At 74.2% G+C, this 57,671-nt stretch carries 49 protein-coding genes, 2 tRNA genes and 1 pseudogene (2 of these 52 cut by a window edge); 34 read left to right on the top strand and 18 right to left on the bottom strand.

The genetic code is table 11. The features are described 5' to 3' along the window. The 3 genes from ACI79I_RS08275 to ACI79I_RS08285 form a co-directional block, all read right to left on the bottom strand. Nucleotides 1-443, bottom strand: partial view of a glycosyltransferase family 87 protein gene (locus tag ACI79I_RS08275; RefSeq protein ID WP_456991833.1) — the 5' portion only. Its footprint begins 1,021 nt before the window's first position; 443 of the gene's 1,464 nt are visible here — the first part of the coding sequence; its start codon is at nucleotides 441-443; the stop codon falls past the left edge of the window. Nucleotides 444-581: 138 nt separating this feature from the next. Beyond that, nucleotides 582-3,050 (bottom strand): transglycosylase domain-containing protein, encoded by a 2,469-nt coding sequence (locus tag ACI79I_RS08280; protein ID WP_456991834.1) that lies wholly within the window; start codon nucleotides 3,048-3,050, stop codon nucleotides 582-584. A gap of 168 nt (nucleotides 3,051-3,218) precedes the next feature. Beyond that, nucleotides 3,219-3,632 carry a DUF5318 family protein gene (locus ACI79I_RS08285; RefSeq protein WP_456991835.1) on the bottom strand — a complete coding sequence of 138 codons (414 nt, stop codon included), beginning with the start codon at nucleotides 3,630-3,632 and terminating at the stop codon, nucleotides 3,219-3,221. A gap of 165 nt (nucleotides 3,633-3,797) precedes the next feature. Here ACI79I_RS08285 and ACI79I_RS08290 point away from each other — a divergent pair, with 165 nt between their 5' ends. The 3 genes from ACI79I_RS08290 (at nucleotide 3,798) to ACI79I_RS08300 (ending at nucleotide 6,487) form a co-directional block, all read left to right on the top strand. Then, nucleotides 3,798-4,427 carry a PadR family transcriptional regulator gene (locus tag ACI79I_RS08290; protein WP_456944820.1) on the top strand — a complete coding sequence of 210 codons (630 nt, stop codon included), beginning with the start codon at nucleotides 3,798-3,800 and terminating at the stop codon, nucleotides 4,425-4,427. 95 nt (nucleotides 4,428-4,522) lie between these two features. Beyond that, a complete protein-coding gene (locus ACI79I_RS08295) occupies nucleotides 4,523-5,602 on the top strand; it encodes an inositol-3-phosphate synthase (protein ID WP_456991836.1) in 1,080 nt (359 codons plus the stop codon). A 123-nt stretch (nucleotides 5,603-5,725) separates the two neighbouring features. Then, nucleotides 5,726-6,487 (top strand): hypothetical protein, encoded by a 762-nt coding sequence (locus ACI79I_RS08300; protein WP_456991837.1) that lies wholly within the window; start codon nucleotides 5,726-5,728, stop codon nucleotides 6,485-6,487. Between the two features lie 122 nt (nucleotides 6,488-6,609). Here the strand turns inward: ACI79I_RS08300 and ACI79I_RS08305 are convergent, their stop codons facing one another. Further along, nucleotides 6,610-7,197, bottom strand: a complete 588-nt coding sequence (locus tag ACI79I_RS08305) for a YqgE/AlgH family protein (RefSeq protein ID WP_456991838.1) — start codon at nucleotides 7,195-7,197, stop codon at nucleotides 6,610-6,612. Between the two features lie 191 nt (nucleotides 7,198-7,388). Here ACI79I_RS08305 and ACI79I_RS08310 point away from each other — a divergent pair, with 191 nt between their 5' ends. After that, the gene (locus tag ACI79I_RS08310) at nucleotides 7,389-8,648 is read left to right on the top strand and encodes an MFS transporter (RefSeq protein ID WP_456991839.1); all 1,260 of its coding nucleotides are present in this window, start codon (nucleotides 7,389-7,391) and stop codon (nucleotides 8,646-8,648) included. A 453-nt stretch (nucleotides 8,649-9,101) separates the two neighbouring features. Here the strand turns inward: ACI79I_RS08310 and ACI79I_RS08315 are convergent, their stop codons facing one another. Next, nucleotides 9,102-10,523 (bottom strand): CCA tRNA nucleotidyltransferase, encoded by a 1,422-nt coding sequence (locus tag ACI79I_RS08315; protein ID WP_456991840.1) that lies wholly within the window; start codon nucleotides 10,521-10,523, stop codon nucleotides 9,102-9,104. Nucleotides 10,524-10,727: 204 nt separating this feature from the next. On the opposite strand from ACI79I_RS08315, the gene ACI79I_RS08320 reads away from it, so the two are divergent. From ACI79I_RS08320 to ACI79I_RS08360, 9 genes are all read left to right on the top strand, one after another. After that, the gene (locus ACI79I_RS08320) at nucleotides 10,728-11,204 is read left to right on the top strand and encodes an NUDIX hydrolase (protein WP_456906508.1); all 477 of its coding nucleotides are present in this window, start codon (nucleotides 10,728-10,730) and stop codon (nucleotides 11,202-11,204) included. Between the two features lie 64 nt (nucleotides 11,205-11,268). Further along, nucleotides 11,269-13,635, top strand: coding sequence for a DUF6049 family protein (locus ACI79I_RS08325; RefSeq protein WP_456991841.1), 2,367 nt, complete (start codon nucleotides 11,269-11,271; stop codon nucleotides 13,633-13,635). Further along, on the top strand, nucleotides 13,632-15,785 hold the full coding sequence (gene murJ, locus ACI79I_RS08330; protein ID WP_456991842.1) for a murein biosynthesis integral membrane protein MurJ: 2,154 nt from the start codon (nucleotides 13,632-13,634) through the stop codon (nucleotides 15,783-15,785). Before ACI79I_RS08325 ends, murJ begins: the two co-directional genes overlap by 4 nt. A 71-nt stretch (nucleotides 15,786-15,856) precedes the next feature. Next, nucleotides 15,857-17,476, top strand: a complete 1,620-nt coding sequence (locus ACI79I_RS08335) for a hypothetical protein (RefSeq protein ID WP_456991843.1) — start codon at nucleotides 15,857-15,859, stop codon at nucleotides 17,474-17,476. Between the two features lie 110 nt (nucleotides 17,477-17,586). Beyond that, complete coding sequence (gene trxB / locus ACI79I_RS08340; protein WP_456991844.1) at nucleotides 17,587-18,561, top strand: thioredoxin-disulfide reductase; 975 nt, start codon at nucleotides 17,587-17,589, stop codon at nucleotides 18,559-18,561. A gap of 110 nt (nucleotides 18,562-18,671) precedes the next feature. After that, nucleotides 18,672-18,998 carry a thioredoxin gene (gene trxA / locus ACI79I_RS08345; protein ID WP_091220964.1) on the top strand — a complete coding sequence of 109 codons (327 nt, stop codon included), beginning with the start codon at nucleotides 18,672-18,674 and terminating at the stop codon, nucleotides 18,996-18,998. Nucleotides 18,999-19,156: 158 nt separating this feature from the next. Next, nucleotides 19,157-20,311: an N-acetylmuramoyl-L-alanine amidase gene (locus ACI79I_RS08350; protein ID WP_456991845.1), complete on the top strand. Its 1,155-nt coding sequence runs from the start codon at nucleotides 19,157-19,159 to the stop codon at nucleotides 20,309-20,311. 262 nt (nucleotides 20,312-20,573) lie between these two features. Continuing rightward, nucleotides 20,574-21,857 (top strand): aminotransferase-like domain-containing protein, encoded by a 1,284-nt coding sequence (locus ACI79I_RS08355; protein WP_456991846.1) that lies wholly within the window; start codon nucleotides 20,574-20,576, stop codon nucleotides 21,855-21,857. Then, entirely contained in the window at nucleotides 21,854-22,849 is a 996-nt protein-coding gene (locus tag ACI79I_RS08360) for a D-alanine--D-alanine ligase family protein (protein WP_456991847.1), read from the top strand. The genes ACI79I_RS08355 and ACI79I_RS08360 overlap by 4 nt, the downstream gene beginning before the upstream one ends. 60 nt (nucleotides 22,850-22,909) lie before the next feature. On the opposite strand, the gene ACI79I_RS08365 is transcribed toward ACI79I_RS08360, so the two are convergent. From ACI79I_RS08365 to rpmH, 8 genes are all read right to left on the bottom strand, one after another. Further along, complete coding sequence (locus ACI79I_RS08365) at nucleotides 22,910-23,950, bottom strand: ParB/RepB/Spo0J family partition protein (protein WP_456991848.1); 1,041 nt, start codon at nucleotides 23,948-23,950, stop codon at nucleotides 22,910-22,912. 2 nt (nucleotides 23,951-23,952) lie between these two features. Next, complete coding sequence (locus ACI79I_RS08370) at nucleotides 23,953-25,017, bottom strand: ParA family protein (RefSeq protein WP_456991849.1); 1,065 nt, start codon at nucleotides 25,015-25,017, stop codon at nucleotides 23,953-23,955. 85 nt (nucleotides 25,018-25,102) lie between these two features. After that, a complete protein-coding gene (gene rsmG, locus ACI79I_RS08375; RefSeq protein ID WP_456991850.1) occupies nucleotides 25,103-25,774 on the bottom strand; it encodes a 16S rRNA (guanine(527)-N(7))-methyltransferase RsmG in 672 nt (223 codons plus the stop codon). After that, nucleotides 25,771-26,421: a Jag family protein gene (locus tag ACI79I_RS08380; protein WP_456991851.1), complete on the bottom strand. Its 651-nt coding sequence runs from the start codon at nucleotides 26,419-26,421 to the stop codon at nucleotides 25,771-25,773. The genes rsmG and ACI79I_RS08380 overlap by 4 nt, the downstream gene beginning before the upstream one ends. Nucleotides 26,422-26,505: 84 nt before the next feature. After that, nucleotides 26,506-27,597, bottom strand: a complete 1,092-nt coding sequence (gene yidC, locus ACI79I_RS08385; RefSeq protein WP_456991852.1) for a membrane protein insertase YidC — start codon at nucleotides 27,595-27,597, stop codon at nucleotides 26,506-26,508. Further along, nucleotides 27,590-27,937 carry a membrane protein insertion efficiency factor YidD gene (yidD, locus tag ACI79I_RS08390; protein WP_456991853.1) on the bottom strand — a complete coding sequence of 116 codons (348 nt, stop codon included), beginning with the start codon at nucleotides 27,935-27,937 and terminating at the stop codon, nucleotides 27,590-27,592. The genes yidC and yidD overlap by 8 nt, the downstream gene beginning before the upstream one ends. Continuing rightward, on the bottom strand, nucleotides 27,934-28,317 hold the full coding sequence (gene rnpA, locus ACI79I_RS08395) for a ribonuclease P protein component (protein WP_456991855.1): 384 nt from the start codon (nucleotides 28,315-28,317) through the stop codon (nucleotides 27,934-27,936). The genes yidD and rnpA overlap by 4 nt, the downstream gene beginning before the upstream one ends. 1 nt (nucleotide 28,318) lies before the next feature. Further along, nucleotides 28,319-28,456, bottom strand: a complete 138-nt coding sequence (gene rpmH / locus ACI79I_RS08400) for a 50S ribosomal protein L34 (protein WP_089305879.1) — start codon at nucleotides 28,454-28,456, stop codon at nucleotides 28,319-28,321. Nucleotides 28,457-29,047: 591 nt separating this feature from the next. On the opposite strand from rpmH, the gene dnaA reads away from it, so the two are divergent. From dnaA to ACI79I_RS08435, 7 genes are all read left to right on the top strand, one after another. Beyond that, entirely contained in the window at nucleotides 29,048-30,826 is a 1,779-nt protein-coding gene (gene dnaA / locus ACI79I_RS08405; RefSeq protein ID WP_456991856.1) for a chromosomal replication initiator protein DnaA, read from the top strand. A gap of 866 nt (nucleotides 30,827-31,692) precedes the next feature. Then, nucleotides 31,693-32,859 (top strand): DNA polymerase III subunit beta, encoded by a 1,167-nt coding sequence (gene dnaN, locus ACI79I_RS08410; RefSeq protein ID WP_456991857.1) that lies wholly within the window; start codon nucleotides 31,693-31,695, stop codon nucleotides 32,857-32,859. A gap of 79 nt (nucleotides 32,860-32,938) precedes the next feature. Next, entirely contained in the window at nucleotides 32,939-33,871 is a 933-nt protein-coding gene (gene gnd, locus ACI79I_RS08415; protein WP_456991858.1) for a phosphogluconate dehydrogenase (NAD(+)-dependent, decarboxylating), read from the top strand. A gap of 91 nt (nucleotides 33,872-33,962) precedes the next feature. Then, nucleotides 33,963-35,165 carry a DNA replication/repair protein RecF gene (gene recF, locus ACI79I_RS08420; protein WP_456991996.1) on the top strand — a complete coding sequence of 401 codons (1,203 nt, stop codon included), beginning with the start codon at nucleotides 33,963-33,965 and terminating at the stop codon, nucleotides 35,163-35,165. Beyond that, nucleotides 35,162-35,668, top strand: a complete 507-nt coding sequence (locus tag ACI79I_RS08425) for a DUF721 domain-containing protein (RefSeq protein WP_456991859.1) — start codon at nucleotides 35,162-35,164, stop codon at nucleotides 35,666-35,668. Before recF ends, ACI79I_RS08425 begins: the two co-directional genes overlap by 4 nt. Nucleotides 35,669-35,709: 41 nt before the next feature. Continuing rightward, a complete protein-coding gene (locus ACI79I_RS08430) occupies nucleotides 35,710-36,666 on the top strand; it encodes a hypothetical protein (RefSeq protein WP_456991860.1) in 957 nt (318 codons plus the stop codon). Then, the gene (locus ACI79I_RS08435; RefSeq protein ID WP_456991862.1) at nucleotides 36,663-38,432 is read left to right on the top strand and encodes an ABC transporter ATP-binding protein; all 1,770 of its coding nucleotides are present in this window, start codon (nucleotides 36,663-36,665) and stop codon (nucleotides 38,430-38,432) included. Before ACI79I_RS08430 ends, ACI79I_RS08435 begins: the two co-directional genes overlap by 4 nt. Nucleotides 38,433-38,503: 71 nt before the next feature. Here the strand turns inward: ACI79I_RS08435 and ACI79I_RS08440 are convergent, their stop codons facing one another. Then, nucleotides 38,504-40,018 (bottom strand): SDR family oxidoreductase, encoded by a 1,515-nt coding sequence (locus ACI79I_RS08440; protein WP_456991863.1) that lies wholly within the window; start codon nucleotides 40,016-40,018, stop codon nucleotides 38,504-38,506. Between the two features lie 133 nt (nucleotides 40,019-40,151). Here ACI79I_RS08440 and ACI79I_RS08445 point away from each other — a divergent pair, with 133 nt between their 5' ends. The 11 genes and pseudogenes from ACI79I_RS08445 (at nucleotide 40,152) to ACI79I_RS08495 (ending at nucleotide 50,172) form a co-directional block, all read left to right on the top strand. After that, a complete protein-coding gene (locus ACI79I_RS08445; protein ID WP_456991864.1) occupies nucleotides 40,152-41,576 on the top strand; it encodes an APC family permease in 1,425 nt (474 codons plus the stop codon). A 316-nt stretch (nucleotides 41,577-41,892) separates the two neighbouring features. Continuing rightward, a complete protein-coding gene (gene gyrB / locus ACI79I_RS08450) occupies nucleotides 41,893-43,929 on the top strand; it encodes a DNA topoisomerase (ATP-hydrolyzing) subunit B (RefSeq protein WP_456991865.1) in 2,037 nt (678 codons plus the stop codon). 97 nt (nucleotides 43,930-44,026) lie between these two features. Next, the gene (gene gyrA, locus ACI79I_RS08455; protein WP_456991866.1) at nucleotides 44,027-46,495 is read left to right on the top strand and encodes a DNA gyrase subunit A; all 2,469 of its coding nucleotides are present in this window, start codon (nucleotides 44,027-44,029) and stop codon (nucleotides 46,493-46,495) included. Between the two features lie 171 nt (nucleotides 46,496-46,666). After that, on the top strand, nucleotides 46,667-47,419 hold the full coding sequence (locus tag ACI79I_RS08460) for a DUF3566 domain-containing protein (RefSeq protein WP_456991867.1): 753 nt from the start codon (nucleotides 46,667-46,669) through the stop codon (nucleotides 47,417-47,419). A 60-nt stretch (nucleotides 47,420-47,479) separates the two neighbouring features. Next, nucleotides 47,480-47,553: transfer RNA gene (locus ACI79I_RS08465), tRNA-Ile, on the top strand. A 100-nt stretch (nucleotides 47,554-47,653) separates the two neighbouring features. After that, complete coding sequence (locus ACI79I_RS08470) at nucleotides 47,654-47,794, top strand: DLW-39 family protein (protein ID WP_456944854.1); 141 nt, start codon at nucleotides 47,654-47,656, stop codon at nucleotides 47,792-47,794. A 44-nt stretch (nucleotides 47,795-47,838) separates the two neighbouring features. Next, nucleotides 47,839-47,911 (top strand) — tRNA-Ala (locus ACI79I_RS08475). Between the two features lie 230 nt (nucleotides 47,912-48,141). Continuing rightward, complete coding sequence (locus tag ACI79I_RS08480; RefSeq protein ID WP_456991869.1) at nucleotides 48,142-48,636, top strand: DUF1059 domain-containing protein; 495 nt, start codon at nucleotides 48,142-48,144, stop codon at nucleotides 48,634-48,636. Nucleotides 48,637-48,745: 109 nt separating this feature from the next. Next, nucleotides 48,746-49,279, top strand: coding sequence for a peptidylprolyl isomerase (locus ACI79I_RS08485; protein ID WP_456991870.1), 534 nt, complete (start codon nucleotides 48,746-48,748; stop codon nucleotides 49,277-49,279). Further along, nucleotides 49,276-49,410, top strand: a pseudogene (locus ACI79I_RS08490) (hypothetical protein); the annotation flags it as partial. The gene ACI79I_RS08485 and the pseudogene ACI79I_RS08490, both read left to right, overlap by 4 nt. Before the next feature lie 6 nt (nucleotides 49,411-49,416). Then, complete coding sequence (locus tag ACI79I_RS08495; protein WP_456991871.1) at nucleotides 49,417-50,172, top strand: rhomboid family intramembrane serine protease; 756 nt, start codon at nucleotides 49,417-49,419, stop codon at nucleotides 50,170-50,172. Here ACI79I_RS08495 and ACI79I_RS08500 read toward each other — a convergent pair. Beyond that, nucleotides 50,169-50,576, bottom strand: a complete 408-nt coding sequence (locus ACI79I_RS08500) for a PH domain-containing protein (protein ID WP_456991872.1) — start codon at nucleotides 50,574-50,576, stop codon at nucleotides 50,169-50,171. The two genes, ACI79I_RS08495 and ACI79I_RS08500, sit on opposite strands and share 4 nt — an antisense overlap. 145 nt (nucleotides 50,577-50,721) lie before the next feature. Here ACI79I_RS08500 and ACI79I_RS08505 point away from each other — a divergent pair, with 145 nt between their 5' ends. Continuing rightward, the gene (locus ACI79I_RS08505; RefSeq protein WP_456991873.1) at nucleotides 50,722-51,879 is read left to right on the top strand and encodes a thiolase family protein; all 1,158 of its coding nucleotides are present in this window, start codon (nucleotides 50,722-50,724) and stop codon (nucleotides 51,877-51,879) included. A 508-nt stretch (nucleotides 51,880-52,387) separates the two neighbouring features. On the opposite strand, the gene crgA is transcribed toward ACI79I_RS08505, so the two are convergent. After that, a complete protein-coding gene (gene crgA / locus ACI79I_RS08510; protein ID WP_456944861.1) occupies nucleotides 52,388-52,660 on the bottom strand; it encodes a cell division protein CrgA in 273 nt (90 codons plus the stop codon). A gap of 69 nt (nucleotides 52,661-52,729) precedes the next feature. Between crgA and ACI79I_RS08515 the strand changes: the two genes are divergently transcribed. Further along, the gene (locus tag ACI79I_RS08515) at nucleotides 52,730-53,497 is read left to right on the top strand and encodes a DUF881 domain-containing protein (RefSeq protein ID WP_456991874.1); all 768 of its coding nucleotides are present in this window, start codon (nucleotides 52,730-52,732) and stop codon (nucleotides 53,495-53,497) included. A gap of 27 nt (nucleotides 53,498-53,524) precedes the next feature. Continuing rightward, nucleotides 53,525-54,181, top strand: coding sequence for an aminodeoxychorismate/anthranilate synthase component II (locus tag ACI79I_RS08520; RefSeq protein WP_456991875.1), 657 nt, complete (start codon nucleotides 53,525-53,527; stop codon nucleotides 54,179-54,181). A gap of 56 nt (nucleotides 54,182-54,237) precedes the next feature. On the opposite strand, the gene pknB is transcribed toward ACI79I_RS08520, so the two are convergent. Next, nucleotides 54,238-56,160, bottom strand: a complete 1,923-nt coding sequence (gene pknB / locus ACI79I_RS08525; RefSeq protein WP_456991876.1) for a Stk1 family PASTA domain-containing Ser/Thr kinase — start codon at nucleotides 56,158-56,160, stop codon at nucleotides 54,238-54,240. 133 nt (nucleotides 56,161-56,293) lie between these two features. After that, nucleotides 56,294-57,671, bottom strand: the 3' portion of a protein-coding gene (locus tag ACI79I_RS08530) for a serine/threonine protein kinase (protein ID WP_456991877.1). It continues 530 nt past the right edge of the window; only the last 1,378 of its 1,908 coding nucleotides appear in the window; its start codon lies off the right edge, out of view; the stop codon is at nucleotides 56,294-56,296.

Raw genomic sequence — 57,671 nt, forward strand, 5'->3', positions numbered from 1 at the left:
AGCGCGCACAGCGAGAGCAGCAGGCAGGTGGCGACGTAGTACGACTGCACGGGCGGTACGTCGGGCAGCACGCCGACGGCGGCGGCCAGCGCGTCGTAGGCGCGGCCCAGGCCGGCCGCGGCGGCCATGAAGGCGCCGGTGAGCACCGGGTACTCGACGGCGGAGTCCAGGTAGGGGATCTCGCCGCGGTCGAGGCCGTGCAGGCCGAACAGCGGGACGGTGTCGGAGTAGCAGAAGTGCGTGTACTGGACCGAGCCGGCCCAGTTGCCGTCGGAGCAGGGCGCCTGCTTGACCCAGGCCAGGGCCAGCACCGCGGTGGTGAACAGCAGGCAGACGCGCAGCGGCGTCCAGAACAGCGCCCGCCCGGTGACCGCGTGCCGGCCCCACGGGCCGCCCACGGCCTCGCTGGCCTGCACGGCCACCGGGTCGCTCCAGGTGGGCACGACGCGGTCGGGACGGCCGTCGTCCGCCGACCGGACCGCGACCCCCGGAGACGCCGAGGGCCCGTCCGCCGGCTGGGATGCCGGATCGGACGGGCCCGTCGGTGTGCTGCTCACACCGGTCAGTCTGCCCTCAGGGAGTCAGGCGGCCGGTTGCACCGGCACAGCGGGTTGACCGTTCTGCGTGTCCCCAGTCGTGTCGCCCTCGGTCACATCGCTGCCGTCCTCGGGCGTCGTCTGGCCGCCACCGGGTCCCTCCTCCTCGGTCCCCTGGTCGCCTTCTCCGGTGCCGGTCCCGGCGTCGTCGTTGCCGTTCCCGTTGCTGTTCCCGTTCCCGCTCCCGTTCCCGTTCCCGTTCCCGTTCCCGTCGCCGTCGCCGCTCTCCTCGGCGTCGTCCTGGGTCTCGGTCGGCTCGGCCGGCTCGGACGACCTGGTCGGCGCGGCGGAGGACGACGGCGCGGAGGTGGTGCGCTCCCGGGTCGGCTCGGGCACACCGACGCCGGTGTCACCGCGGATGATCGCCCGGTCGGGCAGGTCCTCCTCCGGCGTCCCGTCCAGGACGGTGTCCATGAACTCCTGCCAGATCGCCCCGGGCAGGCCCGAGCCGTAGATGATCGCGCCGTTGGCGTTGACGATCGGGTCGCTGGGGGAGTCGTTGCCCATCCACACCGCGGTCGAGATGGACGGCGTGTACCCGACCATCCAGGCGTCGGAGTTGTCCTCGCCCTGGCCCTGCGTACCGGTCTTGCTGGCCACCTCGCGGCCGCCGTCGAGGGCGCGCTTGGAGTAGGCGGCCACGCCCTTGAGCGCGTAGGTGACGTCGTTGGCGATGTCGGCCGGGATGGCCTGCTCGCCGGTGTCGCCGTTGTAGTCCAGCAGCACGGTGCCCTCGTTGTCGGTCACCCGCGAGACGAAGAACGGCTCGTGCTCGACGCCGCCGTTGGCGAAGGTCGCGAAGCCGTGCGCCTGGTCGATCGGGCGCATCTCGTACTCGCCGATGCCGATCGCCGACCCGGTGAAGCCGTCGGCGTTGGCCAGCGTGGTGTTGCCCTCGAGCGTCCCGCTCTGCCAGGTCTCGGGCAGCCCGGTCGCGGCCAGGGCGGTCTCCCGGACCTTCGCCGGGCCGACCTCGTAGGCCAGCCCATAGAACGTGGTGTTCAGCGAGCGCGTCATGGCCTCGACGAGGGTGCACGCCCCGCAGGAGGCACCGCCGGAGTTGCGCACCAGCGCGTCCCGGTCGGGGAACTTCTGCGGGGAGCTGCCGTCCCGGCGGGAGTTGACGCTGATGCCCTGCTCGAGCGCGGTGGCCAGGGTGTAGGGCTTCATCGACGAGCCGGGCTGGCGCTGGGCCAGCGCGTAGTCGGTACCCGTGCCGTTGCGCCCGCCGAAGTAGGCCCGGACCGCGCCGGTGCGCGGGTCGACCGACACCAGCGCCTGGCGCAGCCCGTCGGGCTCGCCGGCCATCACGGTGTCGACGGCGGCGATGGCGCTGTCCTGGTAGCGCTTGTCCACCGTCGTGGTGATCCGCAGGCCACCGGCGCGGATCTGCTGCTCGGTGTAGCCCTTGGCCTCCAGCTCGGCCACGGCGCGCTGGACGACCAGCCCCTCGGGGCCCTCCGGGATGCCCAGCGACGACGGGGACTTGGGCAGCACCGGCGGGTAGACCGAGGCGTCCCGGTCGGCCTGGGAGAGCCAGCCCTCCTCGACCATCGCGTCGAGCACCAGGTTCCAGCGCTGCAGCGCGCCCTCCGGGTTGACCGCGGGGTCGTTGTTGCTGGGGCTGCGGACCAGGACGGCGAGGACGGCGCCCTGCTGCGGGGTGAGCTCGGCGGCGGGCACCCCGAAGTAGGTGTTCGCGGCGGCCTCGATGCCGTAGGCGTTGCGCCCGAAGTAGATGGTGTTCAGGTAGTTCTCGAGGATCTCCTCCTTGTCGTAGTTGTTGTCCAACTTGATGGCGAGGAAGAGCTCCTGGAACTTGCGGCTGAACGTCTGGTCCTGCGTCAGGAAGGCGTTCTTGACGTACTGCTGGGTGATCGTCGACCCGCCCTGCGTCGAACCGCCCGTGAGGTTGTTCCAGGCGGCCCGGACGATGCCGGTGAAGGAGATCCCGGGGTCGGTGTAGAAGCTGCGGTTCTCCGCCGCCAGGATCGCGTCCTGCGCCGGCTTGGAGACCTGGTCGAGGCGCACGTTGGTGCGGTTGCCGCCGTCCACGCCCAGCCGGGCCATCTCGGTGGTGCCGTCGGCGTAGTAGACGACGGTGGTCTGCGCGTTCTGCACCGAGCTCGGGTCGGGGACCTCGGTGGTGGCGTACACGACGCCGACGAAGACGCAGAGCAGCGCCAGCAGCCCGGCGAGGGTCGCGCCGGCGATCTTCAGCCGGCGGCGGCGCTTCTGCTTCGTCGTCCGCGCCGCCTTGGCGGCAGAGCCCTTCGCGGCGGGACGCGTGCCGCGGGTGGCGGGGGCACCGCTGCGTGACGCCGTCGTCCGGCCTCCGCGGCCGGCCGGCGGACGCCGGCTGCCGCCGCTGCCGCCACCGGTGCGGCCGGGCGGCGGCCGGCGGTCCGAGCCGCCTGGCGGCCCGACCGGGGAGGTCTCGTCGTGGGGAGGCACGAAGGGGCCCCTCTCTGACTCGTTGGTGGACACGGGACACAGGCGTCCCACACCCAGGGTGTCGTCTTCAGCTGTGAGAACGGGGGAGGACCCGCGACATCGCCGTCCCACAGCGGTCCTGTGGTACGGAAGGGTCCACCGGGGCGGGTTTGTTCCCCGGCGGCGCGACTACTCCGTCGCAGCCCGCCGTCGTGTGCGGCGCGGCGTGCGCCCCGGCTCGGGCTCGGCGCCCAGGAGGTAGGAGCAGTCCAGGTGGTTCCAGCCGCAGCTCCGGCACACCTGGACGGCGTAGACGGTGAACTCCTCCTGGGCGGCGTCCATGCGGGCGAGCTCGGCCTGCGTCTTGGCCTGACCCGCCGTCGGCCCGAGGTGCTCCCCGTAGACGTAGCTCACCAGGACCAGGCGGTCCTTGCGGCACACCGGGCAGGCGAGGTCGGTCGCCTCGCCGTGGTACCTGGCCGCGCGGGAGAGGTACGGACTGGCGTCGCAGACCTCGAAGAGCCCCGTGCGTCCGGCGTACACGTCGGCGAGGACGGCTCGCCGCTGCAGCGAGTAGTCCACGACGGATCGACGTCCGGGCACGGCGCCAATGTACGCACCGGGGACGACGGCGGACGTCAGATCACGCGCTGACCGACGCCCGCTCGGGCGTCGGCGCCCCCCGGTCCGCCACCTCCCGTTGTGGTGGCGTTCACCTGTCGATGTATCGTCCCGATACATCGAACCGCGGGGCGAAGGGGAGGCGACGTGCTCGAGTTCGCCATCCTGGGCCTGCTGCACCAGCACCCGATGCACGGCTACGAGCTGCGCAAACAGCTCGCGCAGGTGCTCGGGGGGCTGCGCAGCATCTCGTACGGGTCGTTGTACCCCGCGCTCAAGCGGCTGCACGCCGCCGGGTACGTCACCACCGAGGACCCGGAGCCCCGTGCACTGCTGCCGGCCGACGCACCGCCGCTCACCGGCCGGCGCGGGAAGGTCGTCTACACGATCACCGCGGAGGGGAAGGAGCGCTTCCACGAGCTGGTCAGCCAGTCCGGCCCGGAGGCGTACGACGACGGCGGGCTCTTCGGCGTCCGCCTGGCGTTCTTCCGACACACCGCCGCGGACGTGCGGCTGCGGATCCTCGAGGGCCGTCGCCGCACGGTGGAGCGGCAGCGGGAGGGGTTGCGGGCCTCGCTCAGCCGGACCCGCGAACGCCTCGACCACTACACGCTCGAGCTCCAGCGCCACGGCCTGGAGTCGGTGGACCGGGAGGTCCGCTGGCTCGCGGAGCTGATCGACAAGGAGCGCACCGACAGCGAACGGCGTCGAACCGACGGCGTCGAGAACGGGGACGTCGGCCCGCCCGCGGGGCCGGTGCCGCCCCACTCCGGATGACCCCCGCGGGGAACCCCCCGGCCCCCGTTCCCCGACAGGACCGCCCGCGGTCCGAAGCCACGACCGCACACCGGTCCGAGAACAAGGAGATCTCCATGGGATCTGTCAAGGTCGCCATCGTCGGCGTCGGCAACTGCGCCGCCTCGCTGGTGCAGGGCGTGCACTACTACCGGGACGCCGACGAGACCACGTCCGTGCCGGGCCTGATGCACGTGCGCTTCGGCGAGTACCACGTGTCCGACGTGGAGTTTGTCGCAGCGTTCGACGTCGACGCCAAGAAGGTCGGTCGCGACCTGTCCGAGGCCATCGTCGCCAGCGAGAACAACACCATCAAGATCTGCGACGTCCCGCCGCTGGGCGTGCCGGTGCAGCGGGGCACGACCCTCGACGGCCTCGGCAAGTACTACCGCGAGACGATCGACGAGTCCGACGAGCAGCCGGTGGACGTCGTCGCCGCGCTGCGCGAGGCGCAGGCCGACGTGCTCGTCTGCTACCTGCCGGTCGGCTCGCAGCAGGCCGCCGAGTTCTACGCCCAGTGCGCGCTCGACGCCGGCGTGGCCTTCGTCAACGCGCTGCCGGTGTTCATCGCGGGCACGAAGGAGTGGGCGGACAAGTTCACCGCCGCCGGGGTGCCGATCGTCGGTGACGACATCAAGAGCCAGGTGGGCGCCACCATCACCCACCGCGTGCTGGCCAAGCTCTTCGAGGACCGCGGCGTGCAGCTGGACCGCACGATGCAGCTCAACGTCGGCGGCAACATGGACTTCAAGAACATGCTCGAGCGCGAGCGGCTGGAGTCCAAGAAGATCTCCAAGACCCAGTCGGTGACCAGCCAGGTCGACCGCGACATGGGCCAGGGCAACGTGCACATCGGCCCGTCGGACCACGTGCCGTGGCTGTCGGACCGCAAGTGGGCCTACGTGCGCCTCGAGGGCCGCGCGTTCGGCGACGTCCCGCTGAACCTGGAGTACAAGCTCGAGGTCTGGGACTCCCCGAACTCCGCCGGCATCATCATCGACGCCGTCCGGGCCGCGAAGATCGCCAAGGACCGGGGCATCGGCGGACCGATCCTCTCGGCGTCCTCCTACTTCATGAAGAGCCCGCCGGTGCAGTACAGCGACAGCGAGGCGCGCGACGCCGTCGAGGCGTTCATCCGGGGCGACGTCGAGCGCTGAGGGTGGGACCCCGTCCCCCTGGACGGGGTCGGCAGGGCCCGCTCCCCGCATGCGGGGGGCGGGCCCTGTCGCGTTCCGCGTGGAACCCGGCCGCGACCTGCACCGCTGCCTACCCTGGGCGCCATGCCGCCGCGCCGCCGTCCCCTCGTCCCGGTCCTGGGGCTGGTGCTCGCGCTGCTGACCGGCTGCTCGGCCGACGACGGGGAGCGGCGGACCGGTGACCCGGTGACGCCCGAGGAGGCCGGCGTCCTCGCCACGCTGCTAGCGCGCAACAGCGAGCAGGGCGGCGCGGACTTCGTGGTGACCGCCCCCTACGGCGAGGACACCGTCCTCACCCTCACCGGCGAGGTCGACTTCCCCGGGCAGGTGGGTCGCGCACAGGCGGTGACCACCTTCGGCGGCGACCGGCCCGACGCGGCCCGGACGCTGTTCTTCACGTCCGAGACGCTGTGGTTCGGCGACGTCCCCGGGCTGGCCGACTCCCTGGCGGAGGCGGGGCTGCCGGAGGCCTCCTACGTGACCCGGCCGCTGGCGACCGGCGAGGAGCAGCCACTCACCGACGTCCTGGTCCGGCTGGTGCTCAACCTCGCCGCCGAGGAGCCCGACGACGCCGGCGCCTTCCGCAGCGCGGACTACTCCTGGCAGGGCGAGCGCTCGGTGGACGGCGAGCTGACCGCGGTCTACGCCTCCGACTCCGGCTGGTCGGTGGCGGTGGACAGCTCCAGCGACCTGCTGGTGCAGTTCGCCACCCGACTGCCCGACCAGGACCTCGAGGTGACGGTGACCCTGTCCGACCACGGCGAGCGGACGATCACCCCGCCGGAGGAGTCCCAGACCGTCGACGGGGAGGAGCACCCGGAGGTCGCGGCGGCCGTCGGGCTGTAGAGGAGGACGGGCCGACCCTGGACGTGCGGGAGGGGCGGCCTCTTCCCCAGACCGCCCCTCCCAGTCCTCTTCCTACCAGATCCGGGTCGACCGCGCTGCCCGTGTGCGGCGGATCGTGACCTTCAGTTGACCGACGGGTCGGCCGGCGCGGTGGACAGCACCGCCAGGCGCCCGGTCTGGCGCCCCATGACCCGGCGCCACAGCTCCGGGCCGGCCAGTGGGCTGAGCACGTCCTCGGGGCGGCCGGCCACGCAGGCCCACGCGCCCTCGGCGATCTCGCCCGCCAGCTGGCCCGGTGACCAGCCCGCGTAGCCGGCGAACACCCGCAGCCCGCGGACCCGGGGGTCGAGCACGTCGGGGTCGGCGTCGAGGTCGACGAGGTGGACGTCGCCGGCGACCCGGCGCAGGCCGCTGTCGGCGTCGGGCTCGGCGCCCGGGCACACCGCCAGGCACAGCGCGGTGTCGGTCTCGCACGGACCGCCCACGTGGAACACGCCCGGGTCGACGGCGAGGTCGCACCAGCCGGGCAGCACGTCGCGGATCTCGACCTGGCTCGGCCGGCCCAGGACGACGCCCAGCGTGCCGGTGTCGCTGTGGTCGAGGACGAAGACGACCGTGCCCGCGAACGTCGGGTCGGTCAGCAGTGGCATCGCGACGAGCAACGAGCCGGGACGGACGTCGTCGAGGCTGCCGATCGACAGGGCGGGCACCGCTTCCGGACGCCGACGTCCCGTGGCCGGGCGGCCAGGCGGCCCGGGCTCGGGTTCGTTCGGCGGCGGGGGAGTCATCGGGTTCCAGTGTGCCCCACCCGGCGGGCCCGCGGCGGGCGAGGGCGCCCCGGTGGGGACCTTCGGCCCGTCGTCCACCCAGAGGCAGGGGACGGCCACCGTAGGGTGACGGCGTGCGGCAGGCGGCGACCACCGTTCGCTCCCTCCTGGTGCGGCCGGACTTCCGCCGGCTCCTCGCCACGCGGCTCGCCTCGCAGGCCGGGGACGGCGTGCTCCAGGCCGCCCTCGCCGGCACGGTGCTGTTCAACCCGCAGCGCGCGGCCGACCCGCTCGACGTCGCCGCGGGGTTCGCCGTCCTGCTGCTGCCCTACTCCCTCGTCGGCCCGTTCGCCGGCGTCCTGCTGGACCGGTGGAGCCGCCGGCAGGTCCTGCTGGGGTGCGGCCTCCTGCGGGCCGGCCTGGTCGCCCTCCTCGCAGCGCTGGTGTGGGGCGGGGTCGCCGGGGCGCCGTACCTCCTGACCGGGCTGGCGGTGTTCTCGGTCAACCGGTTCGTCCTCGCCGCGCTGTCCGCGGCGCTGCCGCACACCACCGACCCGCCGTCCCTGGTGCCGGCCAACGCGGTGTCGACGACGGCCGGCTCGGTGGCCACGGTCGTCGGCGGGGCGGTCGCGGTCGCCCTGCTGCCGCTGGGGAGCGCCGGGGACGGCACCTACGCGGTCATGACGGCGGGCGCGGCCCTCCCGTACCTGCTCTCGGCGCTGGCGGTGGCGGGCCTCGGGCGGGGCTCGCTCGGCCCGGACGCGGGGTCCCGGTCGTCCCTGCGCGCGGTCGGCGCCGGGATGCTCGCCGGCGCGCGGTACGCCTGGTCGATCCGGCCGGCCGCCACCGCGCTGGCGGTCATCACGGTGCACCGGCTCTGCTTCGGGCTGGTCACGCTGATGACGCTGCTGCTGTTCCGCAACACGCTCGCCCCGTGGGGACCCGTCCCCGGCGGGCTGGCCGGCCTCGGCGTGGTGGTCGCGGCAGGGGCGGTCGGCACCCTGCTGGCGGCCGTGGGGACCCCGCCGGCCGTGCGGCGCCTGGGCCGGGCGCGCTGGGTCACCCTGGTGCTCGCCGTCCTCGGGCCGGTGATGGTGGCGCTGGGCCTGCCCTTCCTGGCGCCGACGGTGGCGTTGGCCGGCCTCGCGCTCGGCTTCGGCGGCCAGGCGGTGAAGATCTGCGTGGACAGCACGCTGCAGGAGACGGTGGCCGACGACGTCCGCGGCCGGGTGTTCTCGGTCTACGACATGCTGGTCAACGTCAGCTACGTGGTGGCGCTGCTCGTCGCGGCGTTCCTGCTGCCCGCCTCGGGGGTCTCCGTCCCGCTGGTGCTGGGCGTGGGCGCCGCCTACGCGCTCACCGCGGTGGCCCACGCCCGCGCCTCGTCGCGCTAGCGGAGCGGGGTGGAGCGGAGCGGAGTGCCACGGCGCGGTTTGCTGCGCTCTCACTGCGCTCGACTGCAGAGTGCCGCCCAGATCTCAGCGGCACACGCGTCCTGCTCCGAGCGCGAGCACTCGAGTGGGAGAGGCAGCCGTCGGGTCCTGCCCACGCCAGCCCCGCGAGGTACCTCTCCCGCCGGGTGAGCGCCCCGGAGTGCAGGACGACGACCCCGGGGACCGGTTCCTGCCACCTGCCGGACCGGATGGCCCTGCGGATGCGGTCCTCGCCCACGCCCAGGACGGCGAGCTGGCGACGGTGAGCCACCGTGGTCCGGTCCGAGCGCATGACCCGACCCTGACCGACGCCACACCTGCTCCGACGACTGTCCACAGGCGCGGCTCCGCAGGGGAGTGGGAGGGGCGCACCTCCCACTCCGTGGTACTCCGCCGCCGCTGCGTGACGGGCCGTCAGTGCCGGGCGGCCCACCAGGCGCGGAGCTCGGCCTCGGCCTCCTCGGGTTCCAGCGGGCCGCGCTCCAGCCGCAGGTCCTTGAGGAACGTCCACGCCTCGCCGACCTCCCGGCCCGGCGGGATGCCCAGGATCGCCATGATCGCGTTCCCGTCGAGGTCGGGGCGCACGCGGGCGAGGTCCTCCGCCGCCGAGAGCTCGGCGATCCGCCGCTCCAGCGAGTCGTACGTGGCCGACAGCGCCGCCGCCCGGCGCTTGTTGCGGGTCGTGCTGTCGGAGCGCACGAGCTTGTGCAGCCGCGGCAGCAGGTCGCCGGCGTCGGTGACGTACCGGCGGACCGCGGAGTCGGTCCACTCGCCGCGGCCGTAGCCGTGGAACCGCAGGTGCAGGAAGGTCAGCCGGGCGACCGCCTCCACGACGTCCTTCGGGTAGCGCAGCGCGGTCAGCCGCTTGCGCACCAGCTTCGCGCCGACCACCTCGTGGTGGTGGAAGGAGACCCGCCCCCGCGGCTCGTGCCGCCGGGTGGCCGGCTTGCCGACGTCGTGCAGCAGCGCGGCCAGCCGCAGCACGAGGTCCGGCGACTCGGCGTCCGGATCGGCCTTCTCCAGCGCGATCGCCTGGTCGAGCACGGTGAGCGAGTGGGTGTAGACGTCCTTGTGCTGGTGGTGCTCGTCGATCTCCATCCGCAGCGCGGGCAGCTCGGGCAGGACGACGTCGGCCAGCCCGGTCGACACGAACAGCTCCAGCGCCGCGCGGGGACGGTCCTGCAGCAGGGTCTTGGACAGCTCCACCTGCACCCGCTCCGGCGTGATCCGGGCCAGCTCGCCGGACATCGCCGTCATCGCCTCGACCACGTCCTCGGACGGCGTCAGCTCCAGCTGGGCGACGAAGCGCACCGCGCGCAGCATCCGCAGCGGGTCGTCGGCGAAGGAGTCGGCGGCCGCCCCGGGGGTCCGCAGCCGCTTCGCCAGCAGGTCGCCGAGCCCGCCATGGGGGTCGGTGACGGTGCGGTCGGGACCGAGCGAGACCGCCATCGCGTTGACGGTGAAGTCGCGCCGGGCCAGGTCGTCGACGAGCGAGTCCCCCCAGGCCACCTCGGGGTTGCGTGACTCCCGGTCGTAGCGGTCGGCGCGGAAGGTCGTGATCTCCAGCCGGACGCCGTCCACCTCGGCCCCGACGGTGCCGAAGGCGATGCCGGTGTTCCACGTGGAACTGGCGAACCCGCGGAGCAGCCGCAGCACCTCGACCGGCCGGGCATCGGTGGTGAGGTCCAGGTCGCCGGGCACGCGCGCGGCGCCCGACCCGGCCGCCAGCAGCGCGTCGCGCACCGAGCCACCGACGAGGTGGATCTCGAACCCGGCGTCGGTGAACCGCTGCCCGAGCCGGGTCAGGACGGGCGAGACGTCGACGAGCGCGCGCACCGTCTCCTGCACGGCGGGGGGAACGGCATCGTCACCAGGACTCGAGGGCTGACCGGACACGACGATCCAGCGTAGTGGCGCGCCCGACCGGCACCCGTCCGGCTCCGCGCACCGGGGGAGGACCCCCTGCGGTGCGGCCGCGGTCGCTCGCTCCCCGCTGCGATGCTCCCTGAGTCGTCGCCCGACGCGCGCTACCCTCCTGACATGGCTGGGACGGGCGGGCGAGGGCGCCCCGGCCGCCGGTTGCGGCGGGTGGACGAGACCTCCGCCGGGGGCCTGGTGGTGGCCGACGACCCCATCACGGGGCCGCGTGCCGCCCTCATCGGGCGCACCGACCGCCGCGGCCGGCTGCTCTGGTCCCTGCCCAAGGGGCACATCGAGGAGGGCGAGACCCCGGAGGACACCGCCGTCCGGGAGGTCGCCGAGGAGACCGGCATCATCGGTGAGGTCGTCGCCCCGCTGGGGATCATCGACTTCTGGTTCGTCGCCGACGGCCGGCGCGTGCACAAGACCGTGCACCACTTCCTGCTCCGCGCCATCGGTGGGGCCCTGTCCGACGCCGACATCGAGGTGACCGAGGTCGCCTGGGTGCCTCTCGACGAGCTGAGCGAGCGGCTCGCCTACGCCGACGAGCGGGCCCTGGTCGAACGGGCACCCGCGCTCCTCGCCGACAGCGCGTGACCGGCTGGGAGGCCACCCGCACGGGCCACGCTCCCGGATGGACCGGCGCCGGCGGGGAGCTGACGTGACCCGGACGGCTGCCGGGAGCGCCGGCGGCCGGTCCGGCAGCCCCGGTCGCGCGAGAGCCCGCGCCCGCCGGACGACGGTGTGCGCCACCCTCGCCACGCTGCTCACCGCACCGCTGCTCGGGCTCGCCGTCCCGACCGCCGGAGCCGCCCCGGGCGAACCGGAGCCGGCGGCCGAGGACGACGTCAGCGACCCCGCCCGCCCGGTCCAGGTCGACGTCACCCGCCTCGAGCCGCGCACCCTCGTGGCCGGCGCGACGGTCACCATCACCGGGACGCTCACCAACACCGGCACCGAGACGCTGACCGACCTCGACGTCCGGCTGCAGCGCGGGGAACTGCTCGCCACCCGCGGCCAGCTGCAGGCAGCAGACACCGAGAGCGACCCGGCGGTCGCCGTCGCCACGCCCTTCCAGGAGGTGCCGGGGGAGCTCGAGCCCGGGGAGTCGCTGTCGTTCGGCCTCACCACGAACACCGGCGAGCTGGGCATCGACCGGGACGGCGTCTACCCGGTGCTGCTCAACCTCAACGGCGCGACCGCCGACGGGGAGCGCCGGCGCGTGGGTGAGGTGTCGACGTTCCTCGTGCAGCCCCCGGCGCAGCCGGCGGCCCCGGTCGGCGTCGCGTGGCTGTGGCCCCTGGTGGAGCGCACGCATCGCGACGCCGCCGGCCGGTTCACCGATGACGGCCTGGCCGAGGAGGTGGCCTCCGGGGGCCGGCTGGACCGGGCGCTGGCGGCCGTCGAGCGCCTGCCCGAGTCCGCGGCCGCGGAGGGGAGCGCACCGGCACCGGTGGTGCGGGTGACCCTCGCCGTGGACCCCGCCCTGGTCGAGGAGCTCGAGCTGATGGCCGGCGGCCCCTACGACGTGGCCGGTCAGGAGGACGCCGGGGAGGGCACGGAGGACGCCGCGGCGTTCCTCGACCGGCTGCGGGCGCTCGCCGCCGACCACCCGGTGGTCGCGCTGCCCTACGGCGACGTCGACGCCGACGCCCTCACCGCGGCCGGACTGGGCGACGTCGTCACCCGCAGCCTCCCCGGGACGCCGGACGGCACCGCCCGGGACGACCCCGACGCCCCCACCCCCACGGCGGAGACCACCGAGGCCACCGGCCCCGCGGCGGAGGAGGACGAGGACGCCACCACCGGCGCCGGCGCGGAGGTGCTCCGCGAGGCCCTGGGGGTCGAGCCCCGCACCGACCTGGCCTGGGCGGTCGGCGGCTCGCTGCGTGCCGACACCCTCGCCACCCTCCGCGCCGGGGGTGTCGACGAGGTGGTGCTCTCGCCCAGCGGACTGTCGCAGGGGTCCGCGGCGCTCGGCCTGGACGGCGCCGGCGCGGCGGCCCGGACGACGGTGCCGGCCGAGGACGGCGCGGTCGACGCGCTGGTCGCCGACAGCGGGCTCAGCGGGCTCGTCGGCGCGGCCGCGAGCTCACCCGGGGGCACCCGCGTCGCCGAGCAGCGCTACCTCGCCGAGCTGGCCCTGCTGGGCCTGCGCACCGGCGGGGACCCGGGCGCCGGCCAGACCGTGCTGGTCGCGCCGCCGCGCGAGGTCGACGTCGACCCGGCGGGCATGAGCTCGATCATCGCCGCCGCGGCGCAGCTGCCGTGGCTGCGCCCGGCGACGGTGTCCCAGCTCGACGACGGGCCGGTCGCGGCGACCGGTGAGCTGGTCCCGCCGGCCGAGCCGGGCGGCCTGGCCGCCGGGGGCCTGGCCGAGGTCGCCGCCGCGGTGGACATCCGCGACGACCTGGCCGGCGCCGTCGTCGAGGACGTCGGCGCGGCGATGGCCCCCTACGACGCCGCCGTGTCGCGGACCACGTCCGCGGCGTGGCGGGACGACCCGGAGGCCTTCGGCGCGGCCGCCACCGACCTCCGCTCGACCCTGTCCGGGCTGCGCGGGCAGGTCACCCTGCTCTCCCCGGCCGACGGCACCTACAGCCTCGCCTCCAGCGACGCCCCGCTGGTGCTCACCGTGCGCAACGACCTGCCCTTCGCCGTGCGCGTGCAGCTGCAGGTGCAGACCCGCGGCAGCGCCCTCACCGTGGGCGACGTCGGCGCGCAGGTGCTCGCCCCCGAGCAGCGGACGACGCTGCAGGTGCCCGCCGAGGTGCGCCAGTCCGGCCGCTTCAGCGTCGTCGCCACGCTGACCACGCCGGACGGCGGGCCGCTCGGTGAGCCGGTGGAGCTGCAGGTCAAGAGCACCGCCTACGGGTCGATCTCGCTGCTGATCACCATCGGCGCGGCCGCCCTCCTGGGGCTGCTGTTCCTGCGCCGCCTGGTGCTGTTCCTGCTGCGCCGCCGCCGCGGGACGCCGCAGGACGCCGCTGCCCCCGTGCCGCTGCCACCGACGCGGAGCCCCGTGTGAGCACCGACCGTCCCGTCGGCGAGCAGCAGCGCCGGATCCCCCTGCCTCCGGTCCCCCCGCCCGACCGCGGCCTCGCCGACCGGGAGACGACCCGAGACGGGGAGGCGGCCCGCGACCGGGAGGCCCCGCCCCACCGGGAGGCCCCGTTCGGGGGGACCACCCGCGACCGGGGGACCCCGCCGGCCGCCGCACCGCCGGCCGCCGCACCGCCGGCCGCCGCACCACCGGCCGCCGGCCCGCCGCCCGTGCCCGGCCCGGCCACGCCCGCGCTGCCGCTGCCCCCGCCGCCCTACCCCCAGGTGCCCCGGGCGGTGCCGGCCGACGGTCCGCGCGTGCCGGAGCAGGCCCGGCCCGCCGCGTCACGGCCCACCGTCCGACCCCCCGGGCGGTCGCGGCCGCTGCCGCCGGTCCCGCCGCCGCGGCCCCGCGGCCGGTTCGTCCCCGGTCCCGACGACACCCAGCTCATCCCGGTGCTGCCGGCGGTGCCCCGCCGGGTCGACGAGACCGACGAGGAGGTCGAGGCCCGCGAGGGCGCGCCGGGTGCCAGCCGCGGCATCCTGCGCGCCGCGGGCACGATGGCGGTCGCGACGCTGGTCTCCCGGGTGACCGGCCTGCTGCGCACCATGGTGCTGGCGGCGGCGCTGGGCGTGGGTCTGGTCAACGACGCCTACAACACCGCCAACACGCTGCCCAACATCGTCTATGAGCTGCTTCTGGGCGGCGTCCTGACCTCGGTGGTCGTGCCGCTGCTCGTGCACGCCCAGGAGCGCGACGCCGACGGCGGCGTCCGCTACGCGCAGCGGCTGTCCACCGTCGCGCTGGTCGGCCTGCTCGGGGTGACGGCGGTGGCCATCGCGGCCGCTCCGCTGCTGACCTCGCTCTACGGGATCCACGGCGACCCGGAGCAGGTGCGGCTGGCCAACTGGCTGGCGCGGATCCTGCTGCTGGAGATCGTGTTCTACGGGCTGGGAGCGCTCGCCCAGGCCATCCTCAACGCCCGCGGGGTGTTCGGGCCGCCGGCCTGGGCGCCGGTGCTCAACAACGTGGTCGTGATCGCCACCGGCCTGCTGTTCGTCGCCGGGAGCGGGCCGGGCGAGCTCACCCCGGTCACCATCACCGACGGCCAGGTCTGGCTGCTCGCCGTCGGCACGACGCTGGGCATCGCGCTGCAGGCACTCGTGCTGCTGCCGCTGCTGCGCCGGGCCGGCGTCCCGCTGCGTCCCCGGTGGAACCTGCGGCAGACCGGCCTGCGGGAGGTGGGCGGCCTGGGGCTGTGGGTGATCGGCTACGTGGCGATCAGCCAGATCGGTGTCGTCGTCGCCACCCGGGTCGCCAACGAGGCCGGCCGCGAGGACGGCCTCGGTTCGAGCGCCTTCGCGATCGCGAGCCTGCTGTTCCAGATGCCCTACGGGATCATCGGTGTCGCCCTGCTCACCGCGCTCCTGCCGCGGATGAGCCGTGCCGCCGCCCGCTCCGACGTCCCGGGCGTGGTGCAGGACCTCTCCCTGGGCACCCGCCTCTCCGCGCTGGGCCTGCTACCGGTGGCCGCGGCGCTGACCGTGCTCGGCCCGGCCCTGGCCACCGTCGCCTTCGCCCGCGGCAACACCAGCGTCGAGGACGCGCGGGCCATCGGCGTGGCCCTCGCCGTCGGCGCGTTCGGGCTGCTGCCGATGGCGGTGACCCTGCTGCAGCTGCGGGTGTTCTACGCGATGAAGGACGCCCGGACGCCGACGCTGCTCCAGCTCGGGATGGTCGCCGTCCGGGTGCCGCTCCTGCTGCTGGTCCCCGTCGTCGTCGACCCGGAGCACGTGGTGGCCGGGCTGATGCTGGTCACCAGCGTCACGTACGTGGCCGGCTGGGTGCTCGGGCACGTCGCGCTGAGCCGGCGGCTGGGCGGGCTGGGCGCTGCCGGCACGCTGGGGACGGTCCTGCGGGTCGCCGCCGCGTCGGCCGTGGCGGCGCTGGTCGGGTGGGTCGTCGTCCGCGTGACCGACGACGCTCTGGGGACGTCGGTGGGGGGCTCGCTCGGCACCCTGCTGATCGGTACCGTGGTGATCGGCGTCGCGGCTCTGGTAGGGATCGTGCTCGCTCGAGTTCCGGAGACCCGTGAGCCCCTGGCAGCCGTCAGGGCCCGGCTGGGGCGCGGGTGAGCAGCGCGGCGGCGCCACCGCCGGGGCACCCGAGCCACCGGCCCGGAGCGAACAGGGGGTCGGCCGCGTCGATGACGTCCACGGCCACCGGCCTCCCCGACCGCTACCGCCCCCTCGACGAGGTCGGCGCCCCCGAGACCACCGCCACCGGCGTCATCCGCTGCTGGCGTGCCAAGGACCGCATCCTCAACCGCGACGTCGCCATCCGGGTGCACGCCCCCGGCGGCCAGGCGGCCCGCGAGTGGATCACCCGCGCGCTCACCGCCGGCGGCCTGGCGACCCCCGCACTGGCGATGGTCTACGACGCCGCGGAGGGCAGCGGGTCGGGCAACGACAGCGCCGCCTACGTCGTCAACGAGTGGATCGAGGGACAGACCCTCGGTGAGCGCCTCGCCGAGGGCCCGATGCCCGACCGCGAGGTCCGCACCGTGCTGCGGCGGCTGGCCGAGGGGGTCGCCGAGGCCCACCGCGTCGGGCTCGCCGTCGGCGGCATCACCCCGGACACCGTCGTCCTGCGGCCCAACGGACTGGTCGGCCTGCGGGCGGTCCCCGCTGCCAGCGGCACCATGCAGGGCGACATCACCGCGCTCGGCGAGCTGCTGGAGTACTGCCTCACCGGAAGCCGCTCCGGTGACACCGTCGTCCCCGGCCGGACCCCCGCGATGGCCCCCGACCTCGCCGCGCTGGTCCGCCGCGCCCGGTCCACCGAACCCGGCGCCGGCCTGTCCAGCGTCGCGGCGATGGCCTCGCTGCTGGCCGAGCGGCCGCGCGGCACGCACCCGTCGGAGCCGCTGCGCGGTCCCGACGAGACCGACAGCGGCTGGCTGCGCCGCCTGCGCGAGCGCCGGGACGAGGACGACGTCGCGGTCGACCCGGCGCCGACGATGGACGCCTCGCGCTCCGGCGCCCGCCGCCTGGACCCCTCGGGCCGCCCGCCGGTGCCCGGCCCGCCCGCCGACGACGCCGACGAGGACCTGTTCCCGCTGTCGGGCGGGTTCGGGGTGGACGACGACGACGAGCCCGCGGACGAGGCCCTGGCCGACGACGAGCCGCGGCCCGGGCGCCGTCGGCTGCTGGTCGGCGGCCTGGTGGTCGTCACCCTCGCCGTCGTGGTCGCGCTCGCCTGGTGGTTCGGCTCCAGCGTGCTGTCGGTCGCCGGCTCCGTGGGCGAGACCGACAGCCCGTCGGCGCCCTCTCCCGCCGGCACCGCCCCGGCCGCGGAGGAGGCGCCGGCCGAGGACACCACGGCCGCCACCATCAGCTCCGCGACGGTGTTCGACCCGTTCGGGGACGGCGAGCCAGAGAACACCGACGACGTCCCGCTCTCCTACGACGGCGACCCGGCCACCGCGTGGTCGACCCTGGAGTACCGGGGCTCGGCCGACTTCGGCAACCTCAAGGACGGCGTCGGCGTCGTCTACGACCTCGGCTCGGAGCAGGCCCTGGCGGGGGTCACGCTCACCACCAACACGCCCGGTGCCACCGTCGAGGTCCGCACCGGCGGCTCGCCCGACGGTGCGCTCGACGACTTCCCGGTGCAGGCCTCCGGCGAGCTGGAGGAGAGCACCGACCTCACCTTCGACGCCCCGGTGACCTCCCGGTACGTGCTGGTGTGGGTCACGGGGCTGGTGTCCTCGGGGGACGGTTTCTCGGCCGACGTCGCCGAGGTGGAGCTGCGCCCCGCGGGGTGAGCGACACCCTCCGTCCGGGGGGAGCGCGGGCCCGCTGACGGGGGAATTCGGCCCCTACCATCCTCGTTGTGCCGCCCGTGACCACAGACCACCCGACCCCTGGACCCGCCTTGACCACCGAGGGGAACCCTGCCATCCCGCCGGCGGAGCACGACGGCGTCCGCGACCTGATCATCATCGGGTCGGGCCCGGCGGGGTACACCGCCGCGATCTACGCCGCCCGCGCGAACCTCCACCCGCTGGTGTTCGAGGGCTCCCAGTTCGGTGGCGCGCTCATGACCACCACCGAGGTGGAGAACTTCCCCGGCTTCGCCGAGGGCATCCAGGGCCCGCAGCTCATGGACGACATGCGCACCCAGGCCGAGCGCTTCGGCGCCGAGCTGGTGGCCCGCGACGTCACCGAGGTCGACCTCACCGCCGAGCCCAAGATCGTCAAGGTCGGCGACGAGGTGCACCGCGCCCACGCGGTCATCGTCGCGACCGGCTCCAAGTACCGGTACCTGGGCCTGGACAACGAGGCCCGGCTGCTCGGCCGCGGTGTCTCCGCCTGCGCGACCTGCGACGGCTTCTTCTTCCGCGACCAGGACATCGTCGTCGTCGGTGGCGGTGACTCCGCGATGGAGGAGGCCACCTTCCTCACCCGCTTCGCCAAGACCGTGACCGTCGTGCACCGCCGGCAGGAGCTGCGCGCCTCCAAGATCATGCAGCAGCGCGCGCAGGACAACGAGAAGATCCGCTGGGCGCTGGGCAAGACGGTCAGCGACGTGCTCGGCGAGGACACCGTCTCCGGCGTCCGGCTCACCGACGTCGAGACCGGGGCCTCCGAGGAGGTGCCCGTCACCGGCGTGTTCGTCGCCATCGGCCACGACCCCCGCAGCGAGCTGTTCGCCGGTCAGCTGAAGCTGGACGACGAGGGCTACATCCAGGTCGAGCACCCGACCACCAGGACCAACATCGACGGCGTCTTCGCCTGCGGTGACGTGGTGGACCACATCTACCGCCAGGCCATCACCTCGGCCGGGACCGGCGCCTCGGCGGCCATCGACGCCGAGCGCTTCCTGGCCGAGAAGTTCCACGAGCGCTGACGACCGACCCCGGCCCGTGCACCGGGGCGCCCCGACCCGGGCATAGATGCACCACCGTGCCGGTTGCACCCGGCAGCACTCGAGCCACTCGAACCACGAGGAGAACGACCATGGCAGGCAACACCGTGACGGTCACCGACGCCACCTTCGCCGACGACGTGCTGGGCAGCGACAAGCCCGTGCTCGTCGACTTCTGGGCGGAGTGGTGCGGCCCGTGCAAGATGGTCGCTCCGGTCCTCGAGGAGATCGCCGCCGAGCACGGCGACAAGCTGACGATCGCGAAGCTCAACATCGACGAGAACCCGCAGATCGCGCGTGACTACCAGGTCATGTCGATCCCGACGATGACGGTCTTCCAGGGCGGCAAGCCGGTGAAGAGCATCATCGGGGCCAAGCCGAAGGGCGCGATCCTCTCCGACCTCGCCGACTACATCTGAGCGAGGCCCGTCCTCCGGGACGTGGCTGCACGACCTGATCCAGGGCCTCCCCGGCCGCGTGCCGGGGAGGCCCTGGCGCGTCCCGGGCCCGGCCCAGCGGAGCCGCCGTGCGCCCCCGCTGGGCCGGGACGGCGTGCGGGGACGACAATCGACGCACGATGGGAACCGACAGCCGCATGCACCCACTGGGGCCGGGGGACCGCGGCCCCGCCGTGGCCGACGTGCACGCCGCCCTGCGCACGCTGGGGCTGCTGCCCGCCGCGAACGGTGCCGCCGAGGAGGAACCGCTGGAGCAGGCGGTCTACGACCCCTCCACCGAGCTCGCCGTCCGGCACTTCCAGCAGGTCCGCGGGCTCACCGTGGACGGCCGCGTGGGGGAGGAGACCTACCGCGCACTGTCGGAGGCCCGCTGGTCCCTGGGCGACCGGCTGCTGCACCACGACCCCGAGCGGCCGATCCGCGGGGACGACGTCACCAACCTGCAGGACCGGCTGCACGAGCTCGGCTACGACGCCGGCCCGGTGGACGGCGTCTTCGGTGCGGAGACCGAGTCGGGGCTGCGCGCCTTCCAGCGGGACTACGGCCTGACCGCCGACGGCACCTGCGGCCCGGCCACGCTGCGGGCGCTGCGCCAGCTGGGCCGCAAGGTCACCGGCGGCCGGCCGCAGCTGCTGCGGCAGAGTGCGAGCTTCGTGGAGAGCGGTCCCCACCTGATCGGCCGGCGGATCGTCGTCGACCCCGGCCACGGCGGGTCCGACCCCGGCGTCACCTCGGGCGAGACGACCGAGGCCGACCTGGTGCTCGACCTCGCCTCGCGGATCGAGGGCCAGCTCGCCGCCGCCGGCGCCACGGTGTACCTGACCCGCGGCCGCGAGCAGAATCCCACCGCGGCCGAGCGGACCCGGTTCGCCAACGACGCCCGCGCCGACCTGTTCCTCTCCCTGCACCTGGACGCGTACTCCTCCGAGCACGCCCGCGGGGTGGCCAGCTACCACTACGGCACCGGCTCGGGGGCGTCGTCCACCGTCGGGGAGCAGTTCGCCAACCTGGCCCGCCGGGAGATCGTCGCGCGCACCGGCATGCTGGACCTGGGGTCGCACCCCAAGACCTGGGACCTGCTGCGGATGACGAAGATGCCCGCGGTGCGGATCGACTGCGGCTACCTCTCCCACCCGGTCGACCGGCTGCTGCTGCTCGACGCCCGGCTGCGCAGCACGGTCGCCAGCGCCGTGGTGGCCGCCGTCCAGCGGCTGTTCCTGCCTGCCGAGGCCGACCCGCCCACCGGCACGTTCGTCCTCCCCGCCCGGGTCTGAGGGCGGTGACACCGGTCCTCCCGGACGACACCGCGGCCATGACCCCGGCGCTCTCGGTCGGCGCGGGCCGAGCGCCCTCAGCGGACCCTTCCGTCACAGTCGACGTGTCCCCGGCGGGCCCGGGGGAGCGGCTCCCTACACTCGACAGGTGGCCTCCCTCCCGCCCGGCACGCCCCCGGGCCCCGGTGTGAACCCCCACCCGGCGCCGCGCCACCCGCGGCTGGACCCCCTGGCGGACCGGTACGCAGCACGCACGCACGGGATGAAGACCTCCGAGATCCGTGCGCTGTTCTCCGTCGTCAGCCGGCCCGAGGTCGTGTCGCTCGCCGGCGGCATGCCGGCGGTCACCGCCCTGCCGCTGGACGCGGTCGGCTCGATGATCGGCGAGCTGGTCTCGGGCATGGGCGCGCAGACGCTGCAGTACGGCTCCGGCCAGGGCGATCCGCGGCTGCGCGAGCGGATCTGCGACGTCATGGCGCTGGAGGGCATCACCGACGCCTCGCCCAGCGAGGTCGTGGTCACCGTCGGGTCCCAGCAGGGGCTGGACCTGGTCACCCGGGTGTTCTGCGACCCGGGTGATGTCGTCCTCGCCGAGGGGCCGTCCTACGTCGGCGCGCTGGGGGTCTTCCAGGCCGCCGAGGCGCGGGTCCGGCACGTCCCGATGGACGACGACGGGCTGATCCCCGAGGCGCTGGAGCAGGCGCTCATCGAGTGCCGGGCCAACGGCGACCGGGTGAAGTTCCTCTACACGGTGCCGAACTACCACAACCCGGCCGGCGTGACCCTCTCCGAGCCGCGCCGCGAGGCGGTCATGGAGATCGCCGAGCGCTACGACCTGCTCGTCATCGAGGACAACCCCTACGGGCTGCTCGGCTTCGACCGCGACCCGATGCGCGCCCTGCGCGCCCGCGACAGCCGCCGGGTGGTCTACCTCGGCTCGTTCTCCAAGACCTTCTCCCCGGGCCTGCGGGTCGGCTGGGTGCTCGCGCCGCTGGCCGTCCGGGAGAAGCTGGTGCTGGCCACCGAGGCGCAGGTGCTCTGCCCGCCCTCGCTCACCCAGTACGCCGTCGCCCGGTACCTGGACACCCAGCCCTGGCGCGAGCAGATCAAGCACTTCGTCGAGCTCTACCGCGAGCGGCGGGACGCCACGCTGGAGTCCCTCGAGCAGCTGATGCCCGCCGGCACCACCTGGACCCGGCCCGACGGCGGCTTCTACGTGTGGCTGAAGCTGCCGCACGGTCTGGACGCCAAGCTCATGCAGCCGCGCGCGGTCAACGCGCACGTCGCCTACGTGCCCGGCATCGGCTTCTACGCCGACGGCGCGGGCAAGGAGTACATGCGGCTGTCGTACTGCTACCCCGAGCCCGACCAGATCCGGGAGGGCGTCCGCCGGCTGGCCCGGGTCATCGAGGCCGAGCTGGACCTGCACTCCACCTTCGGCGCGGTGGACACCGGCTCCTTCCGCGCCGTGGCCCGCCCCAACCACACGGCCGAGAACGTGGTCGGCCCCGCCAACAGCGACACCTACGAGGACGGACGCGCATGAGCGAGCCGGCTGCCGCCCCCGCCGCGGAGCCCGTGGAGTCCCGCCACCCGCTGCGCGCGGTCGTGCTGGCGGGCGGCCTGGCCTTCGAGCGCGAGGTGAGCCTGTCCTCGGGCACGCAGGTCTGGGAGGAGCTGACCCGCGTCGGGGTGGACGCCGAGCTGCGCGACGCCGACGCCGAGCTGCTGCCCGGCCTGGCCGCCGCACCGGCCGACGCCGTCTTCATCGCACTGCACGGGGCCACCGGGGAGGACGGCGCGCTGCGCGCGGTCCTCGACCTGGCCGGCGTCCCCTACGTCGGCTCCCCGGCCGCGGCGTGCCGGCTGGCGTGGGACAAGCCCGCCGCCAAGTCCGTCGTCCGGTCCGCGGGCCTGACGACGCCGGACTGGGTGGCGCTGCCGCACAGCACCTTCCGGGAGCTCGGTGCCGGCGCGGTCCTGGACCTCATCGTCGCCCGCCTGGGCCTGCCCTTGATGGTCAAGCCCGCGTCGGGAGGGTCGGCCCTGGGCGCGCAGAAGGTCACCCGCGTCGAGGACCTGCCCGCCGCCATGGTGAGCTGCTTCGCCTACGGGGACACCGTGCTGGTGGAGCGGTTCGTCGAGGGCGTGGAGCTGGCCCTGTCCGTGGTCGACCTGGGCCGGGGCCCGGAGGCGCTGCCGGCCGTGGAGATCTCCCCCGAGTCCGGTGTCTTCGACTACACCTCCCGCTACACCCCGGGTCTCACCGAGTACCACGCCCCCGCCCGGGTCCCCGACGAGGTCGCGGCGACGGCCGCGGCGCTGGCCGTCCAGGTGCACCGGGTGCTCGGACTGGCCGACCTGTCCCGCACCGACGCCATCGTCACCCCTGACGGCCAGGTGCACTTCCTCGAGGTGAACGTCTCGCCGGGGCTCACCGAGACGTCGATGTTCCCGATGGCCGTCGAGGCGGCCGGTCACTCGCTGGGCGACGTCCTCGCCCAGCTGCTGAGCCGCCGGGCCACCACCCCCCGCTAGGCACAGACCGCGAAGGCCGGGTTCCGTCAGTGACGGAACCCGGCCTTCGCGGTCCTCCCGTCAGTCCTCGGTCCGGCGCCCGCTGATGTCCGGGGCCATCTGGCTGATGATCCGCTGCAGGTCGTCGACCGACCCGAACTCGACGACGATGCGGCCCTTGGCGCGGCCGATCTGGATCTTGACCTTGGTCTCGAAGGCGTCCGACAGCCGCCCGGCGAGGTCCTCCACACCGGGAGCGCTGATCCGCCGGGTCCGGCGCTTGGCGGCCGGCTCCTCGGCCGCGGCGAGGGCGACGGCCTCCTCGGTGGCCCGCACCGACATCCCCTCGGCGACGACCCGGGTGGCCAGGGCCTCCTGCGCCTGCGCGTCGGCCAGCCCGAGCAGCGCGCGGGCGTGACCCGCGGAGATCACGCCGGCCGCCACGCGGGTCTGCACCTTCACCGGCAGCTTGAGCAGCCGGATGGTGTTGGTGACCTGCGAGCGGCTGCGGCCGATCCGCTGCGCCAGCTCCTCGTGGGTGGCGCCGAACTCCTCCAGCAGCTGCTGGTAGGCCGCGGCCTCCTCCAGCGGGTTCAGCTGGACCCGGTGGATGTTCTCCAGCAGGGCGTCGCGCAGCAGGGCGTCGTCCGTGGTGTCCCGGATGATGGCCGGCACGGTCTCCAGCTCGGCCGCGCGCGCGGCCCGCAGCCGGCGCTCGCCCATGATGAGCTCGTAGCCGCCCTCGCTGCGCTCGCGCACGACGATCGGCTGCAGGAGACCGAACTCCCGCACGGAGTGCGTGAGCTCCTCCAGCGCCTCGTCGTCGAAGACCTGGCGGGGCTGCTTGGGGTTGGGGACGACGTCGGCGACGGCGACCTCCCGCAGCTGCGCGCCCGGGACACCGACGGCCTCCTCCACCTGGCGGGCCACCGTCGCGGCCGCCTCCGCCGCCGGGGGCAGCAGGTGCACCGGGGGAGCGGCGGGGGGCTCCGCCGGGGCGGCGGGCGCGGCGCCCTCCGGCCGCTGTCCGCCGTCGGTCTCGGGCAGCGTCGGCTGCTCGACCGGGGCGCTGGTGGGGATCAGCGCCGCGAGCCCCCGGCCGAGGCCACCACGCTTGGACATGCTCACTCCTCAGGACGGGACGGGGGGACGGGCACGGTGGCCGCGTCGGTGTCGGCGAAGGCCAGGGACGTCGCGGCGGGGGGAGGGGCGGGCGTCCCCGGCCCGGTGCGCGAGGTCAGCGGCGGCAGGGACACGCCCCGCTCGGCGAGCTCGCGGGCGGCCTCGACGTAGCTGGTCGAGCCGCGCGAGCCCGGGTCGTAGGTGAGCACCGACTGCCCGTAGCCCGGCGCCTCCGACACCCGCACGTTGCGGGGGATCACCGCGTCGAGCACCAGGTCCCCGAAGTGGTTGCGGACCTCCTCGGCGACCTGGTCGGCGAGCTTGGTCCGGGCGTCGTACATCGTCAGCAGGATGGTCCGGACCGCGATGCCGGGGTTGAGGTGCTGGCGGACGAGGTCGATGTTGTTGAGCAGCTGCCCCAGCCCCTCGAGCGCGTAGTACTCGCACTGGATCGGGATGAGGACCTCGTCGCCGGCCACCAGCGCGTTCAGCGTGAGCAGCCCCAGTGACGGCGGGCAGTCGATGAGCACGTAGTGCGGGCGCTGCTCCACCGGGAGGACCTCGAGGTAGGCCTCGATAGCCCGGCGCAGCCGGTACTCGCGGGCCACGACGGAGACCAGCTCGATCTCCGCACCGGCGAGGTCGATCGTCGCGGGGACGCACTGCAGCAGCGGGCTGGCCGTCGTGGGGTGCACGACCTCCGACAGCGAGCTGTCCCCGACCAGGGCGTCGTACACCGACGGCGTCCCCACGGTGTGCTCGACACCCAGGGCGGTGCTGGTGTTGCCCTGCGGGTCGAGGTCGATGACCAGCGTCCGCAGCCCGTAGAGCGCCAGCGCCACGCCCAGGTTCACCGACGAGGTGGTCTTGCCGACGCCGCCCTTCTGGTTGGCGATGGTGATGACCCGGATCCGGCCGGGGGCCGGGAACGGCTCCTGGTTGGCCGCGTGCAGCACGCGGGTGGCGCGCAGCGCCTCCATCGCGATCGGGCTGTCGAAGTCCGCTCCGGAGCTGCCAGCCTGGTCGGCGGCGAGGGCGCCCCGCAGCCGCTGGCCCGGGTCGGTCATCTCGGGTCCTTCCTGCCCATCCGTTTCACGTGGAACGGGAGCGGGGAGTTGTACGGGTTCCACGTGGAACAGGTGCCCGGACGGGTCACCGCGGCCCACGGGTCATGACCACCACGGTAGTGGCAGCCTCGCCGAGCTCGGCACCGACAGCCCGCACGTGGACCTCCCTCATCCCCGCGGACTCCAGCTGGGGCACCATCGCCGGCAGTTCGGCGACCGCGCGGGCGCCGACGAGCGCCACGAGCTGGGCGCCGGGCCGCAGCAGCCCACGGCACCAGGAGACCAGCCGGGGGAGGGCGGCGACCGCCCGCGCGGTGACGACGTCGACCGGGCCGACGGCCGCCCGCACGGAGCGCTCCTCGGCCCGGCCGCGGACCACCCGCCACGGGACGCCGAGCTCGGCGACGACCTCCTCGAGGAACTCCACCCGCCGCGCCATGGGCTCGACGAGCGTGAGCCCGATGTCCGGCCGGGCCAGCGCCAGGGGGATGCCCGGCAGACCGGCTCCGCTGCCGACGTCCACCACCCGGGCGCCCGCGGGGACGGCCTCGGCCACCGCGGCACTGTTGAGCACGTGCCGCTCCCACAGCCGGGGCACCTCTCGCGGGCCGATCAGGCCGCGGACGACGCCGTCGGTGGCCAGCCGGGCCACGTAGCGCTCGGCGTCGGCGAGCCCGTCGCCGAAGACGGATCGCGCGACGGGAGGGGCCGGCGGGACCGCTGGGGCGCCGGCGTCGGGAGTGGCGGCGTCGGTCACCGATCGGGCAGGACGACGACCCGGCGGTTCGGCTCCTCGCCCTCGGACTCGCTGCGCACCCCGGACATGCCCGCGATGACGTCGTGGACGACCTTGCGCTCGAACGGGTTCATCGCGGCCAGCCGCTCGGGCTGCCGGCTCTGCGCCACCCGGCGGGCCGTCTCGGCCGCCAGCGAGGTGAGGTCGGCCCGGCGCTTGGCCCGGTAGCCGCCGATGTCGAGCATCAGCCGGCTGCGGACCCCGGTCGACTGGGCCACGGCCAGGCGGGTCAGTTCCTGCAGCGCCTCCAGCACCGCGCCGTCGGACCCGACGAGGTCACGCAGGTCGCCGCCGACGATCGCGACGGAGGCCCGGTCGCCCTCCACGTCCAGGTCGATGTCGCCGTCGACGTCCAAGATGTCCAGCAGCCGCTCGAGGTAGTCGCCGGCCACGTCACCCTCGCGGACGAGCAGGTCGTCCGCGTCGTCGGTGTCCGCGTCGTCGGTGGGCTCGAGCACCGCGTCCGCGCCCTCGGCACCCTCGTCGGGGAGGTCGGGCTGGGCCGGTCCGGCGGCCGCATCCGGCACCGGGCTGAGGACGGCGCCGGAGGTGGCCTCCGCCGTGGCGGCGGTCCCGGCCGTGTCAGTGGGGTGCTGCGGGGCGCTCATCGCGATTCCTCCCAGTTGGTGCAGGCGTCCGGGCTTCCCCGGTGGTCGATGGCCGGCGGGCGTCCGCAGCGGACGCCGGCGGTGTCAGCGGCGCTTGCGCTTCCCCCGGTTGGCCGGGCCCTGGCTCCCGCCCCGCGCGCCGGTGCTGCGCGGCCGGCTGCCCGTGCCCTTGCCGCCGCCCGGGGGCTGGCCGTTGGAGCCGGCGGCCGTGGCCCCGGGGGGCTGCACGCCGTCGACCGGCGTCGTGTCACCCGTGGGGTTCGCGGGGTCGACCGTCGACGCGGGCGACGCGGGCCGGCCGGGCTTCGGCCGCACCGGCTTGGCACCGGGCTTGGGCGCGAGGGCCTTCGGGTCGATCGCCGGCTTGTCGGCGGCGGCCTTGGCCTTGGCGGCATCGGAACCGGGCGGGGGCAGCTTGCGCAGGATGAAGAACTGCTGCCCCAGCGTCCACAGGTTGTTCGTCATCCAGTACAGGAGGACGCCGATCGGGAAGAAGAAGCCGGTCACGAAGAGGCTGATCGGCATGCCGTAGAGCAGCAGCTTCTGCACCGTGGCGGCCTGGCCCTCGACCGGGCCGGACCGCTTCATCGTCTGCTTCTGCGTGACGTAGGTGGTCGTGCACATGATCACGATGAGCACGAACGCGACGACGCGGATGTTGAGCTGCCCCACACCGGGCAGGGCCAGGATCGCCTCCGCCTTCGCCCCGCTCATGGTGAACGAGGACGAGATCGGCGCCCCGAACAGGTCGGCGGACGCCGCCTGGTCGGTGAGGGTGTCGTCCCAGCTGTAGAGCCCCGGAGCGCCCGGGGCCAGCCGGCGCAGGACGTGGAAGAGCGAGAGGAACACCGGGATCTGCGGCAGGATCGGCAGGCAGCCGGCCAGCGGGTTGACCCCGCGCTCCTTCTGCAGCGCCATCATCGCCTGGCTGAAGCCCTGCTTGTCGCTGCCGTACTGCTTCCGCAGCCGCTGGATCTCCGGCTGGATCTCCTGCATCGCCCGCTGCGACTTGACCTGCTTGACGAACAGCGGGAAGAGGATCAGCCGGACGGTGACGACCAGGAAGATGATCGACAGCGCCCAGGTGATGCCGCCGGCCGGGTCCAGGAACGTGGAGAACAGCGCGTGCCACCGGGCCATGACCCAGGAGATGGCGGTGTAGAGCCAGTCAAGCAACGCCAGCCTCCTGCTGCGCGGCCCGGCGGGGTGCCGGAGGGTGAGCTCGGTCTGATGTGGTGGGTGCCGTGCGCGCCGGTGGCACCGGGTCGAACCCACCGGGGTGCCAGGGCGCGCACTTGAGCAACCGCCGCAGCGCCAGCCAGGTTCCGCGGCCGGCGCCGTGCACCGCGATCGCCTCGGCGGCGTAGGCACTGCACGTGGGGGCGAAGCGGCAGCGCGGGGGCAGGGCCGGGCTGATCGCCCGCTGGTAGAAGCCCACCGCGGCCAGCAGCGCCCGGCCGACCCGCCCGCGCTCGGCGGGGGAGTCGGGACCGGAGGTGCCGGGGACGGCGGTCACGAGGTGCGGGCCCGCTGGGCGAGGACCCGGTCCAGCCCCGCCGCCAGGTCGCGGCGCAGGTCCGCCGAGGTGGCGGCCGCGGCCTCGGGCCGGGCACGCACGACCAGGTCGGCCGAGGGCGGCAGGCGGTGCAGCTGCTCCAGGACCACCGCGCGCAGCCGCCGGGTGACGCGGTGCCGGACCACGGAGTTGCCCACGGCCTTGCCCACGACGAAGCCGGCCCGTGGACCGCCGGCCGTCCCGGAGTCGCCGGGGGTCGGGGTCACGGGCCGTTCGGGGAGGTAGTGGAGCACCATGGTCGGCCGTCCGGCGCGCCTGCCGGACCGGACGACCGCGGTGAACTCCGGACGCCGGCGCAGGCGTGCCTGCGCGGGCAGCACCTCAGGCGGAGAGCTTCTCGCGCCCCTTGCGCCGACGGCCGGCGATGATCGCCCGGCCCGCGCGGGTGCGCATCCGCAGCCGGAAACCGTGGGTCTTGGACCGGCGGCGGTTGTTCGGCTGGAACGTGCGCTTGCTCACGAGGTACTCCCACTACACGACGTCGACGGTGCGCACCCACCGGTGGGCGGGCACGCGCGGAGGGACGGGTGGAGCTCGGCGGAACCGGCTCCCCGTCCACAGACTCCCACCAGCATAGCCGAGGATCGCAGCCTGCCGGAGGGCCCGGTCCGGCGTCCGACGGGTCAGGCTGCACCACGGCCGACGGCGGAGGGCAGCGACGCGCCGGACGCCGCGGGCCAGACGGGCCGGGGCACACCGCCGGTCGGCGGCGGCGTCGTTGCCGGGCTGTGGACGAGGCTGTTAGCGTCGCCGTCGCTCCACACCGGACACCCGAGTCCGGCGCAGGGGCCGCCCCGCTGGGTCGACCGACCACCGCGCCCTCCGAACCACCCTCAGTACGACCTCCTGACCAGCGACGACGCCTCTGCCCGATCACCCGATCGGATGTCCGCCGAATTCGTCACTGGTCGTGCACAGCCTGTGGACACTGGTGTGGACACCGTGTGTCCGGATGTCCACAACGGGGGACTGACCGGGGGACGACGGAGCCCCGGCAGCGGGACGGTCGCGGCAGGGGCGACGCACACACGGTTTGGGGAGGACACGGCCATGGCCGATGCCACGGTGGACCTGGCGACGGTCTGGGACCAAATCCGCGAGCGGCTGGCGACGAGCCTGTCCCCGCAGCAGAACGCGATGCTGAACCTGACCCGCCCGGTGGGTGTGTTCGAGGACACCGCGGTGCTGTCGGCGCCCAACGAGTTCACCCAGACCGTGCTCGAGTCGCGGATGCGCCGGGTGCTGGCCGAGGCGCTGTCGGAGCACCTGGGCCGCGACATCCGCGTCGCCGTCCAGGTGGAGGACACCCCGGCCGCGCCGGAACCGCCGCGCGAGGAGGTCCCGACCCGCCGTCCGTGGGCGGCCGTCGAGGCGCAGCGCGCCGAGGAGGACCGGGAGACCCGCGACCGCACCGACGACGGCCGCAGCGCCTTCGGCGTGCGCACCGACGTGACCGCGCCGCTGACCTGGGAGCGCGACGCCGCGGAGCGGCCGGTCGCCCCCGAGCCCCCGGCCGCGGAGCGCGACGAGGAGTGGGCACCCACCGACTGGAGCCCGCCGGCCCGCCGTGCCGCCGCCCGTGGAGGGCGCGCGTCGCGCGACTGGGGTGGCAGCGGCGCCGACGACGGTGCCGCCGTCCTGCCGTTCGACCTGGACACCGGCGGCGATCCGGAGGACGAGGCGGTGGCGCCCCCCGCCGGCCGGGGCCGACGGGCCGACGGCCGTGCCGGCGCCGGCCGCGGCGACGCCGTCCCCCTGTTCGGCGACCGCCGCGCACCCGCCGGCAGCGCCCAGGACCCGGGGCTGAACCCCAAGTACGTCTTCGACAGTTTCGTCATCGGCAACAGCAACCGCTTCGCCCACGCCGCGGCGGTGGCTGTGGCCGAGGCGCCGGCCCGCGCCTACAACCCGCTGTTCATCTACGGCGACTCCGGGTTGGGCAAGACCCACCTGCTGCACGCGATCGGCCACTACGCGGCGCGGATGTTCCCCAACGTGCGGGTGCGGTACGTGAGCACCGAGGAGTTCACCAACGAGTTCATCAACCTGGTGCACTCCGGCCGGGCCGAGGACTTCCGCCGGCGTTACCGGGACATCGACTTCCTGCTCATCGACGACATCCAGTTCCTGGAGCGCGCCGAGCGGACGCAGGAGGAGTTCTTCCACACGTTCAACACGCTGCACAACGCCAGCAAGCAGATCGTCATCACCTCCGACCGCGCGCCGAAGAAGCTGACGACGCTGGAGGACCGGCTGCGCACCCGGTTCGAGTGGGGGCTGATCACCGACGTCCAGGCGCCGGACCTGGAGACCCGCATCGCCATCCTGCGGAAGAAGGCCTACGGCGAGCGACTGCAGGTGCCCGACGCGGTGCTCGAGTTCATCGCCAGCAAGGTGCAGACCAACATCCGCGAGCTCGAGGGCGCGCTGATCCGGGTGACCGCGTTCGCGTCGTTGAACAAGCAGCAGGTCGACCTGCCGCTGGCCGAGCTGGTGCTCAAGGACCTGATCAGCGACGAGCAGGGCCCGCAGATCACCGCCGCGATCATCATGGCCGCCACGGCGGAGTACTTCTCCGTGACGATGGAGGAGCTGCAGGGCTCCAACCGCAGCCGCACGCTGGTCAACGCCCGGCAGATCGCGATGTACCTGTGCCGGGAGCTCACCGAGCTGTCCCTGCCGCGGATCGGGGCCTCCTTCGGCGGCAAGGACCACACCACGGTCATGCACGCGGTCAAGAAGATCACCAACCTGATGAGCGAGCGCCGGGCGACGTACACGCAGGTCACCGAGCTGACCGCTCGCATCAAGAGCCGCGCGCGCCAGTGACGTCGCGGTCCTCCGGACCGCACCGCGGCCAACGGCCGCTCCCCAGTCGCCTCGAGCCGCTGCCCGTGTCCCGGTCGGGGACCCTCCGGGCCCGCGACCGGTCCACGCTCGGCTGCCTGCCGTCCCCGGCTGCGCTGGGCCTGACGTCTCCTCCGCTGGGCACGTCGGCCAGGACCTCGGCCCCCGCTCCGGGGGAGATGGCGCCGACTTGTCCACAGACCTGTGAGCACGCGGGCGTGCGCCGTCCCCGCGTGGACGGCGGCCTGGTGGTCACCCGTACCGGTGACCTCGGTCGACTCGTCGATGAGTTGTCCCCAGGAATGTGCACAGGTTGGGGAGATCTCACGCCGACTGCTCACGGGCGGTCACGACGTGCCCGGCGCGACGACCGATCCCCGGGATCGTGTGATTTCCCGCGACGGGCGCCTGACCTGCACGGATGCAGGATCTGTGCTGGTCGGGGGCGCGGTCGTCGCCCGCCGGGGCCGCGGGCCTGGGTACGAACTGGGGACGGGCACGGGACGGACCGGGGGACAGCAGGTGGACGGACGGGGGTGGGTGTGCACGACCGTCGAGATGTCCACGTGTCGACAACAGCCGACGCTCGTCCACCCACAGCGGGCCAACATGTCGACTTCGACCCTGACCTGCGGGAACGGCCTGGATCCCCAGGTTCCACACCAGTGATGACGAGGATGAGGGAGAGAGATCGAGGCTTTCTCGAACCACATTCAGGGTGGGGAAGCTGCGGCTCGAGGGGCTGGAGCGGTCCATCCGGGGGACAGCGGTTACCCCCTTGTCGCCCGTAGAAGGCACGATGAGCACCGCAGTGGAGGAACACGACGACAGCTGGGGTGGGTCAGGTCATGAAGTTCCGGGTGGCACGTGAGGTGCTCGCCGATGCGGTCGCATGGACGGCGCGCAGCCTCCCGCCCCGGCCGTCGGTGCCGGTCCTGGCCGGGATCCTGCTGGAGGTCGACGGCAGTCAGCTGTCGGTCTCCGGCTTCGACTACGAGGTCTCCGCGCGCGCGGAGGTCGACGTGCAGGCCACCGAGAGCGGTCGCACCCTCGTGCCGGGCCGGCTGCTCGCCGAGATCACCCGCGCGCTGCCCCCGCACCCGGTCGACATCACCGCCGAGGGCCCGCGGCTGTCCATCGCCTGCGGCAACGCGCGGTTCAGCCTGCCGACGCTGCCGGTGGAGGACTACCCGACCCTGCCGGCCATGCCGTCGTCGGCCGGTGTGGTCGACAGCGACGTCTTCGCCGAGGCCGTCGGGCAGGTGGCCGTCGCCGCCGGTCGCGACGACACCCTGCCGATGCTGACCGGTGTCCGGCTGGAGATCGAGGACGACCTCGTGACCCTTGCCGCCACCGACCGCTACCGGCTGGCGGTGCGCGAGTTCGCCTGGCGGCCGGAGACCCCGGGGCTCTCGGCGGCGGTGCTGGTGCCCGCCCGCACGCTGGCCGACGCCGCCCGCACCCTGACCAGCGGACCGGAGATCACGATCTCGCTGTCGTCCAGTGGCTCGGGCGAGGGGATCCTGGGCCTGTCGGGGAAGGACCGGCAGACCACCACGCGGCTGCTCGACGCGGAGTTCGTCAAGTACCGGGCGATCATGCCCAACGAGTCGCAGGCCAACGCGACGCTGCCGGTCGGGCTGTTCACCGACGCCGCCAAGCGCGTGGCCCTGGTCGCCGAGCGCGGCACGCCGCTGCGCTGCGAGTTCACCCCGGGCCAGGTCACCCTGCGCGCCGGGGGCACCGACGACGAGGGGCAGGCCGAGGAGCGCTGCGACGTCGAGTTCGACGGGGAGCCGCTGACCATCGGCTTCAACCCGACGTTCCTGCTCGACGGGCTGGCCTCGGTCCACACCGGCCGCGCCCGGATGGACTTCACCAGCCCGCTCAAGCCCGCCGTCCTCTCCGGCGTGGAGGAGCCGGCGGCCGACGGTGAGGGCGAGGGCGAGGCCCGTCCGGCCGAGCGGCCGGGCAGCTACCGCTACCTGATCATGCCGGTGCGGCTGCCCGGGTGAGATGAGGGGCCGCCGCGCGGCGGACGCACCGGACGAGCACGATGGGGTCCCGAGAGACCCCCGAGGAGAGGACGACGTCGTGCAGCTGGGGCTGATCGGGCTGGGCAAGATGGGCGGCAACATGGCCGAGCGGTTGCGCCGCGCCGGCCACGAGGTCGTCGGTTTCGACCACCACCCGGAGAAGCGGGACGTCGACAGCCTGCCCGCGCTGGTGGAGGCGCTGGAGGCGCCGCGCGTGGTCTGGGTCATGGTGCCGGCCGGCGAGCCGACGCGGGCGACGGTCAAGGAGCTGGCCGAGCTGCTCAGCCCCGGTGACGTGATCGTCGACGGCGGCAACTCGAAGTACACCGACGACCAGGTCCACGACGTGATGTGCCGCGAGAAGGGCGTCGGCTACGTCGACGCCGGCGTCTCCGGCGGGGTCTGGGGCCTGGAGAACGGCTACGCGCTGATGGTCGGCGGCACCAAGGACGACGTCGCCAAGGTGCAGCCGGTCTTCGACGCGCTCAAGCCGCCCGCGCCCAAGGACGAGTCGGGCCAGGAGCTCCCGGGCGCCGGGTTCGTGCACGCCGGCCCGGTGGGTGCGGGCCACTTCTCGAAGATGGTCCACAACGGCATCGAGTACGCGATGATGCAGGCCTACGGCGAGGGCTACGAGCTGCTGGCCGCCGTCGACCTCATCGAGGACGTGCCCGGCGTCGTGAAGTCCTGGACCCAGGGCACGGTCATCCGGTCCTGGCTGCTGGACCTGCTGGTCCGCGCGCTGGAGGAGGACCCGGCGCTGGAGAAGATCACCGGCTACGCGGAGGACTCCGGCGAGGGCCGCTGGACCGTCGAGCAGGCCATCGAGAACGCCGTCCCGATGCCGGCGATCGCCGCCTCGCTGTTCGCCCGGTTCTCCTCCCGGCAGACCGACTCGCCGACGATGAAGGCCGTCGCCGCGCTGCGCCAGCAGTTCGGTGGCCACGCGGTCCACGCCGTCCGTGCGCAGGAGGCCGAGCGCCCCGCGTGAAGGTGGACCCCTCTGCCCCCCACCACTCGCAGGCTCGCGGCGGGGCCCTGCAGAGGGGCCGTTCCAGCACCTCGTCGCTGGGGGCTTGACGGTGTACGTACGGCACCTGCAGCTCGGGTCGTTCCGCAACTGGGAGCGGGTGGACCTGGCTCTGCGCCCGGGGCCGACGGTCTTCGTCGGCCGCAACGGGGAGGGCAAGACCAACCTGGTCGAGGCGGTCGGCTACCTCGCCACCATGGGCAGCCACCGGGTCGCCGGCGACGCCCCGCTGGTGCGGCAGGGCGCAGCCCAGGCCGTGGTGCGCGCGGCACTCCGGCGCGAGGACCGCGAGCTGCTGGTCGAGATCGAGATCAACCCCGGCCGGTCCAACCGGGTGCGGGTCAACCGCGCGCCGCTGCCCCGCCCGCGGGAGCTGCTCGGCCTGGTGAAGAGCGTGCTCTTCGCCCCGGAGGACCTCGTCCTGGTCCGCGGCGACCCCGCCGAGCGGCGGCGCTTCCTCGACGACCTGCTGGTCAGCCGCACGCCGCGGCTGGCCGGCGTGCGCAGCGACTACGAGCGGGTGCTCAAGCAGCGCAACGCACTGCTCAAGACCGCCCGGCTGGCGCGCGGTGACGCGCTGGCCACGCTCGACGTCTGGGACGGCCACCTGATCGACCTCGGCGGACAGCTGCTCGCGGCCCGGCTCCGGCTGGTGGCCGACCTCGCTCCGCACGTCGCCCGTGCCTACGCCGACGTCGCCGGCCCGGACGCCGCCGTCGCGGCGCTGGGCTACGCGAGCACGGTGCCGTCGGCCGGGGACGGGACGCCGATCGCGCCGGACGCCCGGCTGCCTGACGTCGCCGAGCTGAGCACGGCGCTGCGGACGCGGATCGCCGAGCGCCGTGCCGAGGAGGTCGACCGGGGGATGACCCTGGTCGGCCCGCACCGGGACGACCTGGTCATCTCCCTCGGCGCGCTGCCGGCCAAGGGGTTCGCCAGCCACGGCGAGTCCTGGTCCCTGGCCCTGGCGCTCAAGCTGGGGTGCTTCGCGCTGCTGCGCGCCGACGGGGAGGAGCCGATCCTGGTCCTGGACGACGTCTTCGCCACCCTGGACGCCGACCGGCGCGCGGCCCTGGCCGCGGTCGCCCGGTCCGCGGAGCAGACCCTGATCACCGCCGCGGTGCTCGACGACGTCCCGCCCGAGCTGCGCCGCACGGTGGTGCAGGTGGCCGGCGGCCAGGCGGTTCCACTGGCGACCCCGGGTGCCGAGGATGGGGCCGTGGACGGCGCGGTGCTCGGCGAGGGAGCGCGATGAGTGCGGACGGTGAACGCCCGGGCCGGCCCAGCGACATCGCGCGGGCGGCGCTCGAGGCCGCCCGCGCGGCCTCCGCGGCGCGACCGCGGCCCACCCGCCGGCGGATCGCCGGCCCGCGCCGCACCTGGACCGGCCCCCGGCCCGGGGACGACGACCCGCAGCCCCTGGGCCGGCTGGTCGACTCCCTCGTGACGTCGCAGGACTGGACCGAGCACACCCGGGTCGGCGCGGTCTTCGGCCGGTGGTCGGCGCTGGTCGGGCCCGACATCGCCGCCCACTGCACGCCGCAGACCCTCACCGAGGGCGAGCTGCTGGTGGTGGCCGAGTCCACCGCCTGGGCCACCCAGCTGCGGCTGCTCGCGCCGACGATCCTCGGCAAGCTGCGCGCCTCGGTCGGCGGGGACGTCGTGACCCGCCTGCGCGTTGTCGGACCGACGGCCCCCAGCTGGAAGAAGGGCCCGCGGTCGGTCCGCGGGCGGGGGCCCCGGGACACGTACGGATAGCAGCGGGCCGGTCGCCGGCCCGTCGGGAGGACGATGCAGCGATGACCAGCCCCCGTGATCGCGACCGCGACGGCTTCGACGACCGCCCGGAGGACGGCAGCGGCTGGCGCGAGCCCACCCACCTCGGCGGGGGAGAGGCCGCCCGGCCCGACCCCGCGGAGCCGCCGCGCGAGGAGTCCGCGCCGTGGCAGCCGCCCGGCTGGGACCTGCCCGCCGCCCAGCCCGAGCGGCCCGCCACCCCGCAGCCGCCGGTGGACCCGCGGCCGCCGGCGGACCCGCCGGCCTGGCAGCCGCCGGCGGGTGAGCCCTCCGGGTGGCAGCCGCCCGCCGGGGCGCCCCCGGCCGAGCAGCCCCCGGCGCGCGGCGGGCTCTTCGGTGCCCGGCGTCCGCGCACGCCGGGCGAGGTCGAGCGGGTCTTCGCCTACCAGGGCGACCCCGTGGGCGCGCAGGGCTGGGCCCTCCAGCACGGGTGGGAGATCTCCGACGGCAGCGGGCCCGAGGACGCCGTCCTCGCCGAGCTGGTCCGCACCGCGCCGGTCCGCGCCACCCGGGACCACCGGCCGGCCGGGGTCATGCGCGGCCGGTACGGGTCCCTCGAGCTGGTCGCCTTCGACGTCGTCTACGCCTCCGGGCGCTACGTCGTCCCGGAGTACGCGATCACGGCCGCGCCGGTGCTGGGCGCCGTCCCGGTCCTGCGGCTGTCCCCCGCCCGGTTCTGGAAGCACCGCACCGGCGGGCTGGTCCAGGTGCCCAGCGGGGACCCGGAGTTCGACGCCCGCTGGGTGCTGCTGGCCGCCGACGACGGGCCGGCGACCCGGCGGCTGGTCGAGGACGCCACCGTGCGCGGCCTGCTGCTGAACACCGACGACGGCGACGAGTTCTGGACGGCGGCAGGGCACGTCGCGGCCGTCCGGCCCGACGGCCAGCGCCCCGAGCTGATCGAGCACCACGCCCGCCTGCTCACCGCCATCGTCGGCGCCCTCGCCGTCGTCTCGTGAGCGAGCAGGCCGGTCCGCCGGCGCCGGCGGCCGGCCTGCGCGAGCTCCTCCCGCTGCTGCGCCCCCACCGCGGGCCGCTGCTGGGTGCGGCGGCGCTCTCCCTGGTCGCGGCCGCCGGGGCGCTGGCCCAGCCGGCCCTCGTCGCGGGCGTCATCGACGCGGTCGGTGCGGGGCGGGCGCTGCTGCCCCCGGTGCTGGTGCTGCTCGCCGTGCTCGTCGCCTCCTCGGCGCTCAACGCGTTCCAGCAGTTCCTGCTGCAGCGCACCGGCGAGGGCGTGGTGCTCACGACCCGCCGGACGCTGGCCGACCGGCTGCTGCGGCTCCCGGTCGCCGAGTACGACCGGCGGCGCACCGGCGACCTGATGTCCCGGGTCGGCGCGGACACCACGCTGCTGCGGGCCACGGTCACCTCCGGCGTGGTCGACATCGCCGGCTCGGTCGTCGTCGGGGTGGGTGCGCTGGTGGCGATGGCGCTGGTCGACGGCTGGCTGCTGCTGGTCACGGTGGTCGCCGTCGCCCTGGGCGTCGCCGTCGTCGCCTCGGTGGCCCGCAGGGTGCGGCGGCTCTCGCAGCAGGCGCAGGAGGAGGTCGGCGCGATGACCGCCGCCGTGGAGCGGGCGCTGTCGGCGGTCCGCACCATCCGCGCCAGCGGGGCCACCGGGCGCGAGGTCGGGGTCGTCGGCGCCAGCGCGGGCCGGGCCTACGCGGCCGGGGTGCGGGTGGCGCGGCTGGAGGCGCTGGTCTCCCCCGCCGGCTCCATCGCCGTCCAGGGCGCGTTCCTCGCCGTCCTCGGCCTGGGCGGGTACCGGGTCGCGACCGGCTCGATCGCCGTCGCCGACCTGGTCGCCTTCATCCTCTACCTGTTCCTGCTGGTCATGCCGCTGGGCCAGGCGATCGGTGCGTGGACCCAGCTGCAGACCGGGCTCGGCGCGCTCACCCGGATCCAGGAGGTGCTGGCGCTCCCGCCCGAGGTCGACGCCCGGCCCGAGCGGGGCGGGGCGACCGTCGCCGTCCCCGCCTCGCCCCCGGGCTCCGGCGTCCCGCTGCTCGAGCTGGACGACGTGACGTTCGCCTACCCCGACGGCACCGAGGTGCTGCACGGGGTGTCACTGGCGGTGCCGGCCGGGAGCCGGGTGGCGCTGGTCGGCCCGTCGGGGGCGGGCAAGTCCACGGTGCTGGCCCTGGTCGAGGGCTTCTACCCGCTCACCGGCGGGGCGATCCGGTGGGCGGGCACCGACGTCCGGGACCTGCCGCGGGCCGGTCTGCGCGCCCGGCTGGGTTACGTCGAGCAGGAGGCTCCGGTCCTCGCCGGGTCGGTGCGGGACAACCTGCTGCTGGCCGCGCCCGGGGCGACCGACCCGGAGCTGTGGGCCGTGCTCGCCGACGTCGGGCTGACCGAGGTGGTGCAGCGCTCACCGCGCGGGCTGGACGTGCCCGTCGGGGACGACGGCGTGCTCCTGTCCGGCGGGGAGCGGCAGCGACTGGCGATCGCCCGTTCCCTGCTGGCCCGCCCGGCGCTGCTGCTGCTCGACGAGCCCACCGCCAGCCTCGACGCCCGCAACGAGCAGCTGCTGCGGAACACGCTGGCCGCGGCCGCCGCCGACCGGGCGCTGCTGGTGGTCGCCCACCGGCTGTCGACGGTGCTCGACAGCGACCAGATCGTGGTGCTCGACGGCGGACGCGTGGTCGCCCGCGGCACCCACGAGGAGCTGGTGGAGACCAGCCCGCTCTACCGCGAGCTCGCCGCCGCCCAGCTGCTGGTGTGACCGGGGGGTGACCCGGCCGACCACGAGGCGGGTCCGGCACCGGCAGGGCGGCTCCGGCCGAGGCCGGCAGGTCACGCCGCTCGGGCCCGGTGTTCCCCGGCGGCCGCCGTGCCCTGCTCCGCGGCGCGGCAGATGTTGCGCGCCATCGCCCCGAAGACGAACCCGTGGAAGGGGACCAGCACCCACCAGTAGAGGTGGCCGAACAAGCCGTGCGGCCGGAACGTCGCCTTCTGCCGCAGCCGGGTGCGCCCGCCCTCCTGTTCCACGTGGAACTCCAACCAGGCCAGCCCGGGGACCCGCATCTCGGCGCGCAGCCTCAGCAGCCGGCCCTCCTCGAGTTCCTCCACCCGCCAGAAGTCCAGGGCGTCGCCGACGTAGAGGTCGCGCGGCGAGCGGCGGCCGCGCCGCAGGCCGACCCCGCCGACCGCGCGGTCCAGCCAGCCGCGCACCTCCCAGGCCAGCGGGAAGGAGTACCAGCCGGTGTCCCCGCCGATGCCCTCGACGACCCGCCACAGGTCGGCCGGCGCGGCGTCGGTCGCCCGGGTGCGCTCGTCGACGTAGAGGCTGCCGCCGGCCCAGTCGGGGTCGGTCGGCAGCGGGTCCGACGGCGCCCCGGGCACCGACGCCGACGCCCAGCGGGTGGCGACGGCGGAGTCGCGGGTCCGCTGGATGGCCAGCCGCACGGCGTCGTCGAACCCGAGCAGGCCCTCCGGCGGGTCCGGCAGGTGGCGGGCGATGTCGTGCTCGCCGCAGACGACGGTGTTGCGCAGCGACTCCACCAGCGGCCGGGCGATCCCGGCGGGCACCGGGGTGACCAGCCCGACCCAGTGGCTCGACAGCGACGGGGTGAACAGCGGCACCGGCAGGATCCGGCGCCGCGGCAGGCCGGCCACCACCGCGAAGCGCTGCATCATCTCGGCGTAGTCCATGACGTCGGGCCCGCCGATGTCGAAACAGCGGGAGACGTCGGGCGGCAGCGTCGCGCAGCCGACGAGGTACCGGAGGACGTCGCGGATCGCGATCGGCTGGATGCGGCTGTGCACCCACCGCGGCGTCACCATGACCGGCAGCCGCTCGGTCAGGTACCGGAGCATCTCGAAGGACGCCGACCCGGACCCCAGCACCACGGCCGCCCGCAGGACGACGGTCGGGACGCCGGAGGCCAGCAGGATCTGCGCGACCTCCGCCCGGGAGCGCAGGTGGGGGGAGAGCTCCTCGTCGCGCGGCTCGAGCCCGCCGAGGTAGACCAGTCGCCCGACGTCGGCCTCCCGCACCGCGCGGGCCATCACCCGGGCGGTCCGCCGGTCGGTCTCCTCGAACTCCGGCCCGGTCCCCAGCGCGTGGACCAGGTAGTAGACGACGTCGACCCCGGCGCAGGCGGCCGCGACCGCGTCGGCGTCCCCGGCGTCGGCGCGGGCCACCTCCACCTGGCCGGCCCACGGGTGGTCACGCAGCCGCTCCGGTGAGCGGGTCATCACGCGGACCCGGTGCCCGGCCCGGAGCAGCTCGGGGACCAGCCGGCCCCCGATGTAGCCGGTGGCACCGGTGACGAGACAGGTCTTCGGGGCGGCGGCGGGTTCGGCCATGCCCCAGTGTCCGGCCGCGGCGGGCGGTCCGCTCGGGTCGCGCCCGACCGGCTGCCGGGCCACGATCGGGCACCACAGCCTGGCCAACGGCGGCCGGACACGGGAAGTGACCGGGACAGCTCAGGAGGCAGCCGTGGCGGAGACCAGCACCGTCGTCGACCGGACCGAGGACGGCCAGCCCGCCCTCAAGCGGGTGATGGGTCCGGGCCTGCTCCTGCTCTTCATCGTCGGTGACGTCCTCGGGACCGGGATCTACGCGCTCACCGGTCAGGTCGCCGCCCAGGTGGGCGGGGTGGTCTGGCTGCCGTTCCTGGTCGCCTTCCTCGTCGCGCTCGTGACCGCGTTCAGCTACCTCGAGCTGGTGACCAAGTACCCGCAGGCGGCCGGCGCGGCGCTCTACACGCACAAGGCGTTCGGCGTCCACTTCGTCACGTTCCTGGTCGCCTTCGCGGTGATGAGCTCCGGCATCACCTCGGCGTCCACCGCCGCGCGCGCGTTCAGCGCCAACTTCGCCAGCGTCTTCGGCCTCAGCCTGGGCGAGGGCATCGGCATCACGCTGATCGGCCTGGGCTTCATGACGCTGGTCGCGCTGGTGAACCTGCGCGGGGTGGGGGAGAGCGTCAAGGCCAACGTGCTGCTCACCTGCGTGGAGCTCACCGGCCTGCTGATCGTCATCGGGGTCGGCGTCTGGGCCCTCGGGGGCGGCGAGGGCGACTTCTCCCGGGTCACCGAGTTCGACACCGGGGAGCGGTCGGTGCTCGGCGGGGTCATCGCCGCGACCGGCCTGGCCTTCTTCGCGATGGTCGGCTTCGAGGACTCCGTGAACATGGCCGAGGAGTGCAAGGAGCCGCGCCGGATCTTCCCCAAGGTGCTGCTCGCCGGGTTGTGCCTGACCGGCCTGATCTACGTGCTCGTGTCGATCTCGGCGATCGCGCTGGTGCCGGCCGACCGGCTCAGCGAGGGCGACACCCCGCTGCTGCAGGTGGTGCAGGCGGGGGCGCCCGGCTTCCCGCTCGGGCTGTTCGGCGTCATCACGATGTTCGCCGTCGCCAACTCGGCGCTGATCAACATGCTCATGGCCAGCCGGCTGGTCTACGGCCTGAGCCGGGAGCGGGTGCTGCCCCGGCTGCTGGGCCGGGTCCACCCGCGCCGGCGCACGCCCACCACGGCGATCCTGTTCACCACCGCGCTGGCCTTCGGCCTGATCACCTTCGTCGGCGAGGTGCCGGCCCTCGGTGGCACGACGGCCCTGCTGCTGCTGATCGTCTTCACCGTCGTCAACGTCGCCGTCCTCGTGCTGCGCCGGGACCGGGTCGACGCCGACCACTTCCGCACCCCCACCGTCCTCCCGGTCGTCGGGGCGCTGGCCTGCGGTTTCCTCGCCACGCCCTTCGCGGGGCGGCCTACCGAGCAGTACCGGATCGCCGGCATCCTGCTCGCCATCGGCGTCGTCCTCTGGGCGGTGACGGTCCTCGTCAACCGGCGCACGGGGCAGCGGCCGGCGCCGATGGACCCCGCGCACCTGTCCGGCGAGCGCCCGAGCGGGCCGCACAACTGAGGGCGGACCCCCTGCCCCCCGCCCCTCGCAGGCCGACAGGCCGCGCGACGAGGCAGGTCGCGGGCCCACCGGCGAGCGAGGCCGCCAGGGCCGCGCGGTCGGCGTGTCGACCCGGGGGCCACCATCGGGGGTGGCGGACGAGCCGCGAGTGGCGCAGACACCCCCTCAGGGCGTGGACGGCCGCATTCCTGTCGTAGGACCCGGTATCCTGGAGTGCAGGAACCGCCAGCAACCGGCTGAGTGCCTCTCCACGCCGTCCTGCCCCCCGCCGCTCGCCGGGGAGCCGTGCGCCGGTTGCGCGACAGAAGGGCCCCACGTGGTCGCTCGACCGAAGACTGACAACGCGTACTCCGGCAGCTCCATCACCGTCCTCGAGGGTCTCGAGGCCGTCCGCAAGCGTCCCGGCATGTACATCGGGTCGACCGGTGAGCGGGGTCTGCACCACATGGTGTGGGAGGTCGTCGACAACTCCGTCGACGAGGCCCTCGCCGGTCACTGCGACACCGTCAAGGTCACCCTGCTGGCCGACGGCGGCGTCCGGGTCGAGGACAACGGCCGTGGCATCCCGGTGGACATGCACCCGGTGGAGAAGCGGCCCACCGTCGAGGTGGTCATGACCATCCTCCACGCGGGCGGCAAGTTCGACGGCAAGAGCTACGCGGTCTCCGGCGGTCTGCACGGCGTCGGCGTCACCGTCGTGAACGCGCTGTCCACCGCCCTCGACGTCCGCATCTGGACCCACGGCACCGAGTGGCACCAGCGCTACGACATGGCCAAGCCCGGCCCGCTGGAGAAGGTCGGCCCGACGAAGAAGCGCGGCACCCAGATCACCTTCTGGGCCGACGGCGACATCTTCGAGACGACGACCTACTCGTTCGACACGATCAGCCGCCGGCTGCAGGAGATGGCCTTCCTCAACAAGGGCCTGACCATCGTGCTGCGCGACGAGCGCCCCGGGCAGGGCAAGGCCGAGACCGGCATGGCCGAGGAGGTCACCCTCGCCGAGGCCGCCCCGGAGCCGGGCGCCGAGGCGGAGGCGTTCGAGGCCACGGAGATCACCTACCGGTACGACGGCGGCCTCGAGGACTACGTCAAGCACATCAACGCCAAGAAGACGCCGATCCACCGCTCGATCATCAGCTTCGGCGCCGAGGGCACCGGCAAGAACGACATGCGGATGAGCGTCGAGGTCGCGATGCAGTGGTCCGACGCCTACTCCGAGTCGGTCTACTCGTTCGCCAACACGATCAACACGCACGAGGGCGGCACCCACGAGGAGGGCTTCCGCACGGCGCTCACCTCGATCGTCAACCGGTACGCCGAGGACAAGAAGCTCTTCAAGCCCAAGGACGAGAAGCTCACCGGCGAGGACATCCGCGAGGGCCTGGCCGCGATCGTGTCCGTGAAGATCGGCGACCCTCAGTTCGAGGGCCAGACGAAGACCAAGCTCGGCAACACCGAGGTCAAGGGCTTCGTGCAGCGGGTGTGCAACGAGCAGATCGCCCACTGGTTCGAGGCCAACCCCACCGAGGCCAAGACGATCATCAACAAGGCCTCGTCGGCCGCCCGTGCCCGCCGCGCGGCGCAGGACGCCCGCAAGCTGGCCCGCAAGAACCTGCTGAGCAACAACTCGCTGCCGGGCAAGCTGGCCGACTGCCGGTCCACCGACCCGCGCAACTCCGAGATCTACATCGTCGAGGGCGACTCCGCCGGCGGTTCGGCCAAGTCCGGCCGCGACTCGATGTTCCAGGCGATCCTGCCGATCCGCGGCAAGATCATCAACGTCGAGAAGGCGCGCATCGACCGGGTCCTCAAGAACAACGAGGTCCAGTCGATGATCACCGCGTTCGGCACCGGCATCCACGACGAGTTCGACCTGTCGAAGCTCCGGTACCACAAGATCGTGCTGATGGCCGACGCCGACGTCGACGGCCAGCACATCCGCACGCTGCTGCTGACCCTGCTGTTCCGCTTCATGCGGCCCCTGGTCGAGGCCGGCCACGTCTACCTGGCGCAGCCGCCGCTGTACAAGATCAAGTGGGGCGGCAAGCACGGCGACGAGTACGTCTACTCCGACAAGGAGCGCGACGCCGTCCTGCGGGCCGGCGCGGAGTCGGGCCGCAAGCTGCCCAAGGACGACGCGATCCAGCGCTTCAAGGGCCTCGGCGAGATGAACGCGACCGAGCTGTGGGAGACCACGATGAACCCCGAGTCGCGCATCCTGCTGCAGGTCACCCTCGAGGACGCCGCCACCGCCGACGAGCTGTTCAGCGTGCTGATGGGCGAGGACGTCGAGGCCCGCCGCAGCTTCATCACCCGCAACGCCAAGGACGTCCGCTTCCTCGACGTCTGAGGGAGGGCCCCCTCGCGCCCCACCGCTCGCGGCGGGGCCCTGCGAGGGGGCTCCCCGCGTCTCCGCCACCGCGCAACGAACCACGAGGACCTGAACCGTGACCGAGACCCCTGCCCGCGACCGCGTCGAGCCGGTCGACCTCCAGCAGGAGATGCAGCGCAGCTACATCGACTACGCGATGTCGGTGATCGTCGGCCGCGCCCTGCCCGAGGTCCGTGACGGCCTCAAGCCGGTGCACCGCCGCGTGCTCTACGCCATGTACGACCAGGGCTTCCGCCCCGACCGCGGCTACGTCAAGTGCGCCCGCGTCGTCGGCGAGGTCATGGGTAACTACCACCCGCACGGCGACTCGGCGATCTACGACGCCCTCGTCCGGCTGGCCCAGCCGTGGTCGATGCGCTACCCGCTCATCGACGGCCAGGGCAACTTCGGCTCTCCCGGCAACGACCCGGCCGCCGCCATGCGGTACACCGAGGCCCGGCTGACCCCGCTGGCCATGGAGATGCTGGCCAACATCGACGAGGAGACCGTCGACTTCCAGCCCAACTACGACGGCAAGAACCAGGAGCCCCTGGTCCTGCCCGGGCGCATCCCGAACCTGCTGATCAACGGCTCGGCCGGCATCGCGGTCGGCATGGCCACCAACATGCCGCCGCACAACCTCCGCGAGGTCGCGGCCGCGGTCTTCTGGATGCTGGAGAACCCGGACGCCGAGCCGGAGGAGGCCCTCACCGCCTGCATGCAGCGCATCCCGGGCCCCGACTTCCCGACCGCCGGCCTCATCGTCGGCCGGGATGGCATCGAGGAGGCCTACCGCACCGGCCGCGGCTCGGTGCGGATGCGCGCGGTGGTCACCGTCGAGGAGGACGCGAAGGGCCGCGTCCAGCTCGTCGTCACCGAGCTGCCCTACCAGGTCAACCCGGACAACCTGGCCGAGGCCATCGCCGAGGCGGTCAAGGACGGCCGGCTGCAGGGCATCAGCGAGATCGCCGACGAGTCCTCCGACCGCGTCGGCCGGCGGCTGGTCATCACGCTGCGCCGGGACGCCGTCGCCAAGGTCGTGCTGAACAACCTCTACAAGCACACCCAGCTGCAGACGACCTTCGGCTGCAACATGCTCTCGATCGTCGACGGCGTCCCGCGGACGCTGCGGCTCGACGAGCTCATCCGCCACTACGTGGCCCACCAGATCGAGGTCATCCAGCGGCGGACCCGCTACCGGCTGCGCAAGGCCGAGGAGCGCGCGCACATCCTGCGCGGGCTGGCCAAGGCCCTCGACCACCTCGACGAGGTCATCGCGCTCATCCGCAGCAGCGAGTCGGCCGACGCGGCGCGGACCGGCCTGATGGACCTCCTCGACATCGACGAGATCCAGGCCACCGCGATCCTGGACATGCAGCTGCGCCGGCTGGCCGCCCTCGAGCGGCAGCGGATCCTCGACGAGCTCGCCGAGCTCGAGGCCCGGATCGCCGACCTGCAGGCGATCCTCGACTCGCCCGAGCGGCAGCGGCAGATCATCCACGACGAGCTCGCCGAGATCGTGGAGAAGTACGGCGACGACCGGCGCACGAAGTTCGTGGCCAACGACGGTGACGTCTCCATGGAGGACCTCATCGCCGAGGAGGAGGTCGTCGTCACCATCACCCGCACCGGCTACGCCAAGCGGACCAAGAGCGACCTGTACCGGTCGCAGCGGCGCGGTGGCAAGGGCGTCATGGGTGCGGCGCTCAAGCAGGACGACATCGTCGACCACTTCTTCGTGGGCTCCACCCACGACTGGATCCTGTTCTTCACCAACAAGGGCCGGGTGTACCGGGCCAAGGCCTACGAGCTGCCCGAGGCCAACCGCACCGCCCGCGGCGCGCACGTGGCCAACATCCTGGCCTTCCAGCCCGACGAGCGGATCGCCCAGGTCATGCAGATCAAGGACTACGGCGTCGCCCCGTACCTGGTCCTGGCCACGGCCAACGGGCAGGTCAAGAAGACCCGGCTCACCGACTTCGACTCCCCGCGCAGCGGCGGCGTCATCGCGATCAACCTGCGCGAGAGCGACGAGCTGGTCGGCGCCGCGCTGATCGACCCGGAGCAGGACCTGCTGCTGGTCACCCGCAAGGCGATGTCGATCCGCTTCAAGGCCGACGACGCCACGCTGCGGCCGATGGGACGCGCCACCGAGGGCGTGCGCGGCATCTCGCTGTCCGACGACGACTCGCTGCTGTCGATGATCGTCGTCGAGGAGGGCGTCGACGTCCTGGTGGCCACCGAGCGCGGCTTCGCCAAGCGGACGGGCATCGAGAACTACCCGGCCCAGGGCCGCGGCGGCAAGGGCGTGCTCACCGCCGACCCCAAGGCCCGCAAGGGCAACCTGGTCGGCGCGCTGGCCGTGCGGCTCGGCGACGAGCTGTACGCGATCACCTCCGGCGGGGGCGTCATCCGGACGCCGGTCAACGGTGTCCGGCACAACAAGGACCGCGCCACCATGGGTGTCAAGCTCATGAACTTGCCCGAAGACGTCTCGATCGTGGCGATCGCGCGTACGACGGACAACGACGAGCCCGCCGCCTAGTCTGAGAGCGACGTCGGAGGAGACGCGGCACCCGGGCTCCCGGGCACGGGTGCCGCGTCCCGTCCGGTGCCACCACCACAGATCTGACCGGCGCCCGGGCGCCCCCGGCCGCGTGCCGGGTCACCCGGGTACGAGGGAGCGGCGCGGGCCGCTGGGGAACGGGAGACTCGCATGAGCGACCGGACGCAGGGTTCGGTGCGCACCGGGTCCCGGCCCGGGGACACCTCCTCGGCCACGGGGACGGCGACCGGTCGGCAGACCGACGCGACGGCGCCGGTCACGGCGACGCAGGCCATCCCCGACACGGGCACCCAGCGGGCACAGTCGGCCGCGACGGACGACGGGACGGCGCCGGTCGCAGCGGGTCCGGTGACCGGTGGCGCGGGCTCCTCGGCGGTGACCTCCGCGCCGGCCGAGACCACCGCGCTCGCCCCCGCCCCGGACAGCAGCCCGGGGGCGAGCGCGGCCGGCCAGGCCGCGGCTGCCCCGGCTGCGGCTGCCCCGGCTGCGGCTGCCCCGGCTGCGGCCAAGGGGAGCGGCAAGCAGAAGGCCGCCCGCGGTCCGCGGCGCGCCCGCCTGCAGCTGCGGCACATCGACACCTGGTCGGCACTGAAGATCTCGCTGGTGCTGTCCATCGCGATGTTCTTCATCTGGATGGTGGCCGTCGGCGTCCTCTACGGCGTCCTGTCCGGCCTGGGCGTCTTCGAGACCCTCAACGACCTCTTCGGCCAGCTCGGCACCGCCTCCGGTGGCGAGGGCGGCAGCGAGGTCATCACCCCGGGCATCGTCTTCGGTGGGGCCGCGGTCATCGGTGCGATCAACATCGTCCTGATGACGGCGCTGTGCACCGTGGCGGCGTTCATCTACAACATGTGCTCGGACCTGGTGGGCGGCCTCGAGGTCACCCTCTCCGAGCGGGACTGAACGAGGGGGCACCCCCCTCCGATCACCTCGGGCGGGCCAGGTACGCTGTTCGAGGTTCACGGGCCTGTAGCTCAGGCGGTTAGAGCGCATCCCTGATAAGGATGAGGCCGGAGGTTCAAGTCCTCCCAGGCCCACCGTGTGCCGGCGCCCCGGGCGCCGTCGGACCACCCCGTCCGGGGCTGGTCGGCCCCCTCCGTCCCGGAGGCGGGAACCCCCCTCGAGGAGGTACGCCGCGTGCTGAAGAAGCTGGCAGTGGCCGCCGCGGCGGCCGGGGCGCTCGCCCTGGTCCGCAAGCGGTCGGCCGGCAGGGCCGAGGCCGACCTGTGGGCCGAGGCCACGCGCGGGTCCCAGTCGGTGAGCACGCCGACCCGCTGACCCGCCGGGGTCCCCGCCCGGACACCGCTGGCGCGAGCCAGCCGGGGGACGTAGCTCAATTGGCAGAGCACCGCCTTTGCAAGGCGGGGGTTAGGGGTTCGATTCCCCTCGTCTCCACCCCTCCCTGACCGATCCCGCCGCGCGGCCGTCCCCGGCGCCGCGGGCGCGCGCAGACTGTCCCCGTGCCGGGAGCCGGCGGGCGCCTGGCCGGGCCGCACCGGGCCTGAGGGGCCCGCCTCCCCTCCAGGGACCTCCGTCCCTGGACGCGTGCTCCCCCCGGGGCCACTGTCGGCCCCGCCGCTGGCCCACCGGCCGGGCGGGCCAGGGCTCGCTGACGAGGAGGAGCCATGGCACGGAAGACCATGGACTGCCGGACCATGCCCAGTGACCGCAACTGCACCGTCCAGATCTCCGGCGAGGAGGACGAGGTCCTCGAGATCGCCGCCGCCCACGCGGTCAGCGCGCACGGGCACACCGATGGACCGGAGCTGCGCGAGGGGCTCAGGTCGGCCCTGCGGGACGAGGAGGCCCTCCAGGCCGAGCGGGGCTCGTTCCTCCAGCTGATCGAGTTCCACGCCCGCGACCTCGACGGGTTCCGCCGGATCGCCGAGCAGTGGCGGGAGCGCATGGGGCGGGAGACGACGGCCCGGTGGGGCGTGGTCGCCGCCGACCGCGACCGCCCGGACACCTACGTCGAGATCGTGTCCTTCCCCGACCACGCCGCGGCGATGCGGAACTCCGAGCACCCGGTGACCACCGACTTCGCCAAGCGGATGCAGGAGGTCACCGAGGGGGAGGCGTCCTTCCGCAACCTCGACGTCGCCGAGGTGCTGCGCATGTAGGAGGACTCCCTCGACCCCCGCCACTGGCCGGCTCACGGCGGGACCCTGCAGGGGGCTGGGTCCGCTCCCCGTGCCTCGCGGGGAGCGGACCAGTGGGAGAGTGGACGGCGTGACCGAAGCGACTCCCGCACGCCGTGCCGTGCTGCACACCAACCACGGCGACATCACCGTCGACCTGTTCCCCGACCACGCGCCCAAGACGGTCGCGAACTTCGCCGACCTGGCGGAGGGCCGCCGGGAGTGGACCCACCCGCAGACCCGCCAGAAGAGCACCGACCGCCTCTACGACGGCACGGTCTTCCACCGGATCATCGACGGGTTCATGATCCAGGGCGGCGACCCGCTCGGGCAGGGCATCGGCGGCCCCGGCTACCAGTTCGGCGACGAGATCCACCCTGAGCTGGCCTTCACCAAGCCCTACCTGCTCGCCATGGCCAACGCCGGCCCCGGCACCAACGGCTCGCAGTTCTTCATCACCGTCGCCCCCACCACCTGGCTGACCGGCAAGCACACGATCTTCGGCGAGGTGGCCGACCAGGCCAGCCGCGACGTCGTCGACCGCATCTCCAAGGTGCCCACCGCCCGCGGTGACCGGCCGGTGGAGGACGTCGTCCTGCAGTCGGTCGAGGTGCAGCGCAGCTGACCACCGGCCCCGACGACGGGGGCGCCGGCCCCGGCCAACCGCAGCCGGCGCCCCCGACGACCACCTGCTACCGGCACCCGGACCGGCCCACCCGCATCTCCTGCACGCGCTGCGGCCGGCCCATCTGCCCGGAGTGCATGACCCCCGCCTCGGTGGGCTTCCAGTGCCCCGAGTGCGTCCGCGAGGGCAACGCCACCGTGCGCCGTCCCCGGCAGGCGCCGCTGCTGCGCCGGGCCGGCCGCCGGTTCGGCGTGGTCACCGTGACCCTCGTCGTGCTCAACGTGGCGATGTTCGTGGTCACCGCCGTCTCGGCCGGGCTGGCGGGGGCCAACCCGCTGGACAACCAGCTCTCGCCGCTGTTCGTCCGGCTGGCGCAGATCCCGGTGCTCGTCGAGCTCGGGGAGGACTGGCGGCTGGTCACCGCCGCGTTCCTGCACATCGGCGTGACGCACCTGGTGCTCAACATGCTGGCGCTGCTCCTCTTCGGCTCCGAGGTCGAGCGCCAGCTGGGGCGGTGGCGCTACCTGGCCGTCTACCTCGTCTCCCTGCTGGGCGGCGCGGTCGCCCTGCAGCTGTTCGGCGAACCCGGACGCCCGGTCGCCGGCGCGTCCGCGGCCATCTACGGCCTGCTCGGGGGCCTGGCGGTGCTGATGATCGCCCGCCGGGAGGACCTCCGCGGCCTGCTCGCCCTGCTGGCGATCAACGTGGTGATCAGCTTCCTGCCCGGCGTCTCGCTGCTCGGGCACCTGGGCGGGCTCGTGGCCGGCTTCGTCGCCACCGGCGTGGTCGTGCTGGCCCGCCGCCGCACCGAGCTGCAGGTGCTGGGCCTCATGCTGTTGGCTGCCGTCCTCGTCGTGGTCGCGCTGACCGTGCCGACCCTCGTCGTCCTCTAGCCGGGCGCGAGGGCCTGCAGCGCCCGGGCGACGTCCTCGGGGTCGGTGCCCAGGTCGCGGCGGCCGAGCAGCACCAGCACCCCGTCGTCGTCCGTTCCGGACGCCGTGTCCAGCTCGAGCATCCGGGACCGGACGCCGAGCCGCCTGGTCTCCCGCACCCGGACCCGCAGCCCGGTCCACGGCAACCGCACCGAGCCGGTCAGCGTCCGGACGGCGACCCCCGCGGCCCCGGCCGAGAGCCGGGGCCGCAGCAGCAGGTCCCGCGCGGCCAGGGCGAGCAGCAGCAGCGCGGCGCCGCCCACCAGGACCCGGCCCGCGGCGTCCAGCAGGACGGCGACCAGGCCCAGGACGACGCCCCCGACGGCGAGTGCGGCCGTCTGTCCCCGTCGCGCCGACCACTCCACGCCCCCAGCGTCGCAGGAGGAGGACCCCGCCCACCTCACGCCTCGCACGCTCGGCGCGAGCCTCCGGACGGGGCCAGGGGACGGTAGGTGGACGTCCTACCATCTCCGCAGGGCGTGACCCCGCCCACGTCGACGAGGAGGACCCATGCGAGATGCCGTCATCTGCGCCGCCGTGCGCACGCCGGTGGGCAAGCGCGGCGGGGGGCTGTCGGGCGTGCACCCCGTCGACCTCTCCGCCCACGTGCTCGAGGCCCTGGTGGACCGCGCCGGGCTCGACCCGGCCGCGGTGGACGACGTCTTCTGGGGCTGCGTGAGCCAGGTCGGCGAGCAGACCTACAACGTCGCCCGCAGCGCCGTGCTGGCCGCCGGCTGGCCCGAGACGGTGCCCGGCACGACCATCGACCGCCAGTGCGGCTCCTCGCAGCAGGCGGTCGCCTTCGCGGCGGCGACGGTGCTCAGCGGTCAGGCCGACGTCGTGGTCGCCGGCGGGGTCGAGTCGATGAGCCGGGTGCCGATGGGCTCCTCGGTCGGCGACGGCTCGACCGGCCGCCCGCTCGGGCCACGGTTCATGGAGCGCTACGGCGTCGCCCCGAACCAGGGCATCGGCGCCGAGATGATCGCCGAGCGGTGGGGTCTGTCCCGCACCCAGCTCGACGAGTACTCGCTGTCCTCCCACGAGAAGGCGGCCAAGGCACAGGCCGACGGTGCCTTCGACGAGGAGATCGTCCCCGTGCCCACCCCCGACGGCACGCAGGCCCGCGCCGACGAGGGCGTGCGCCCCGGGGGCACGCTGGACAAGCTGGCCTCGCTCAAGACCCCGTTCAAGGCCGACGGCGTCATCAGCGCCGGCAACGCCAGCCAGATCTCCGACGGGTCGGCCGCGCTGCTGGTGACCACCTCCGAGAAGGCCCGGGAGCTCGGGCTGCGTCCGCTGGTGCGCATCCACACCACGGTGATGGCCGGTGACGACCCGGTGATCATGCTGACCGCGCCGATCCCGGCGACGCAGAAGGTGCTGCAGCGGTCGGGGCTGTCCATCGACGACATCGGCGCCTTCGAGGTCAACGAGGCGTTCGCGCCGGTGCCCCTGGCCTGGCAGGCCGAGACCGGGGCGCCGCTCGACCGGCTCAACCCCCGGGGTGGCGCCATCGCGCTCGGCCACCCGCTGGGAGCGTCCGGAGCCCGCATCATGACCACGCTCGTCCACACCATGCTGAGCACGGGGACCCGCTACGGGCTGCAGACCATGTGCGAGGGCGGTGGCATGGCCAACGCGACGATCCTGGAGCTGATCGACGGCTGAGGCCGACCGAGTCCTCCACAGTCCCCAGCCCGACGGCCCCCGGTCCCCTGCGGACCGGGGGCCGTCGGCGTCCTGGGGACGGATGTCGGAGATCGGGGATCTGCCGTGGTCAGATCGCGTGTCACCGCTGCCGGCCGGGGGTAGGGACGCGGCGAGGCCACCGCCCGAGGGCTGCCGCCATGTCGACTCGTCCACAGCTGTGTGCACAGCTGGGGATGGAGTCACAGAGGTGTAGTTACTGCCGTGCCCTTCGCGTCACACCCGTACCACGTGGAGCAGAACCGCAGGTCACCAGCCTGCGGTCGAACACCCGTTCTCCACACACGGTGGACAACTCTGGGGGTATCGCGCTTTGTCGACCTGTGGACAAGCCCTGTCGACTGTGCACAGCGGCGCCTGTGGACAACACGGTGGGTACACGGCCCGTCACAAGCGACGAGGCCCTCGTCCCGGGTGGGACGAGGGCCTCGTGACGTGTGGTGGACCGCTCCGGGGAGGCGGTCCTCGCTCAGCGCCAGCGCATCGACATGACCAGGCCGGCGACCATGAGGCCGAACCCGATCGCGAAGTTCCACGCCCCCAGCGACACCATGAACGGGATCAGTTCGCCGGCCACGTAGTAGACGACGATCCACACCAGGCCGAGCACCATGAGGGTGACCATGACGGGGGCGTACCAGCGCGGGCTGGGCTGCACGGCACGGGCGCTCGCCGTCCCGGACTGCAGGGTGCCCTGCGGCGGCGTGTAGACCGACTTCTTGCGCACCTTGGACTTGGGCACCGTGCGAACTCCCTCCGGGGCCGGATCGTCGCGGCCGGCCGTGACCGCCTCCCAGCCTAAGCTGCCACCGTGGCCGCAGCCCGCACCCTGACCCTTGGGGGTAGCCGCCGCCCGTCGGGCTGGGCGGTCCTGGTGCCCGTGGTGGCGCTGGCGGCCGGCCTGCTGTTCGCCACGTCGAGCCAGACGGCCCAGGGCACCGACCTGCGCGGCGGGGAGGTCACCCAGCTCTCCGCCCTCATCGCCGCGCGCGGGGACGCCCTGCGCGAGCTGGAGCAGGAGCTGGCCGCGGTGCGCGCCCAGGCGCAGGCGCTGACCGAGGAGGCCGCGTCCCGGGACGGCGCGGTGGCCGCCGCCCAGGACCAGAGCGCCGGCGGCGAGCTGTCCGCCGGGCTGGTGGGCCTCACCGGCCGCGGCGTGGAGATCACCCTGGACGACGCCCCCCGGCGCCCGGACGGCGCGCTGCCGATCGGGGCCCGCCCCGATGACGTGGTCATCCACCAGTCCGACGTCCAGGCGGTGGTCAACGCGGTCTGGGCCGCCGGTGCCGACGCGGTCGCCATCATGGACCAGCGACTCATCGCGACCAGCGCCGTCCGGTGCGTGGGCAACGTCCTGCTGCTCCAGGGGCGCACCTACTCGCCGCCGTTCGTGGTGACCGCCGTCGGGGACGCCGCGGCCATCCGCGCCGCCCTGGCCGCCTCTCCGCAGGTCGCAGTGTTCCAGCAGGCGGTGGAGGACTTCGGCCTCGGCTTCGCCGTCCGCGAGCGCGCCTCGGTGACGCTGCCCGCCTACGAGGGCCCCCTCGACATGGAGTACGCCACAGCGGCGGAGGGCTGACCGCCTCGTGTCGTGTACACAAGAGGCGTGAGCCGGCCCGTCCTCGTCGTCGACAACTTCGACAGCTTCGTCTACAACCTGGTCCAGTACCTGGGCCAGCTGGGCGTGCGGTGCATCGTCCGCCGCAACGACGCCGTCGCGGTCGACGAGCTGGCCGACCTCGACGTCGCCGGGGTGCTGCTCTCCCCGGGGCCGGGGACACCGGCCGGCGCCGGGGTGACGGTGCCGATGGTGCGGGCCGCCGCCGAGGCCGGGACGCCGGTGTTCGGGGTGTGCCTCGGGCACCAGGCCATCGCCGAGGCCTTCGGCGCGGAGGTCGTCCGGGCGCCGGAGCTGCTGCACGGGAAGACCAGCCAGGTCGTGCACGACGGCGTCGGCGTGCTCGCCGGGCTGCCGTCGCCGTTCACCGCGACCCGCTACCACTCCCTCGCGGTCGACCGGGACACCGTGCCCGAGGAGCTCGAGGTCACCGGGACGACGCCGTCGGGCATCGTCATGGCGCTGCGGCACCGGGAGCTGCCCATCGAGGGGGTGCAGTTCCACCCGGAGTCCGTGCTCACCGAGGGCGGGCACCGGATGCTGGCCAGCTGGCTGCAGACCTGCGGCATGGCCCCCGACCCGGCCGTGGTCGAGGCCGCGACCGCGGCCGCCCACCGGCTCACCACGGTCGCCACACCGGCCTGAGCGCCCCCAGACGCACAGAGGGCCCCTCCCGCGCCGGGAGGGGCCCTCTCTGTGCGTCAGTCCTGCTGTGTCGGGGCCGTCGTGGTGGTGGGCGTCGGCTCGTCCGGCGCCTCACCGACGGTGAGTGTGATCGGCTCGTCGGCCGCGGCCGAGGTGCCCTCGTCGGGGTCGACCGCGAGCACCACGCCGACGTCCCCGGGGTCGGAGGCCTCCGTCGTCTCGACCGTGATGGTCCCGGTGAACCCGGCCTGCTGGAGCGCGGCCCGCGCCTGCGCCTCGCGCTGGCCGACCACGTCGGGCACCTCGATCTCCGCGGGCCCGCTGGACACCTGCAGGGTGATCCCGTCCCCCGCGGCCGCCTGGGTGCCCGCGGCGGGGTCCATGGCGACGACGGTGCCCTCGGGCTGGTCGGAGTCGACCTCCTCGGGGGTGACGTTGGTGAAGCCCGCGTCCCGGAGCGCCTGCGTGGCCGCCTGCTGCTGCTGGCCCACCACGTCGGGCAGCGGGGTGTCCCCGTCGGAGACCGACAGGGTCACCGCGGTGCTCGGGTCGACCGCGCTGCCCTCGCTGGGCGACACGTCGACGACGGTGCCCTCGGCCTGCAGCGAGTCGACCTCGTCGGTGCTGACCCGCTGGAAGCCGGCGTTCTCGAGGGTGGTCTGGGCCCGGTCGGCGTCCAGCCCGATGACGGCCGGCACCTCGATGGTGTCCACGCCGCCGCCGATGACCAGTCGCACCTCCGAGTCCGGGGGGACCTGCGCGCCGCCGGCCGGGTCGGAGCTGATGACCTGCCCCTCCTGCTCCTCGGAGCTGGGGGCGGTGGTGACGGCTCCGACGCGCAGGCCGGCGGCCTGGAGCGCCTGGGTGGCCGCGGCCTCGTCCTGGCCGACCACGTTGGGGACCGCCACCTGGGCGACGGGGGGCGGCTCCTCGTCGCCCCCGGAGTTCAGCAGCACCGCCAGGGCGATCACGCCGCCGATGACCAGCACCGCTGCGGCGACTGCGGCGATGACGCGGTTGCGCTTGCGCTTCCGGGCGGCGTCGTCCTCGTCGGCCCAGTCCTCGCCGTCGTAGCCGACCGGCCCGCCGATGATCGCCGTCTTCTCGGCGTCGTTCATGACCGGCGTGGCCTCGACCCGCTGCCCGGCCAGCGCCCGGAGGAGGTCGTTGCGCATGTCGGCGGCCGACTGGTAGCGGTTGGCCGGGTTCTTGCTCATCGCCTTGAGCAGGATCGCGTCGAGCTCCGGCGGGATGGCCGGGTTGATCGACGAGGGCAGCCGCGGGTCCTCGCGCACGTGCTGGTAGGCCACCGAGACCGGCGAGTCACCGGTGAACGGCGGCGCCCCGGTCACGAGTTCGTAGAGCAGGCAGCCCAGCGAGTAGACGTCGGAGCGGGCGTCGACGCCCTCGCCCCGCGCCTGCTCGGGGGAGAGGTACTGCGCGGTGCCGATGACCGCGGCGGTCGAGGTCATCGTCGCGGCGGAGTCCGAGACCGCCCGCGCGATGCCGAAGTCCATGACCTTGACCGAGCCCTGCGGCGTGATCATCACGTTCCCGGGCTTCACGTCGCGGTGGACGATGCCGTTGCGGTGGCTGAAGTCCAGGGCGCCGCAGATGTCGGCGGCCAGGCTCATCGCCCGCTCCGGGGAGAGCACTCCCTCCCGCCGGAGGACGTCGCGCAGCGTCTGGCCCTCGACGTACTCCATGACGATGTAGGGGGTCGCGCCGCTGGCGGTGCGGTCCTCGCCGGTGTCGTACACGGCGACGATCGCCGGGTGGTTCAGCGACGCCGCGGCCTGCGCCTCGCGCCGGAAGCGGACCTGGAAGGAGGGGTCCCGGGCCAGGTCGCTGCGCAGGACCTTGACCGCCACCTCGCGACCCAGCCGCAGGTCCCGGCCCCGGTGCACCTCGGCCATGCCGCCGCGACCGAGCACCCCGCCGATCTCGTAGCGCTCGCCGAGCACCTGCGGCGTGGTCATCAGGGGTCCTCTCGGGCGGTGCGGTCCTGCGTCCAGGGGGGAGGGGGGCACGGGGGAACGCTGTGGACGGGTGGGCCGCCGGGGAGCCTAACCGCTCCGGCGGCCCGGACCCGGGCGGCGCGGGGGAGGCCGATCACGCCGCCGGGTCCTGCGCAGCCGCGGCGTTCTGGCCCTCGGCGACGGGGGGCTCGGCGGCCGGCGGCAGCGTGTCCACCGGTGCCGGGTTCGCGGGCAGGGTCGGCTCGGTGTCCTCGTCGGTGCCGCCGTCGTTGCCCGGGTCCTGGTTGCCGTCGTTGCCGCCGCCGTTGTTGCCGCCGCCGTCGCCCTCGTCCCCGGTGTCGTTGCCGGTGTCGCCGCCGCCCGGCTGCTCGCCGTCGTCCGCCGGCGGGGGCGTCGTCGTCCGCCGGGTGGTGGTGGCCGGCGCGTCGGGGTCCTCGTCGTCCTGGGTGCGCGGCGCCGTGGTGGTGGCCGGGGCCTCGGAGGTCTCCGGTGCCTGGGAGGGCTCCTCCTCGCCGCTGTCGGGGGAGGAGTCCGCCGGGGCGTAGAACAGGGTCACCGTGGCGCCCTGACCCACCGGCCCGCCGGCCGGGTCGGTGGTGACGACGTCCCCGCGGGACAGGCTGGTGCCGGCCGCCTCCAGCTGGGCGGCGCTCGCCGGCTCCTGCCGGACCACCAGCCCGAGGCCGAGGGCCTCGAGCTCGGCCTGGACGTCGTGGGCCGGCCGGCCGACGAGCTGCGCCGGGTCGATCGTGAACGTCCCGGCGGACGTCGTCACCGGAGCCGCCGACGTGGTCGTGGCGCCGGCCGTCCCCGAGCCCGGGTCGTCCTCGCCGCCCGACAGCAGGAACCAGGTGACCCCGGCCAGCACCACGAGCAGGACCAGGCCCGCGACCAGCCAGGCCGGGCGGTTGCGGCGGCCCGGCTGCTTCTCGGCGTGGCGTCCGCCGGCGTAGCGGTCGGCCCAGTCCTCGTCGTCCTCCGGCGGACGGCGCAGCGGCGGCATGGTGCCCGCTGCCGTGCCCGGTCCGCCCGTCCCGCCGGCCGACGCGGCGCCCAGGACCTCGGTGCGGTCCTCGCCGGGGTCGGAGACGACGGCGGTGCGGTCGTCGCCAGGGTCGGAGACGACCTCGGTCCGGTCGGTCGCCGGGGCGCCCGGGGCGGCGTACACCCCGTTGCCGGTGGCGGTCCCGCTGCCGGTGGCCAGCCCGTTGCTCGCGGCCACGGAGCGGACGGCGGCGGCGAACGCAGCGCCGTCGGGGAAGCGGTCGGCGGGGTCCTTGGCCAGCGCGCGCTCGATGAGCAGCCGCACCGGGGCCGGGATGTTCGCGGGCAGCGGCGGCGGCGGCCGGTTGATGTGCGCCAGCGCCACGGCGACCTGCGAGGTGCCGTCGAAGGGGCGGCCACCGGTCAGGCACTCGTAGCCCACGACGCCCAGGGAGTAGACGTCGGAGGCGGCCGTGACGTCGAAGCCCTGCGCCTGCTCGGGGGAGAGGTACTGAGCGGTGCCGACG

Source organism: Geodermatophilus sp. SYSU D01105 (genome assembly GCF_054050095.1).

Bases quoted from the DNA above. Each gene is read 5' to 3' on its own strand.
- ACI79I_RS08295 (WP_456991836.1), top strand. From the start codon at position 4,523: ATGGGATCTGTCAAGGTCGCCATCGTCGGCGTCGGCAACTGCGCCGCC.
- ACI79I_RS08300 (WP_456991837.1), top strand. From the start codon at position 5,726: ATGCCGCCGCGCCGCCGTCCCCTCGTCCCGGTCCTGGGGCTGGTGCTC.
- ACI79I_RS08320 (WP_456906508.1), top strand. From the start codon at position 10,728: ATGGCTGGGACGGGCGGGCGAGGGCGCCCCGGCCGCCGGTTGCGGCGG.
- ACI79I_RS08335 (WP_456991843.1), top strand. From the start codon at position 15,857: ATGACGTCCACGGCCACCGGCCTCCCCGACCGCTACCGCCCCCTCGAC.
- trxA (WP_091220964.1), top strand. From the start codon at position 18,672: ATGGCAGGCAACACCGTGACGGTCACCGACGCCACCTTCGCCGACGAC.
- ACI79I_RS08350 (WP_456991845.1), top strand. From the start codon at position 19,157: ATGGGAACCGACAGCCGCATGCACCCACTGGGGCCGGGGGACCGCGGC.
- ACI79I_RS08355 (WP_456991846.1), top strand. From the start codon at position 20,574: ATGAAGACCTCCGAGATCCGTGCGCTGTTCTCCGTCGTCAGCCGGCCC.
- ACI79I_RS08360 (WP_456991847.1), top strand. From the start codon at position 21,854: ATGAGCGAGCCGGCTGCCGCCCCCGCCGCGGAGCCCGTGGAGTCCCGC.
- ACI79I_RS08365 (WP_456991848.1), bottom strand. From the start codon at position 23,950: ATGTCCAAGCGTGGTGGCCTCGGCCGGGGGCTCGCGGCGCTGATCCCC.
- ACI79I_RS08370 (WP_456991849.1), bottom strand. From the start codon at position 25,017: ATGACCGACCCGGGCCAGCGGCTGCGGGGCGCCCTCGCCGCCGACCAG.
- ACI79I_RS08380 (WP_456991851.1), bottom strand. From the start codon at position 26,421: ATGAGCGCCCCGCAGCACCCCACTGACACGGCCGGGACCGCCGCCACG.
- dnaA (WP_456991856.1), top strand. From the start codon at position 29,048: ATGGCCGATGCCACGGTGGACCTGGCGACGGTCTGGGACCAAATCCGC.
- dnaN (WP_456991857.1), top strand. From the start codon at position 31,693: ATGAAGTTCCGGGTGGCACGTGAGGTGCTCGCCGATGCGGTCGCATGG.
- ACI79I_RS08425 (WP_456991859.1), top strand. From the start codon at position 35,162: ATGAGTGCGGACGGTGAACGCCCGGGCCGGCCCAGCGACATCGCGCGG.
- ACI79I_RS08430 (WP_456991860.1), top strand. From the start codon at position 35,710: ATGACCAGCCCCCGTGATCGCGACCGCGACGGCTTCGACGACCGCCCG.
- ACI79I_RS08440 (WP_456991863.1), bottom strand. From the start codon at position 40,018: ATGGCCGAACCCGCCGCCGCCCCGAAGACCTGTCTCGTCACCGGTGCC.
- ACI79I_RS08460 (WP_456991867.1), top strand. From the start codon at position 46,667: ATGAGCGACCGGACGCAGGGTTCGGTGCGCACCGGGTCCCGGCCCGGG.
- ACI79I_RS08480 (WP_456991869.1), top strand. From the start codon at position 48,142: ATGGCACGGAAGACCATGGACTGCCGGACCATGCCCAGTGACCGCAAC.
- ACI79I_RS08495 (WP_456991871.1), top strand. From the start codon at position 49,417: ATGACCCCCGCCTCGGTGGGCTTCCAGTGCCCCGAGTGCGTCCGCGAG.
- ACI79I_RS08505 (WP_456991873.1), top strand. From the start codon at position 50,722: ATGCGAGATGCCGTCATCTGCGCCGCCGTGCGCACGCCGGTGGGCAAG.
- pknB (WP_456991876.1), bottom strand. From the start codon at position 56,160: ATGACCACGCCGCAGGTGCTCGGCGAGCGCTACGAGATCGGCGGGGTG.